The organism is Mariniflexile soesokkakense (genome assembly GCF_039650365.1).
Classification (GTDB): domain Bacteria; phylum Bacteroidota; class Bacteroidia; order Flavobacteriales; family Flavobacteriaceae; genus Mariniflexile; species Mariniflexile soesokkakense.
In genome coordinates, this window is record NZ_JAZHYP010000007.1 from 1 (window position 1) to 57671 (window position 57671).

52 protein-coding genes and 2 riboswitches (1 of these 54 running past the window's edge) are annotated in these 57671 nt (G+C 34.2%); of the genes, 13 read left to right on the plus strand and 39 right to left on the minus strand.

Translation table 11 applies throughout. The features are described from left to right. Positions 1–109: 109 nt before the first annotated feature. The 3 genes from VP395_RS12875 to VP395_RS12885 all read right to left on the minus strand — a co-directional run bounded on the left by VP395_RS12875 (position 110) and on the right by VP395_RS12885 (position 2582). Positions 110–1189, minus strand: coding sequence for a hypothetical protein (locus tag VP395_RS12875; protein WP_346242427.1), 1080 nt, complete (start codon positions 1187–1189; stop codon positions 110–112). Between the two features lie 105 nt (positions 1190–1294). After that, the gene (locus VP395_RS12880) at positions 1295–2017 is read right to left on the minus strand and encodes a hypothetical protein (protein ID WP_346242428.1); all 723 of its coding nucleotides are present in this window, start codon (positions 2015–2017) and stop codon (positions 1295–1297) included. Next, positions 2004–2582, minus strand: a complete 579-nt coding sequence (locus VP395_RS12885; protein ID WP_346242429.1) for an RNA polymerase sigma factor — start codon at positions 2580–2582, stop codon at positions 2004–2006. The genes VP395_RS12880 and VP395_RS12885 overlap by 14 nt, the downstream gene beginning before the upstream one ends. A 298-nt stretch (positions 2583–2880) precedes the next feature. On the opposite strand from VP395_RS12885, the gene VP395_RS12890 reads away from it, so the two are divergent. The 7 genes from VP395_RS12890 to VP395_RS12920 all read left to right on the plus strand — a co-directional run bounded on the left by VP395_RS12890 (position 2881) and on the right by VP395_RS12920 (position 8598). Further along, complete coding sequence (locus VP395_RS12890; protein WP_346242430.1) at positions 2881–4323, plus strand: circularly permuted type 2 ATP-grasp protein; 1443 nt, start codon at positions 2881–2883, stop codon at positions 4321–4323. An 18-nt stretch (positions 4324–4341) separates the two neighbouring features. Then, positions 4342–5268: an alpha-E domain-containing protein gene (locus tag VP395_RS12895; RefSeq protein WP_346242431.1), complete on the plus strand. Its 927-nt coding sequence runs from the start codon at positions 4342–4344 to the stop codon at positions 5266–5268. 15 nt (positions 5269–5283) lie between these two features. After that, positions 5284–6243: a transglutaminase family protein gene (locus tag VP395_RS12900; protein ID WP_346242432.1), complete on the plus strand. Its 960-nt coding sequence runs from the start codon at positions 5284–5286 to the stop codon at positions 6241–6243. Between the two features lie 82 nt (positions 6244–6325). Beyond that, a complete protein-coding gene (locus VP395_RS12905) occupies positions 6326–6655 on the plus strand; it encodes an ArsR/SmtB family transcription factor (RefSeq protein ID WP_346242433.1) in 330 nt (109 codons plus the stop codon). A 42-nt stretch (positions 6656–6697) separates the two neighbouring features. Next, positions 6698–7165, plus strand: coding sequence for a DUF6428 family protein (locus tag VP395_RS12910; RefSeq protein WP_346242434.1), 468 nt, complete (start codon positions 6698–6700; stop codon positions 7163–7165). 22 nt (positions 7166–7187) lie between these two features. Continuing rightward, complete coding sequence (locus tag VP395_RS12915; RefSeq protein ID WP_346242435.1) at positions 7188–7826, plus strand: arsenate-mycothiol transferase ArsC; 639 nt, start codon at positions 7188–7190, stop codon at positions 7824–7826. After that, complete coding sequence (locus VP395_RS12920) at positions 7819–8598, plus strand: MIP/aquaporin family protein (RefSeq protein WP_346242436.1); 780 nt, start codon at positions 7819–7821, stop codon at positions 8596–8598. The genes VP395_RS12915 and VP395_RS12920 overlap by 8 nt, the downstream gene beginning before the upstream one ends. Before the next feature lie 7 nt (positions 8599–8605). On the opposite strand, the gene VP395_RS12925 is transcribed toward VP395_RS12920, so the two are convergent. Next, positions 8606–9583: a polyprenyl synthetase family protein gene (locus VP395_RS12925; RefSeq protein ID WP_346242437.1), complete on the minus strand. Its 978-nt coding sequence runs from the start codon at positions 9581–9583 to the stop codon at positions 8606–8608. 155 nt (positions 9584–9738) lie between these two features. Between VP395_RS12925 and VP395_RS12930 the strand changes: the two genes are divergently transcribed. Next, a complete protein-coding gene (locus VP395_RS12930; RefSeq protein WP_346242438.1) occupies positions 9739–10566 on the plus strand; it encodes a T9SS type A sorting domain-containing protein in 828 nt (275 codons plus the stop codon). Positions 10567–10607: 41 nt separating this feature from the next. Here the strand turns inward: VP395_RS12930 and rlmN are convergent, their stop codons facing one another. From rlmN to rsgA, 9 genes are all read right to left on the minus strand, one after another. After that, on the minus strand, positions 10608–11648 hold the full coding sequence (rlmN, locus tag VP395_RS12935; RefSeq protein ID WP_346242439.1) for a dual-specificity RNA methyltransferase RlmN: 1041 nt from the start codon (positions 11646–11648) through the stop codon (positions 10608–10610). A gap of 341 nt (positions 11649–11989) precedes the next feature. Further along, a complete protein-coding gene (gene queA / locus VP395_RS12940) occupies positions 11990–13039 on the minus strand; it encodes a tRNA preQ1(34) S-adenosylmethionine ribosyltransferase-isomerase QueA (protein WP_346242440.1) in 1050 nt (349 codons plus the stop codon). Between the two features lie 115 nt (positions 13040–13154). Continuing rightward, complete coding sequence (locus VP395_RS12945; protein ID WP_346242441.1) at positions 13155–14387, minus strand: 3-phosphoshikimate 1-carboxyvinyltransferase; 1233 nt, start codon at positions 14385–14387, stop codon at positions 13155–13157. A 118-nt stretch (positions 14388–14505) separates the two neighbouring features. Then, on the minus strand, positions 14506–14832 hold the full coding sequence (locus tag VP395_RS12950) for a nucleotide pyrophosphohydrolase (RefSeq protein WP_346242442.1): 327 nt from the start codon (positions 14830–14832) through the stop codon (positions 14506–14508). After that, positions 14832–16829, minus strand: coding sequence for a DUF3857 domain-containing protein (locus VP395_RS12955; RefSeq protein WP_346242443.1), 1998 nt, complete (start codon positions 16827–16829; stop codon positions 14832–14834). The genes VP395_RS12950 and VP395_RS12955 overlap by 1 nt, the downstream gene beginning before the upstream one ends. After that, positions 16830–18743 (minus strand): DUF3857 domain-containing protein, encoded by a 1914-nt coding sequence (locus VP395_RS12960; protein WP_346242444.1) that lies wholly within the window; start codon positions 18741–18743, stop codon positions 16830–16832. 186 nt (positions 18744–18929) lie between these two features. Continuing rightward, the gene (locus VP395_RS12965) at positions 18930–19271 is read right to left on the minus strand and encodes a metal-dependent hydrolase (RefSeq protein ID WP_346242445.1); all 342 of its coding nucleotides are present in this window, start codon (positions 19269–19271) and stop codon (positions 18930–18932) included. A 70-nt stretch (positions 19272–19341) separates the two neighbouring features. Next, the gene (dtd, locus tag VP395_RS12970; RefSeq protein ID WP_346242446.1) at positions 19342–19794 is read right to left on the minus strand and encodes a D-aminoacyl-tRNA deacylase; all 453 of its coding nucleotides are present in this window, start codon (positions 19792–19794) and stop codon (positions 19342–19344) included. Continuing rightward, positions 19791–20741, minus strand: a complete 951-nt coding sequence (gene rsgA / locus VP395_RS12975; protein ID WP_346242447.1) for a ribosome small subunit-dependent GTPase A — start codon at positions 20739–20741, stop codon at positions 19791–19793. The genes dtd and rsgA overlap by 4 nt, the downstream gene beginning before the upstream one ends. A gap of 93 nt (positions 20742–20834) precedes the next feature. On the opposite strand from rsgA, the gene VP395_RS12980 reads away from it, so the two are divergent. Further along, the gene (locus tag VP395_RS12980; RefSeq protein WP_346242448.1) at positions 20835–21497 is read left to right on the plus strand and encodes a hypothetical protein; all 663 of its coding nucleotides are present in this window, start codon (positions 20835–20837) and stop codon (positions 21495–21497) included. Between the two features lie 61 nt (positions 21498–21558). On the opposite strand, the gene VP395_RS12985 is transcribed toward VP395_RS12980, so the two are convergent. The 4 genes from VP395_RS12985 to VP395_RS13000 all read right to left on the minus strand — a co-directional run bounded on the left by VP395_RS12985 (position 21559) and on the right by VP395_RS13000 (position 25781). Then, positions 21559–22641: a chorismate mutase gene (locus VP395_RS12985; RefSeq protein ID WP_346242449.1), complete on the minus strand. Its 1083-nt coding sequence runs from the start codon at positions 22639–22641 to the stop codon at positions 21559–21561. Between the two features lie 212 nt (positions 22642–22853). Then, positions 22854–23705, minus strand: coding sequence for a prephenate dehydrogenase (locus tag VP395_RS12990; protein ID WP_346242565.1), 852 nt, complete (start codon positions 23703–23705; stop codon positions 22854–22856). Between the two features lie 106 nt (positions 23706–23811). Further along, entirely contained in the window at positions 23812–24957 is a 1146-nt protein-coding gene (locus VP395_RS12995) for a pyridoxal phosphate-dependent aminotransferase (protein ID WP_346242450.1), read from the minus strand. Continuing rightward, positions 24954–25781: a prephenate dehydratase gene (locus VP395_RS13000; protein ID WP_346242451.1), complete on the minus strand. Its 828-nt coding sequence runs from the start codon at positions 25779–25781 to the stop codon at positions 24954–24956. The genes VP395_RS12995 and VP395_RS13000 overlap by 4 nt, the downstream gene beginning before the upstream one ends. 284 nt (positions 25782–26065) lie before the next feature. On the opposite strand from VP395_RS13000, the gene gldA reads away from it, so the two are divergent. The 4 genes from gldA to VP395_RS13020 all read left to right on the plus strand — a co-directional run bounded on the left by gldA (position 26066) and on the right by VP395_RS13020 (position 31561). Beyond that, positions 26066–26962, plus strand: a complete 897-nt coding sequence (gldA, locus tag VP395_RS13005; protein ID WP_346242452.1) for a gliding motility-associated ABC transporter ATP-binding subunit GldA — start codon at positions 26066–26068, stop codon at positions 26960–26962. Between the two features lie 42 nt (positions 26963–27004). Then, positions 27005–27946: a hypothetical protein gene (locus VP395_RS13010; protein ID WP_346242453.1), complete on the plus strand. Its 942-nt coding sequence runs from the start codon at positions 27005–27007 to the stop codon at positions 27944–27946. A 335-nt stretch (positions 27947–28281) separates the two neighbouring features. Further along, positions 28282–30369, plus strand: coding sequence for a phosphate acetyltransferase (gene pta, locus VP395_RS13015; protein WP_346242454.1), 2088 nt, complete (start codon positions 28282–28284; stop codon positions 30367–30369). Between the two features lie 4 nt (positions 30370–30373). Further along, positions 30374–31561: an acetate/propionate family kinase gene (locus VP395_RS13020; RefSeq protein WP_346242455.1), complete on the plus strand. Its 1188-nt coding sequence runs from the start codon at positions 30374–30376 to the stop codon at positions 31559–31561. Here the strand turns inward: VP395_RS13020 and VP395_RS13025 are convergent. The 22 genes from VP395_RS13025 to VP395_RS13130 all read right to left on the minus strand — a co-directional run. Then, on the minus strand, positions 31547–32290 hold the full coding sequence (locus tag VP395_RS13025; protein WP_346242456.1) for a head GIN domain-containing protein: 744 nt from the start codon (positions 32288–32290) through the stop codon (positions 31547–31549). The genes VP395_RS13020 and VP395_RS13025 overlap by 15 nt on opposite strands. Position 32291: 1 nt before the next feature. Beyond that, the gene (locus tag VP395_RS13030) at positions 32292–33392 is read right to left on the minus strand and encodes an acyloxyacyl hydrolase (protein WP_346242457.1); all 1101 of its coding nucleotides are present in this window, start codon (positions 33390–33392) and stop codon (positions 32292–32294) included. A gap of 36 nt (positions 33393–33428) precedes the next feature. After that, positions 33429–34385, minus strand: a complete 957-nt coding sequence (gene metF, locus VP395_RS13035) for a methylenetetrahydrofolate reductase [NAD(P)H] (RefSeq protein WP_346242458.1) — start codon at positions 34383–34385, stop codon at positions 33429–33431. A 185-nt stretch (positions 34386–34570) separates the two neighbouring features. Further along, positions 34571–34810, minus strand: a complete 240-nt coding sequence (locus VP395_RS13040; protein WP_346242459.1) for a hypothetical protein — start codon at positions 34808–34810, stop codon at positions 34571–34573. 115 nt (positions 34811–34925) lie between these two features. Beyond that, entirely contained in the window at positions 34926–37604 is a 2679-nt protein-coding gene (metH, locus tag VP395_RS13045) for a methionine synthase (RefSeq protein ID WP_346242460.1), read from the minus strand. Positions 37605–37613: 9 nt separating this feature from the next. Then, positions 37614–38636 (minus strand): homocysteine S-methyltransferase family protein, encoded by a 1023-nt coding sequence (locus VP395_RS13050; RefSeq protein ID WP_346242461.1) that lies wholly within the window; start codon positions 38634–38636, stop codon positions 37614–37616. A 52-nt stretch (positions 38637–38688) separates the two neighbouring features. After that, a riboswitch (SAM riboswitch) is annotated at positions 38689–38799 on the minus strand. A gap of 82 nt (positions 38800–38881) precedes the next feature. Continuing rightward, positions 38882–39772 (minus strand): cysteine synthase CysM, encoded by an 891-nt coding sequence (cysM, locus tag VP395_RS13055; RefSeq protein ID WP_346242462.1) that lies wholly within the window; start codon positions 39770–39772, stop codon positions 38882–38884. Further along, a complete protein-coding gene (gene epsC, locus VP395_RS13060; protein ID WP_346242463.1) occupies positions 39759–40529 on the minus strand; it encodes a serine O-acetyltransferase EpsC in 771 nt (256 codons plus the stop codon). The genes cysM and epsC overlap by 14 nt, the downstream gene beginning before the upstream one ends. Positions 40530–40613: 84 nt before the next feature. Then, a complete protein-coding gene (locus VP395_RS13065) occupies positions 40614–41666 on the minus strand; it encodes an NAD(P)/FAD-dependent oxidoreductase (protein ID WP_346242464.1) in 1053 nt (350 codons plus the stop codon). A gap of 50 nt (positions 41667–41716) precedes the next feature. Next, positions 41717–42295 carry a precorrin-2 dehydrogenase/sirohydrochlorin ferrochelatase family protein gene (locus VP395_RS13070; protein ID WP_346242465.1) on the minus strand — a complete coding sequence of 193 codons (579 nt, stop codon included), beginning with the start codon at positions 42293–42295 and terminating at the stop codon, positions 41717–41719. Between the two features lie 14 nt (positions 42296–42309). Further along, a complete protein-coding gene (cobA, locus tag VP395_RS13075) occupies positions 42310–43071 on the minus strand; it encodes a uroporphyrinogen-III C-methyltransferase (RefSeq protein ID WP_346242466.1) in 762 nt (253 codons plus the stop codon). Positions 43072–43080: 9 nt separating this feature from the next. After that, positions 43081–45183: a HEPN domain-containing protein gene (locus VP395_RS13080; RefSeq protein WP_346242467.1), complete on the minus strand. Its 2103-nt coding sequence runs from the start codon at positions 45181–45183 to the stop codon at positions 43081–43083. A gap of 94 nt (positions 45184–45277) precedes the next feature. After that, on the minus strand, positions 45278–46525 hold the full coding sequence (locus VP395_RS13085; RefSeq protein ID WP_346242468.1) for a sulfate adenylyltransferase subunit 1: 1248 nt from the start codon (positions 46523–46525) through the stop codon (positions 45278–45280). A gap of 96 nt (positions 46526–46621) precedes the next feature. Then, positions 46622–47548 (minus strand): sulfate adenylyltransferase subunit CysD, encoded by a 927-nt coding sequence (cysD, locus tag VP395_RS13090; RefSeq protein WP_379884167.1) that lies wholly within the window; start codon positions 47546–47548, stop codon positions 46622–46624. Positions 47549–47604: 56 nt separating this feature from the next. After that, the gene (locus tag VP395_RS13095) at positions 47605–48225 is read right to left on the minus strand and encodes a phosphoadenosine phosphosulfate reductase domain-containing protein (protein ID WP_346242469.1); all 621 of its coding nucleotides are present in this window, start codon (positions 48223–48225) and stop codon (positions 47605–47607) included. 14 nt (positions 48226–48239) lie between these two features. After that, positions 48240–48503, minus strand: coding sequence for a DUF2061 domain-containing protein (locus VP395_RS13100; RefSeq protein ID WP_346242470.1), 264 nt, complete (start codon positions 48501–48503; stop codon positions 48240–48242). A 182-nt stretch (positions 48504–48685) separates the two neighbouring features. After that, entirely contained in the window at positions 48686–49099 is a 414-nt protein-coding gene (locus VP395_RS13105) for an RrF2 family transcriptional regulator (protein ID WP_346242471.1), read from the minus strand. Between the two features lie 41 nt (positions 49100–49140). After that, positions 49141–49950 carry a tetratricopeptide repeat protein gene (locus tag VP395_RS13110; RefSeq protein ID WP_346242472.1) on the minus strand — a complete coding sequence of 270 codons (810 nt, stop codon included), beginning with the start codon at positions 49948–49950 and terminating at the stop codon, positions 49141–49143. Positions 49951–49965: 15 nt separating this feature from the next. Further along, complete coding sequence (locus tag VP395_RS13115) at positions 49966–51132, minus strand: trans-sulfuration enzyme family protein (protein WP_346242473.1); 1167 nt, start codon at positions 51130–51132, stop codon at positions 49966–49968. Between the two features lie 128 nt (positions 51133–51260). Continuing rightward, complete coding sequence (thrA, locus tag VP395_RS13120) at positions 51261–54662, minus strand: bifunctional aspartate kinase/homoserine dehydrogenase I (RefSeq protein WP_346242474.1); 3402 nt, start codon at positions 54660–54662, stop codon at positions 51261–51263. Positions 54663–54724: 62 nt separating this feature from the next. Continuing rightward, positions 54725–55999 (minus strand): O-acetylhomoserine aminocarboxypropyltransferase/cysteine synthase family protein, encoded by a 1275-nt coding sequence (locus VP395_RS13125; protein WP_346242475.1) that lies wholly within the window; start codon positions 55997–55999, stop codon positions 54725–54727. 118 nt (positions 56000–56117) lie between these two features. Beyond that, positions 56118–56242: riboswitch (SAM riboswitch) on the minus strand. A gap of 115 nt (positions 56243–56357) precedes the next feature. After that, on the minus strand, positions 56358–57671 hold the 3' portion of the coding sequence (locus VP395_RS13130) for a hypothetical protein (protein WP_346242476.1). The gene runs 237 nt beyond the window's last position; only the last 1314 of its 1551 coding nucleotides appear in the window; the start codon falls outside the window, past its right edge; its stop codon occupies positions 56358–56360.

Genomic DNA, 57671 nt, shown 5'->3' on the forward strand with positions numbered 1-57671 from the left:
TCCTTCGGAAAATCCTCGCACACAAACACGCAACTTTCCATATACATAAACGTTAAACGAAAATAAAAAAGCTTGATACGAAGCCTTTTATTATTCAATAATTTTCAACTCAATCCATATCAAAACGTAACCCAAGAGATATATTATTTTGTTTAATGGCTTGGTCTTTAAAAATGGGCGATAAATCGTATTTAACATACAGTGCGACCTCATCAAACGCCATGTAACCGCTTAAACCGTACACCAAATTACTGGTGTTAAAGCTTTGTTTTTCTTTATCTTTTTTTCGGTCGCCATCTAGCTCGTATTTTAATTTTTGACGTGTTCCAATGTTAAATCCGCCATAACCACCAATTCCTATTTTAAATTGATTGTCGGTTGAATATCTAAAATAGGTGTCTTTTTCTGTTTTTTTAGAGGGGCCAAATTCAAAATGTACCGGAAACACTAAATTAGACACGGATAGTTTTGCCTTTTTTAAATCTACAGGAAATCCCTCTAACGATGTTTGGCTTCCATCTTGAACAAAATATTGGTTATCGTTTGGTTTCAATCCATTAATTTGAAAGGAATATCCATATTTTAAACGCATAAAGTTCGATTCTTTAAAAACACGTGTTTTCCACGCCCACCCTATTTCAAAAAAACGGGAACCTCCAAATTTATAGGGTGAATCGTCTAGTTTTTCGCCTTCAATAATGGCATTATTCAAGCCGAATGCCAAAACAAAATCGCTGGTAGTACGCAAGTCGTATTTTTTAGGCTTGTTCTCTTTTTTAATTCTAAAACCTGCAAATCTACCCTGGTCTCCACCTATGCTAACACCAATTTCAGATGATTTTTCATCGTTATTTGTTTGGTAACCATCGGCATTACGTTCTAAAAGTGCTATTTTGTTATCAATAATAGCTATTCGGTTTTCAATGTTTAAGGTGCGTTTTTTTGCTGCTTCTTTTTTTAATGTTTCGGCTTCTTCGCTCGTAATTTGTCCGTTTTCCAACCGTTTATTAATGGCTTCCACTTCTACTTTTAAAAACTCGCGTTCTTCATTTTTAATTTGCTCTTTTACTTCTAACAAGGTTTCTATTTTATTCTTGTTATTGGGCTTTTGAATACTGTCTTGTGCATTGATGAATTGCACACTTAAAGATAGCACCGCCAGCGTTAAGTACTTAGTAATTGTTTGCATAACTGTTCGTTTTTTTGACCCAAAATGGGCATTTATAATTGATTTTGATTGATGATGTTTTATTCTTCTATTTATTGATGAGATTCCTGCTTTTGCAGGAATTTATTAATTATTACGTTGTGCCACTGCCGTTTTTACCGAATTGTAACTTGCTTTTATAGCGTCGAACACTTTGCTTCTAAACGATTGGTCTAAATCGGTTTCAACCTCCTGAAGCAGCATGTTGGCATCAACAATGCTGGTACTACTATTATATGGTTTTTTAAACCTGATTTCCTTTTGGGCTTCTAGCAACAAGGCATCAATAACGGCATCTGTAACTTCTTTATTTTGGTCTTTCAACTCGTGCACTTTGGCAACAACGTCCTGAATTTTTTGTTCTTCAAAAGTTAATTTTTCTTGCATTACAGTAGTTGGTTTTACTGTTTTACTGGTTTCTTTTGGAATAACTTTTCCTTTATCCACAGCAACAGCATTATCTTTTATTGCTTGTTTTTCTATTGGTTTTATTGATGTTTCTTCTTTTAAAACTTCATTTGGCTTTTCAACTCCTTCAACTGCAACTTCAGTATTTTCTTTTTGCTGAATAATCGTAGGCGCATCTACAATTATAGGTTTTACTTCTTGAGAATTAAAAAACTGAAATGCGACAAACAACACACCTACCACACTTGCAGCCATACCCAACCACCAATACGCTTTATTGCTTTGCTTTTCCTCTTTCTGTTCTAAGCGTTCTGAAAGTTTAGCCCACGCATCGTTTGATGGTTGCAACCTTCTTATTTCAAACTTTTCCTTTATGTTATTTTCAAATCTATTTGGTTCCATAACTTGTTATTTTATTTAATTCTCTCCATTGTTCTTGAAGCATTTTTCGCGCTTTAAATAATTGCGATTTTGAAGTCCCTTCAGTAATATGCAACATATCTGCAATTTCATGATGCTTGTAACCTTCAATGGCATACATAACAAAAACCACTTTATAGCCTTCAGGTAGTGCATCAATCAATTCTTGTATTTGAGCAACTTCAATATCTGTTTTTATATTGTTTGTATAATCGTTTTTAAAATCTATGTCTTCAACAGGAAATTCAATAGTTTTCTTTTGCCGTAAAAATGAAATGGATTCCCGCACCATAATGCGCCGTACCCAAGCTTCAAAACTACCTTCACTCCTATAACTGCTTAAATGGGAAAACACTTTAAAAAATCCGTTAAGCATGGCTTCTTCTGCTTGTTGAAAATCTTTAATATAAAACCTACAAACACTTAGCATTTTGGGCGCATACAACTCATACAGCACTTGTTGTGATTCACGATCGTTTTTTATGGCACTTTTTATGAGTGCCGATTCGTTTTTATGTAATTGTATGACTTTCAAAGATGAGTTCATTTAGCCTTCTACTTTTAAAGACGCAAATTTTATGCTAATGGTTGCCTGTTGTAAAAATATTTTATTAAATATAATTTTAAGTTGTGCTATTAGTAAATATAATTTAGTAATTTAAACACATGCTTTCATACAAAAATTATTTAAAACATAATTAAAGCCACAAAAAAAAGATTACTCATCAAAATATCGAATTATTTTTAACGAATTGGAATAAATACTGAATTTTATTCATACAAATAGTTAAATCTTTAAATACTTTTTAGCAATTTATTATATTTGATTCTATAGCTTATAATATATGAATAACAATCATCTTTTCTCCTCTTACGACAAACTACCAAGCACTTGGGATGAAATGTACTGTGAAAATAGTAAATTCAGAGCTCAATATGAAGGCTTTGTGGAATACCTTAAAAAAACTTCACCCGAAAAACTCACTAAGAAAGAAGACCTTTCCAAACAGTTATTTATGAGCCAAGGGGTTACCTTTACGGTTTATAATGATAATGAAGGTATCGAAAAAATATTTCCTTTTGATATTGTACCCAGAATTATAACTGCCCAAGAATGGGATAAAATTGAAAAAGGTATTAAGCAGCGTCTTAAAGCATTAAACCTATTTATAAAGGATATTTACAACGAGCAATTCATAATTAAGGACGGTATTATTCCTGCTGATTTAATTTACTCTTGCCCAAATTTTCTTCGTGAAATGAAAGGCGTAAAAGTACCTTATGACGTATATGTACATATTTCTGGTGTAGATTTAATAAGAAATAACGATGGTGAGTTTTATGTACTTGAAGACAATTTAAGAACGCCATCCGGGGTTAGCTATATGCTGGAAAACAGAGAAATTTCTAAACGATTATTTCCGGGTATTTTACCAAAAAGCCAAGTGAGGTCAGTTTCAAACTACCCTAACATGCTTTATAAAAAGCTAAAGGAACTTTCTGACAAGGCAAATCCTAATATCGTTCTATTAACTCCAGGCATTTATAACTCAGCTTACTATGAACATACAACCCTTGCCAGATTAATGGGAATTGAACTGGTAGAAGGAAGCGATTTGGTTGTAAAAAATCATTTTGTTTACATGAAAACCACCAACGGTTTAAAACAAGTAGATATTATTTACAGACGTGTTGATGACGACTTTTTAGACCCACTTGAGTTTAACGCTACTAGCGTATTGGGCGTTGCCGGTATTATGGCTGCTTACAGAAAAGGAAATGTAAATATTGTAAACGCCCCTGGAACGGGTATTGCAGACGATAAGGCTATTTACATTTACGTTCCAGATATGGTTAAATATTATTTAACTGAAGAACCTATTTTAAAAAATATTGAAACCTATCAATTGGGGCGACCAGATGAATTGGAGTACGTTACCAAAAACATTAGAGATATGGTTATAAAAAAAACCGATGGTAGTGGTGGTTACGGTATGCTAATGGGACATGAAGCAACAGATGCAGAAATAATAGATTATTTGGACAACGTTAAGAAAAAACCCGAAAATTTCATTGCACAACCCATATTACGCCTATCAACAGCACCTTGCTATATCAATGGGCAATTATCACCCCGCTGTATCGATTTACGCCCCTTTGCCCTAGCTGGTAAAGACGGCATCGATATTTGCCCGGGAGGACTAACAAGAGTAGCTCTTAAAAAAGGTTCGTTGGTGGTTAATAGTTCGCAAGGTGGTGGCAGTAAAGACACATGGGTATTACAATAATTCAGAAAAATATTATATATGTTAAGTAGAGTAGCAAATAACCTTATTTGGTTAGACCGATATATGGAGCGTGGAAACGGTATTTTAAGTTTACTAAAAGTGAACTTTTATGCAAATCAAGACTCTCCTGAATTATTTTCTTGGACACCAATTATAAATAATTTTACCACTTCAGAAAATGAGTTTTATACTGAAGACGCCATTGAATGTATTGATTTTATGGTACTCAATATTGGCAATTCCAATTCCATTTTAAATATTGTTACAAAGGCACGAGAGAATGCCCGTAGTGTGCAAGAACATATTTCTAGAGAATTATGGCTATGCATTAACAACTACTACCTGTATCTTACCGATAAAGATTTATCCAGAAGACTTCGGGAAGAAGACCCCGTACAGTTTTTAGAAGACCTTAGAAAGTTTCATCTAATCTATTATGGAACCTCAGACATTACTCAAGAACGAGGCGCCGCTTACAACTTTATGAACGTAGGTAAATACCTAGAACGTGTAATACAAATTTCAGATTTCACAGCACTTAAACTAATTGAAATAGGTAAAACCTCTGATAGTTTAGAAAAAAGCTTCTACTGGAAAAATTTATTACTATCGGTTGGTGGCTATCAATTATATTTAAAAACCCATAAGTCTACTTTTAATGAAGATCACATTATAAGCATGGTTTTTCAAGATAAATTATTCCCGAGATCGGTATATTACTGTGTAAACAAACTTAGCAGACATATTAATCAGCTTATTGAAAGCAACGAGCTTGAAAAAAATAATTTAGAATTTTTGCTGGGAAAACTAGAAAGTTCCATAAAATACACTACCATTGAAAGTATTAATGCTCAAGGGTTACATAATTATATAGAAGGAATTAAAGATGATATAAGAAATATTTCTGCAAATATTAATTCGGTTTACTTTTCTAATACAAATTGATTTTTTAAAATTATTATGCCAACATACTATATAAAACATATTACAAAATACAGTTATAGCAATCCTGTAATTGATGGCGCTAATTTAATTAGGCTGCACCCTATTGATGATACTTATCAAAAAGTAGCATCTCATTTTTTGTCGGTTACAAACAATCCGTTTATTGAAACATATACCGATTTTTACAACAACAGGGTAGGCACATTTTTGATTTCAGAACCACATGATGAATTATCTATTATATCTGAAATTGAAATAATAACTCATAATAGAATATTTCCAGACGACACCAACGATATTAAAACGCAATGGGATGAAATAAAATCGAAAAAATATGATACTGATATTTTTGATTTTTTAAAATATGTATCTTTTAGTGGGTCTGACGGTGTTTTTAATTTAATTAAAGAAAAAAATCTTACTGAAAAAACACCTTTTAAAGCTGCTTTAGAGCTTTGTGAATACGTTTACACCAACTTTAAATACATAAAAGGAATTACTAATGTAAACTCTACTCTAGACGATGTTTGGAAATTAAAAGCAGGTGTTTGTCAAGATTTTACCAATATTTTGATGCAAATGATTAGAATGTGTGGCATACCTGCACGTTACGTTAGCGGCTATATTTGTCCCACTGATGATATATCGAGAGGTGAAGGTGCCACCCATGCGTGGGTAGAAGCTTATATTCCGTTTTACGGATGGCTAGGTTTAGACCCAACAAATAATGCCATAGCAAATGAAAACCATGTACGTCTAGCAGTTGGCAGAAATTATGACGATTGTTCTCCTGTAAAAGGCGTTTTTAAAAGAAAAGTAGAATCCGATTTGTTTGTTAAAGTAGAGGTTAGTACTTCAAAAAGTAAAGAAACAGCTGCAATCCCTCCAAACACTTTTACAGGTTCCAGCACAAACAACAGCTACCAACGTAATTTAGAGCGTATCCAGCAGCAGCAGCAGCAACAACAGCAATAATATATTCCGAAATAATTTTATAGAAATTGTTTTGGAACTACATATATTAATCGTAATATTGCAATGTATAAATATAAAAAATATGGGGTTAGCCAAAACAGAAATATTTACCAACCTGCAAAATGAAATTGCGTTGTTCGCAAAGGTATTTGGCCATCCTGCAAGAGTGGCCATTTTACAACATTTGTTTAAAATCAACACTTGCATTTGCGGAGATTTGGTAAATGAAATTGGGCTTGCTCAACCTACAATTTCGCAACATCTAAAAGAACTAAAAACCTTAGGCCTTATTAAAGGAAATGTGGAAGGCACCAGTGTTTGCTATTGTATAAACACTGAAAATTGGACTAAAATGAAAGAAGTTATGCTTCAGTTTTTAGACCAAGACCTTCCAAAAACAGATTGCTGCTAAAAATCCCCTCAATTAATTGTATAATCGCATAAATAAATACATATGAAACTTTCAGAAGTAAAAATAGTATTAAGCCAATTAGATAAAATTGCATTTCAATTACCTAATGGTGATTTAGTACCTAAACATTTTCATGTTACAGAAGTTGGCAAAATAACAAAAAACTTTATAGACTGTGGAGGGACCGTGCGTAAAGAGGAAGTTGCTAATTTTCAACTTTGGAATGCTAACGACTACGACCATAGATTGCACCCAGAAAAATTATTGAATATTATCAACCTTTCAGAAAAAGTCTTGAACATGGAGGATTTAGAAATTGAAGTTGAGTATCAAGCTGACACGATTGGAAAATTTGGCTTAGACTTTAATGGCTCCAACTTTTTACTAACTTCAAAACAAACAGATTGTTTGGCTCAAGACAAATGTGGTGTTCCAAAAGAAAAACAAAAAGTACAACTATCCGATTTTAATAATGAACCCTGTTGTTCTCCAGACGGAAACTGTTGCTAAAAAATAATGTAATCTAAAAAAAATGACAACAACAAAACCAACCCTATTTTTAGAAATAGAAAAAATAATAACAACTTTAAATCCAGAAACAATTACAGATGAGCGTAAATTAATTTTACAGCCATTAATTGATTTCATTCAGCATAAAGCTTCTAATAATCTGGAAATTAGAATTAATTTCATTTGCACACACAATTCACGACGAAGTCATTTGTCACAAATTTGGGCCCAAACTATAGCAGCACATTTTGATATTAAAAATGTATTTTGTTATTCTGGCGGAACCGAAGCAACTGCTTTATTCCCTATAGCTGCAGAAACTTTAAAAAATTCCGGATTTCAAATCAATACCATTTCCAAAGGAGACAACCCTGTTTACAGCATAAAATATAGCGCAAATGAGCATCCTATTATTGGGTTTTCAAAAAAACTTGATGATAGTTTCAACCCTAAATCTGAATTCGCAGCGGTAATGACCTGCTCACAAGCTGATGGTGGCTGCCCTTTTATTGTAGGTGCTGAAAAACGAATTCCTATAACATTTGAAGACCCAAAAGCTTTTGATAACACCCCACAACAGGCTGAAAAATATAACGAGAGAAGCATTCAAATAGCTACTGAACTTTTTTATGTATTTGCTTCAATAAAAAATAATGGCTAACCTAAAAGAGTATCTAGGAGAATTCATTGGAACTTTTATTCTGGTTTTATTTGGATGCAGTTCTGTGGCTGCTGCTGTACTTTTAGGCGCTTTTAGCAGTCTTTTAGAAGTTGCCATTATTTGGGGCATTGGAGTTGCCATTGCTATTTTTTTAGTTAGAAACCTGTGTCCTGCACATCTAAACCCAGCTGTGAGTTTAGCCATGTGTGTATCTAAAAAATTAACTCTTAAAAAATTACCATTTTATATTTTAAGTCAAACTTTAGGCGCCTTTTTTGCGGCTATTTTACTGTACTTAATGTTTAAAGAAAGTATTGAGATATACGAGGCAATCCATACCATTGTGCGTGGTAATGCCGACTCTTATCGCTCTGCAATGATGTTTGGTGAATATTTTCCAAATCCGAGTTTTGAACATTTATTAAAAATAACTCCTTTAAAAGCTGGATTTTTGGAAGGGTTAGGTACTTTTATTTTGGTTTTTACTATTTTTAGATTAACAGAAAAAAAAGACCAAATTGATAATTTAACCCCTATACTAATTGGTCTTACTATTACTTTATTAATTTGCTTAATTGCTCCTTTTACACAAGGAGGCTTTAACCCTGCTAGAGATTTTGCTCCAAGAATGGTTGCCTTTTTTGCTGGCTGGAAAGCCACCGCTTTTCCAAGCTACCCTTTTAGCTTTCTCACAGTTTATATACTTGCCCCTTTTATTGGTGGTGCACTAGCAGCCTATACAAATAAGTTGCTTAATAAAAATAACGACTAAAAAACTATTATTTTTTTCTATCAATCACGTAATTAACCATCAATTCTAGTGAATTTCTATAATCTGAATTGGGATAGGTTTTAAGAATTTGAAGTGCTTCTTCTTGAAACGTTTTCATTTTGGAAATGGCATAATCTAAACCACCATTATTTTTAACAAATGCTATGACTTCTTTAACGCGTTTCGTGTCCTTATTATGGTTTTTAATGGAATTAATTAACCACTTTTTATCATTGTTATTGGCTTGATTAAGCACATAAATTAATGGCAAAGTCATTTTTTGTTCTTTAATATCAATACCTGTGGGTTTCCCTATTTGGTCTTCACTATAATCAAATAAATCATCTTTTATTTGAAATGCCATACCAATAAGCTCTCCAAATTTACGCATAGCTTCTACATGAACCGACTCTGGCTTAACGGAAGCAGCTCCCAAACTACAACAAGCAGCAATTAAAGTTGCTGTTTTTTGGCGTATAATTTCATAATAAACAGTTTCTGTAATATCAAGTTTACGAGCTTTTTCTATTTGGAGTAATTCGCCTTCACTCATTTCCCGTACCGCAATAGATATTATTTTAAGTAAATCAAAATCGTTGTTATCAATACTCAAAAGCAAGCCTTTTGATAACAGATAATCACCTATTAAAACGGCTATTTTATTCTTCCAAAGGGCATTAACTGAAAAAAATCCGCGACGACGATTGCTATCATCAACCACATCATCATGTACTAATGTAGCAGTGTGTATAAGCTCAATAACAGAAGCACCTCTGTACGTTCGTTCGCTTACTTCTCCATTAGACACCATTTTTGCAACCAAAAAAACAAACATGGGGCGCATTTGCTTGCCTTTTCTGTTAACTATGTAAGTTGTAATTCTGTTAAGCAAAGCCACTTTACTAGACATTGATAAGAGGAACTTTTGTTCGAAAAGATCCATTTCAAAGCCTATAGGTTGTTTTATTTGCTCTACTATTTTCAAATTAAAATAATTATGTTAAGACAACAAACGTACTAAAAAATTACATTACCCACATAAATAATTACAATCTGCTTACAATTACCTTTTTAATTTTGAATACTTACCCAATATTTTATATCTTGTTATTAATTAATTCTATTAAACCCTCAAGGCGTATGAAAAATTTTACTTTATTATTTATATTTATATTAACAATTCATTCCTTCAACGCACAAACCATTGCCTGGTCATCTGATTCAGAAGATCTTACTGGATGGGGAAGTTTAGATAATGATGGAGACACTTTTGATTGGGGTGTATATGGAAGCGGTGCCGAAAGCTTTGGTTTTAATACAGGCGCATTGTTTTTTTCTGAATCTTGGAGTTCAGACCCAGCACCTAATGGAACTCCATTAAGCCCAGACAATTATCTTTTTACACCCACTTTTATTATGCCTGCAACCGCTACTTCAATTACATACAAAATGAAAGTTGCAGCGCTCGATGCTGGATTTTTTGCCGAAAAATTTGCAGTTTATGTTTATGATGATAACGATCTTACAACCCCAGAAACATTAATACATGAAGAAACATTAACCGCAGGTGGTGCTGGTAGTGCAAAAGACATTACAGCTACCATACCAGTCTCTTTTGCTGATAAAACACTTGGAATTATCATAAGACATTTTGATTGTACGGATCAAAATCAATTACTGATTGACGATTTTGAAGTTTCATATTCTACATCGCTTTCAACTGAAGATAATGAACTAAAAATTGCCAGTGTTTCCCCAAACCCTTTTAAAGATATTGTTACAATTGAAACCAATACAAGCATTGATGGTATTTCAGTTATCAATCAACTTGGACAACAAGTTTTAAAACTTAATAAATCAAATATTTTCAATAATAAGGTAGACTTAAGTTCGCTAACTAAAGGATTTTATTTTATGAATGTTAAAGCTGAAAACAAAACACAGTCTATAAAAATAATTAAAGAGTAACTTATTAAATATGTCAGCTAAAATAATGGAGCTCCATTATTTTAGCTTTTATTTGCTAATTGTCCGCAAGCGGCATCTATGTCTTTTCCTCGACTACGGCGTACATTTACTACAATTCTATTTTTTTCTAAATTGCTTATATAATTTTCTAAAGCTTCGTTGGATGCTTGCTGAAACTCGCCATCATCAATAGGATTGTATTCGATAATATTAACTTTACAAGGCACATATTTACAAAACTTAACAAAAGCGTCAATATCTTTTTGGGTATCGTTTATGCCTTTCCAAACCACATATTCGTAACTGATTCTACGTTTGGTTTTAGCATACCAATACTCTAAAGATTCACGTAAATCTTCCAAAGGAAAATTTTCATTGAATGGCATAATGGTAGTTCGAACTTCATCAATAGCGGAATGCAAAGAAACTGCCAAATTAAATTTCACCTCATCATCTGCCATTTTCTTAATCATTTTTGGCACGCCCGATGTTGATACTGTGATACGTTTTGGCGACATACCCAAACCTTCGGGAGAGGTGATTTTATCGATGGCCTTGATAACGTTATTATAGTTCATGAGTGGTTCTCCCATGCCCATAAATACAATATTGCTAAGTGGGCGGTTAAAATACAATTTACTTTCATTATCGATGGCAACTACTTGATCGTAAATCTCGTCGGGGTTTAAATTACGCATGCGTTTTAAGCGAGCTGTTGCACAAAACCTGCAATCTAAACTACAACCTACCTGACTGGACACACATGCGGTGGTTCTAGTGGCGGTTGGAATTAAAACCGACTCCACAATCAATCCATCGTGTAAACGTACCGCATTTTTAACCGTACCGTCGTTACTGCGTTGCATGGTATCGACTTTTATATGGTTGATAACAAAATTATCTTCCAGCATTTGACGGGTTTCTTTTGAAACATTGGTCATATCCTCAAACGAATGCGCTCCTTTTTGCCACAACCATTCGTAAACTTGGTTGCCACGAAAGGCTTTATCACCTTGTTTTTCGAAGAAATCACGAAGTTGTTCTTTGGTTAATGCGCGAATGTCTTTTTTTGTTGCTGCCATATGTGATGCAAAAATAGGGAAAGGATTTACTAATTACGATTTTTGAATTACGAATTATGAATTTGAGTTGCGAATTGCATTAGCGGTTGCAGCGGCATCCTTTTTAAAACTTGATAAAAACAAACTTGTTTTTAAGAATGAAGTTAAAAAAAATGCTTCACAGTTTACTCCTTGCAATGAGGTTTTAAAAAGATATAGCAGAAAACGCGACCCTTGTGGTAATGCCCAAATAAAAACAGATTCCTGCTTTACTCGTCAATTCATATTATAAATTAAAGAATTCGTGATTCTTTGATTTCGCAGGAATAAAAAAAAGCCTTGAATGAACAAGGCTTTGAAATTTATATGATTAACATGGCATCACCATAACTGTAGAATTTGTATTTTTCTTTTACAGCTTCTTCGTATGCTTTTTTAATGAAATCGTGACCTGCGAACGCCGAAACCATCATTAACAATGTTGATTTTGGTGTGTGGAAATTGGTAATCATGCAGTTTGCGATACTAAAATCGTATGGAGGGAAAATAAATTTATTTGTCCACCCATCTACTTCGTTTAACTCGCCGTTTGAAGACACCGAACTTTCAATAGCTCGCATTGCTGTAGTACCTACCGCACATACGCGTTTTTTGTTTTTAATGCCTTTGTTTACTATTTCTACCGCTTGACCTTCTATTTTAAGCTCTTCACTATCCATTTTGTGCTTAGAAAGATCTTCAACCTCAACAGGATTGAAAGTTCCTAGACCAACGTGCAAGGTTACTTCAGCAAATTTAACACCCTTAATTTCTAAACGTTTTAATAAGTGTTTTGAAAAATGAAGTCCGGCTGTTGGAGCTGCCACAGCACCTTCGTTTTTAGCATAAATGGTTTGGTAACGCTCTTCATCTTCCGGTTGCACTTCTCTTTTGATATATTTAGGAAGTGGTGTTTCACCTAATTCGTTTAATTTTCTACGGAATTCTTTATAGGATCCATCATACAAAAAACGTAAGGTACGACCACGAGATGTTGTATTATCGATAACTTCTGCTACCAACGTATCGTCGTCTCCAAAATATAATTTATTACCAATTCTTATTTTACGTGCTGGGTCTACCAATACATCCCAAAGGCGTTGTTCTTCGTTTAATTCGCGCAATAAAAACACTTCAATTCTTGCTCCTGTTTTTTCTTTATTACCATATAAACGAGCAGGAAATACTTTAGTGTTATTAAGAATTAAAACATCGTCTTCATTAAAATAGTCAATAATATCCTTAAACATTTTATGTTCGATGGTTTGTTTTTTTCTGTCTAAAACCATTAAACGAGACTCATCTCTATTTTCTGCTGGATATTCGGCTAGTAATTCTTCTGGTAAATTAAAACCAAAGTGTGATAACTTCATGTAAAAAAGAGTTTATGTGTTTATTTGTTTAACCGCTTATAAATGAATACTCAAATTACAAACGGCTGCAAATATACGATTGTGGAATAGGCGTTGTCAAGTAAATAAGTGATTATTATTTAGTTATTTTAAAACCGATGGATTCTAGATCGTCCCAAAAGGTTGGATATGATTTTGAAACCACTTCAGCATTTTCTATAACTATTGGCTTTTTAAGTGCTAAGGGAGCAAATGCCATAGCCATTCTATGATCGTTATACGTGGCAATAGGCACATATTCTTTTATAACATGAGATGCTGAAAGGTGTAATGATCTATCTGTTATAGCAACGTTTCCTCCTAATTTATCTATTTCAGTTTTTAAGGCTACTAACCTATCGGTTTCTTTAATTTTTAGGGTGTGAAGCCCTGTCAAATCGCAAGGTAATCCTAACGCAAAACAAGTTACCGCAATGGTTTGGGCAATGTCTGGAGCGTTTGCCAAATCGAATTCGATTAACGATCGACTATTAACAATTGAAGATTTTTTTAGAGTTACTGAATTATTTCCGAATATTGTTTCAACCCCAAAAGCCTTATAGATTTCCACCAACACAGAATCCCCTTGCAACGAGTTTTCTTTGTAAGATGAAAGCGTAATTTCTGTTCCAACTTCGCAAAGTGCTGCAATACTAAAATAGTAGGATGCTGAAGACCAATCGGACTCCACGGTTAAGGTTTTGGGTGTTGGGTGTTGGGTGTTGGGTTTTACGGTGATGGTATTCCCTACAAATGATGATTCTACACCTATTTCATCCAGCAAACTCAACGTCATTTTTATATAAGGCACCGAGGTAATGTCGCCTTCTAAAGTCAATTCTATACCGTTTTCGAGTTTGGAAGCGATTAAAAGTAATGCTGAAATGTATTGGCTACTTACATTCGCTTGTAACGATACCTTGTTTTTAGTTAGCTTTTTTCCTGTGATTTTTATGGGTGGATAACCTTCATTTTCAACATAACTAATCTCCGCACCAAGTTCTTTTAAAGCTTCCACTAAAATTTGAATGGGGCGCTCCTTCATGCGCTTAGAACCGGTAAGTGTTACTTCGCGCCCTTCTTGAATGGAGAAATAGGCTGTTAGAAATCGCATAGCGGTTCCTGCATGATGAATATCGACTACATTGGACGTTGATTTTAAAGCATCGGTCATTAAACAACTATCATCTGAATTTGAAACATTTTCCAGATTTATGGTTGGGTATAAAGCTTGTAAAAGCAACAACCTGTTCGATTCGCTTTTTGAACCTGTAATAGTGATTTCAGAATGACGATTTACGATTTTAGATTTTTGAAGTGTGATATTCATTTTATAAATTAAAAACTAACAAATAGTTCTCGACTTTAGTTTATCTTGAGCGATGACGAAAGACTCGAACTGACATAAAAAACGCTTCTTAAAAGAAGCGTTCAAATATACTTATAATTTATTTTAATTTTTCGTTATTATGATGTCTATCGTGGTCTCGATTGGTTTTTAAATCCAACTTTTTATCAAAAGATGCCTGCAGGTCAATACCCGTTTGGTTTGCTAAACATAACACTACAAAAACCACATCGGCTAATTCCTCGCCAAGATCTTTGTTTTTATCGCTTTCTTTTTCACTTTGTTCTCCGTACCTACGTGCAATAATACGAGCTACCTCACCTACTTCTTCAGTAAGTTGTGCCATATTGGTAAGTTCGTTAAAATAGCGAACCCCATGGTCTTTTATCCATTTATCTACTTCTTGCTGTGCGTTTTTAATGTTCATTATACTTTAGTTAAAACTATTTGTCCTCCTTCCAACTCAATTATTTTGCTAAAATAAGCTTTTAATGCATCATAATATAAAGATGAAATTACTGGTTGATTAATTTCTGCTTCAACAATTAATTGAATGGTACTACCTCTTTCTATTATATTATATTTGTAGCTACCTAAATTATCTGGAAGCCCTAAAGCAAAAGGCTCGGGAATACTTTCAACTTTATAGCCTTCAGGCAAATTTACAGTTACCATGTACCGGTTATTTAAAGGATATCCAAAATCTACTGGAAATTCCCTTTTTTCTAATTTAAATGGGCTTTCTTTTGTTTTTAAAAAGAAAAGTGGAGAAAAATACATTTTATCTCCTATAATATCTGCTTGACTTTCTAAAGTGAACTTAAATGATTCCATAACTGGTTTAGATACATCGGTGTCATTTTTCACTTCAAAGTCTGAAATTTCCATACCACTATATCTGTTTTCAAGCTTTTCTAAAAAATTATCTTTATCTGTGCCTATATAGTCTTCTCTATACTTCATAGCTTGGTATGAGGTTTTTATTGTCCGCACATTCCCATCTAAATTACCAGAGCCACTCAAGTTAACCAACATTGTTGATGAATTCTTGGATATATCTTTTGGATATAAGTTTATAGTTGAAGAACTTTTGTCTTTCCTAATAATTCTACCTTCCCAATTTAAAGTTCTAAGAGGTAAAATATTTGGCTCACCATAGTTACTGGTTGCATCTAAAAGCATGGTGCCCTCTGGTAGTTCTATAGCCGAAATCACATAATTATATCCATCAATTGTTGGGAACAACGGAATCCCATTTTGCCTTGTGCTAACCAAAACAGGATTTGCACTTAACCCTGCATATCGCAACATAGAAGTTAGCATTAAATTTATTTCGGCTACATTACCTTCGTTAATCAAATATGCCCTTTTTACACCTTCATCTGTAAATTTTCCATAATAACCGTTCCACTTTATTTTTGATTTAACATGATTATATATTAATGCCACTTTTTTAATAGGCTCACTTACAGTTGCAATTAAAGCATCTATATCGTCATTATAATATCTGTCTGCATCTAATTCTTTTCCAAAATTAGAACTATCGTAAATTGTTTTAACCACATCCTCCCAAGTAGTTGAAAAATATTTAAGTGGCGAATCGGGAAAATTAGTATATGACAATTCATATTTTATTGCTGAACGGTAATTCTCTATATTATTTACATAAGGCTCATCTTTTAAAGCTGGGATATTAGAAAGCATGAACTTTGTTGTGTTATTTGTATATATTAACTCTGAAGAATAGAATTCGGTTTGAGACATTTGCCCCCTTTCTTTACCTGTAAACCTTATTACGCCTCGTTTTGCTTCATGAATTGGATTCATTGGTATAAAACCTTTAGAAACGGGTTTAAAATTAAAATACTCTGGTACCTCAAACAGTGCTTCTACATTTTTAACAGGAATATCGTGTTGAAACTCAAAATCGTCAACATTCCAATAAAAAGGGGAAACAATTTTATATTTATATTCAATAACCGACCCTTCTTTTATGTTTGGCATCGTGAACTTTGTCTCATTAATGTATTTAGATTTTTCAGTATTAAAAATCCCTTCTTTCTCAAGTTTAGTTTCTTCTTCCTTTCCATTAACCAAGTTGTAGGTGTACCCTTTTAAACTATTTACTTCTTCCTCATCATTATTCTGCTTATGAAGACTTATTTCTTTAGTTGCATAATCAAATCCTTCTTGGCTGTATATCTTAATTCGTTCTTGAATTTCAGTAACCAACGAAAAGCCTTCTTCTTGTCTATATTCCATATAAGTTCTTCTATATTTATATAGATAAGTGGCATTTGCCGAAGAATCTAACGGATTAAATTTTTCTTCTAGTTCTTCTTTTGACACTTTACCAAAACTAAAATTTTGGGCAAACATGCTTGTACAAAAGCATATACTTAATAAAAAGGCTGTAATTTTCATTTATTGTTGGTTTTTAATTAATGCTATTTTTGAATTGTCATATTTATTTACTTCCTTATAAAACTCTCTATAAGTTTCGTAATCTTCTTTTGGATATTCACCATCGTTAATTACCAATTCGCGTTTATAAAATATTGTAGAATCATTTTTAACTATAATTTCAGCCTTATAGCTTCCAAATTTATTTTCTATAACTACATTATCAGGGGACGATTCTATAGCAAAACCTGTTGGTAATTTAATTTCAACTTCATCTACATCTTTAAAACCTCTTTTAATTTTTAGCGGTAATTTTCTATCTCTGTATCGGTCTGGTATATCGGTATTTCTGTTTAAGGCATTTACCGGAAGCAACATTCTATCTCCTACAATTTTAGAGTAGTTGGGTGCAACGAAACTAATGTTTTCAATAAATTCTATAGCTGATTTATCATTATTGAGTTGCATTTTACTAATATTAATTCCATTAATGTATTTCCATCGCTTTTTGTAATAGACATCTAAATCTCTTTCCGTTTCACTTTCATACAAATATTTATCATCATATTGAATCCCTTTGGAGTTTACAGTTGCTTTTACATCAATATCTCCATTATCAGACACACTATAGCTTCCTTTTATTATTTGTAAATTTTCCTCTGTTGTATATTTTTTCGTATGTTGGATACTACCTCCTTCTGGCGTTACAACTAGTACGTCTCTATCATCGGTAAAATCGCCGATAAAACCAAAAGGTGCTTTTTGACTTGTACATTCCAACCAAATAGTTTGACCTTTATTTGGAATGGAAAGAATAGCATGGTTAGCCCGCATAGAAGCAAAATTTTCATCCATACTCCGTTGCGAATTCCCTGCAAAAAGCAAGGTGAAATTAGATTCAATTCCTACAGCTTTTAAAAGAGACATAGTATAATTAGTCAAGGCTTTACAATCACCATAACTGAGTTTATCAACCTCTGAAGCTTTAAAAGGCTTCCACCCACCAATACCTACCTGTACACTTATGTAACGTGTTTTATCTTGAACATATTGATATACTTTTTTTGCTTTTTCTATTTCATTCTCTTCATCTTTTACAAGGTTTTGAATCATATTAATAGTGCTTTCTGGCAAATCACTTGTATCATTCAATAAATCTTGATAAACCCATTTTCCAAAACTCATCCAATTATCTGCAGTCGCCGATACTCCTTCATACACAAATCGATTAGAGGCAAATACCACTGTTGGAAGTATATCAATTAAAGCAGGACTATATTGTTCTGGTTTAATAGCTTCTACATTTTTTACTCTGTAACTTATTTTATTTTGAAGAGACTCCTTGGATAAGTCAAGCCCTTCTAAATTTTTCTCCTTCGTTCTAATAGTGACATCATTTGGGAAACTTATTGTATAAGAGCTATTTTCAACACTTACAAAATAATCATTAACGGGTGTAAACGACTCTATAAATGCTGTATTTTTAGTATTGATTTCACATACAAACTCTATGGTATAGGGATATGAAATAGGTGTATATTCTAAATATTTAACTCTAGAGTCTGAATATAACGTACCCCCATCTACAGCGCTTACATCTTTAAAATCGTTCTTCTTTACTTTTTTAATAACAGCCCCAAATTGGTTAAATACCAAAACTTCTAATGTTTTTATTTTTACGTTGTTATCATAATGCACAAAGGCATCTATGTTACTATTCCCTTCTTTGTTTAATACGGTTATAATTCGTTTTTCGTAAACCGTCATATCATCAACAGCATTAATAGTGATATCTAATTGATTTGAACGAATAATGGCATTGGCATTTTCCTTTAAATTGGCGGGAATTGAAAAACTGACATATAAGTTTTCTTGGGAAGAAACTTGTAATACTGTGAATAAAACAAAATACAAAATAACATGCTTTACCTTCATAAATTGTGTTTAAGTTTGGTTGAATTCTTAAATATAAAATATTAAAAGAATAAATTACATAAGAAAAATCATATTTCGCTGTAATGCCTGTCTTTTAGTTTAAAAACTAAAAATCTCACACACAATATAATAAAACAAGGTAGAACTACATACTTTACTTCACTAAAAATCACTTTAACACCCCATTCAGACAAAAAACTTATCAATGCCTATAGGTGAAACTTTAATATCTCTAAAAGAAAAGAAAAAACGATTGTTATCAAATGGAATAAAAAAACCAACACCTCTACCCCCTGAAGTCATCGCATCTAAAATACCATGCGATAGTGTTGACAAAAGAATGACCAAAAACCAAATAACTTTACACTGTTTCCCTAAAGTGAACATTAAAACAAGCGCCCATAAAAAAGAAAACAGTATAGAATGTGTAAACCCACGATGTCCTAAAGGGTGCAAATACGGAATGCCCAAACGGAAACTTACAACATCAAAATCGGGTAAAATAGATGAAAATACGGCAGCAAGCATTTTATATTGTTCGCACCCATAGCTTTAGTTAAAGTATACCCCACAACACTATGCCCAAAAATGGACGCCATTATTCTTTGTTTTTTGAATCGATTATAATGGTTACAGGGCCATCATTAAGTAGTTCTACTTTCATGTTGGCACCAAATTCTCCGGTTTGTATAGGCTTTCCTAAATCGGTTTCCACTTGTTTTACAAATGCTTCGTAAAGCGGAATGGCAACATTTGGTTTTGCTGCTTTGATGTAACTGGGCCGATTGCCCCTTTTACTTGCAGCGTGTAAAGTGAATTGACTTACGGCAATGACATCGCCATTAATATCTAATAATGATTTATTCATAACACCTTCATTATCTCCAAAAATACGAAGGTTTACTATTTTGTTTGATAACCACTTAATATCTTCTTGGGCATCATCATCAACAATACCTAAAAGTACGAGGAGTCCGTTTGAAATTTCAGCAACTTTCGAATTTTCAATAGTAACACTTGCTTTTAAAACCCGTTGAATTACTACTTTCATTCCTTTTCCCAGTTATCGGTCCGGTAATGCTCATCTTCACCTTCAACAATTTGCAAATAACTACGATAACGTGAAAATGCAATCTCATCCTTATCTAAAGCTTGTTTTACAGCACAATTCGGTTCTTTTATGTGCAAACAGTTATTAAATTTACAGTCTTGCTTTAGTTCGAATATTTCAGGAAAATAATCGCCCACTTCTTCTTTATCCATATCTACCACACCAAAACCTTTAATTCCTGGTGTATCGATAATTTTTCCTCCAAAACCAAGATCAAACATTTCCGCAAAAGTGGTGGTATGTTGTCCTTGCATGTGCAGGGTTGAAATCTCCTTGGTTTTAATATTCAAATCTGGTTCAATCATATTAACAAGTGTTGATTTACCTACACCAGAATGCCCCGAAAACATACTTACTTTATTATGCATTATGGCCTTTACCTTATCAACATTCTTACCTGTTACAGATGAAATACCAATACATTCATACCCTATTTTTCTATACACATGTGCTAAATACCGAACTTCATCTAAAGCCTCTTCGTCATAAGTATCTACCTTATTAAACAGCAATATGGTTTTAATTGAATACGCATTAGCTGTCACTAAAAATCTATCGATAAAACTGGTCAATGTTGGCGGATTATTAATAGTAATCATTAAAAAAACCTGATCGATATTAGAGGCAATAATATGAGTTTGCTTGGATAGATTTACAGATTTCCGAACAATATAATTAGTTCTATCGTGTATATTATGAATAACTCCCACTACCGGAGTGTCATCTGTTTCTAATTCAAAATCCACAAAATCGCCCACCGCAATGGGGTTTGTACTTTTAATGCCTTGCATTCGGAATTTACCTTTTATACGGCATTCGTAAGTATCGCCCAATTCGGTTTTAACGGTGTACCAACTTCCTGTAGATTTATAAACGAGTCCTATCATAATAATTGTTTTCAAAAGTAAAATAAAAAAACAAACTTATATGTGAGAATATATTTATATTTATCATTTTTAAAACCTTAACAAATCAACAACATGAAAAAAATTTTATTATCGTTTTTCCTTTTAACATTTTTTCAAAATGTGGTAGCACAAACCAATTTGTATGAAAACCCAAACTTTGATGAACTAGCCAAAACACACAAAATCATTGCCATTGTACCTTTTAAAACGCAAGTACAGTTACGCCCCAAACAAATGAAAGACATGAGTGCAGAGCAACTTAACCGCGTAGAAAAATCGGAAGGAGAAAGTATTCAAACCGCTATGTATTCTTGGTTTTTAAAGCGAAAAAAGCGTGGAGACTTACAAAATTTAGAAATTCAAGACCCCAGAACAACTACAGCAATGCTAAAAAAACAGACTATTGATTATAACAATATTATGGATTTCACCCCACAAGAATTAGCCAAAATACTTGAAGTTGATGCCGTAATTTCTGGAGAATTCGAAACCAACAAACCCATGTCTGAAGGCGCTTCTGTTGCATTAGGCGTTTTGTTCGGATTTTTTGGGAGCACTAATAGCGCAACAATAAACATGAGTGTTCACAATGCTACTGATGGTATTCTACTTTGGAATTACAACAAAAAAGTAAGTGGCAGTATAGGTAGTAATACTGAAGATTTAATTAATGTTTTAATGAGAAAATCTTCTAGAAGATTGGCTTACACCAAAAACAGTAAAGACAAAGATTAGTCTTTACTAAAGAAATACAAACAAAAACGCCTCACAATTGTGAGGCGTTTTTCAATTTATATTATCCGTTAATTACCTTCTCTTGGTGATTAATCGATTCTTGGTGAATTGCTTTAAACATTTTCAAAATGAACTCTTCACTTAATCCTTGGCTTTCTCCTTCAATAACCATTTTACCTAAAATTTCGTTCCAACGTTTGCTTTGTAAAACAGCAACATTTTTCTGTTTTTTAAGCGCTCCAATACTATCGGCAGCTTTCATACGTTTTCCTAATAATTCGATAATTTGGTTATCAACCACATCAATTTGTGCTCTTAAATTATCTAACTGCTTATTGTAATCTGCCTCCGAATCGCTTTCTTTTCTTATTTTCAAATCTTTCATAATTTGAACTAAGGTTTTTGGAGTTACTTGTTGAGACGCATCACTCCAAGCGTTATCTGGATCGTAATGAGTTTCTATCATTAAACCATCAAAATTCAAATCTAAAGCCGTTTGAGATACATCAAAAATCATATCCCGTTTTCCTGTAATATGCGATGGGTCGTTAATTAAAGGAATATCTGGATATTTATTTTGAAACTCAATAGCCAATTGCCATTCTGGGTTGTTTCTGTACTTCGTTTTTTCATACGTTGAAAACCCTCTATGTATCGCACCAATGTTTTTAACACCTGCTTTGTAAATACGCTCAATACCACCTAACCACAACGCTAAATCTGGATTTACTGGGTTTTTAATAAGTACTGGCTTATCAGTTCCTTCTAAAGCATCTGCAATTTCTTGCATAATGAATGGGCTTACTGTAGAACGTGCACCAATCCATAATAAATCGACATCATGCTCTAAGGCTAACTTTACATGTGCAGCGTTTGCAACTTCGGTACAAATTTTCATACCCGTTTCTGCTTTTACTTTTTGTAACCATTTTAAACCTAAAGCTCCAACACCTTCAAACATTCCTGGACGTGTTCTTGGTTTCCAAATACCTGCTCTAAAATAACTTACATCCGTATTTTTTAGCTCGTGCGCTATTCTTAATACTTGCTCTTCTGTTTCAGCACTACAAGGTCCTGCAATTACCAGTGGATGGCTTAAATTTAAGTCATCTAACCACGTTCTCATTTCTTTTTTGTTTTCCATTTTATTTGATTTACTTTAAATCTACTTGATGTGAAACCCACATGTTTCGAAATAATCTTTTATAATTAATATTTACTCTTTTTACAATTCTTTTGGGCGTTACCCTAAAGGGTCGGGCTTTTCGCTACAAGTCCTCGCTCGTACCTCGCTGTGGGCTTTCCGCTGCAATCCCTAACGCGGAAAAACAGCACGCTTTCAGCTTTATATTCACTTTAAATAATACCGTTTAAAATATCTTTTATATGGTTCGTTTCTTTCATTTCATTAAAAATAGCATCAAAATCATCCCCTTTCATAAGTTCTTTAAAATGAGTTAGGTTTGTGATGTATTCCTCTAAAGTTTCAATAACATTTTGCTTATTCTGTTTAAAAATAGGTGTCCACATCTCCGGTGAACTTTTTGCCAAACGCACAGTTGATGCAAATCCACTACCCGCCATATCAAAAATATCACGTTCATTTTTCTCTTTCTCCATCACCGTTTTCCCCAACATAAACGAACTAATGTGCGATAAATGTGATACGTAGGCAATGTGTTTGTCATGCGCCTCCGGATTCATATAACGAATACGCATGCCAATAGATTTAAACAAATCCAATGCCTTTTCTTGAAGCTTGAAGGTTGTTTTTTCAACTTCACATACAATATTTGTTTTCCCTACAAACAAATCTGGAATAGCTGCACTAGGTCCAGAATGTTCCGTTCCCGCAATGGGATGCATTGCTAAAAAGTTTCTACGTTTTGGGTGATTTTCAACTACCTTGCAAATATCAGCTTTTGTTGAACCTGCATCAACCACTAAACCTGTATCTGAAATTCTATCTAAAATAGAAGGCAGTAATTTTACCGTAGCATCAACAGGAATGGAAATAATTACTAAATCGGCATTTACAATATCATCTAAAGTTGCCTTTTTATCAATTAAATTAAGAGCCAAAGCTTCATTAAGTGTCGTTTCTTTTCTGCTGATACCGTGAATAACCACTTCCGGATATTTCTTTTTAATATCAATAGCAAGACTTCCGCCTATTAAACCAACTCCTATGATGTATATATTTTTCATTTCCTTATCAACCTTCTCCAAACGAGAAAGGTTTTTTATTTTGTCACGAATACACGAATGTATTACTGTTTTGTAATTACTTTTTTTCTGCGACTGCGACTGAAAACTATTTCACTCTTGCAATTGCTTCTTCTAAAACTTCGGTTGAGGCACATAACGAAAAGCGTATGTAGCCTTCACCTTTACTACCAAAAATGGTTCCTGGTGTAATGAATATGTGATTGTTTTTTAATATCAAATCAATATATTCTTCCGATTTTACAAACGCTGGTAACTTGGCCCAAACAAATAAACCGGTTGCATTTTTATCATACGTGCAATTCAGCGCATCTGCCAATTGCCATACTAAATCCCTACGTTGTTTGTACACGCTATTTAGTGCGCTAAACCACATATTGGAACATTTTAATGCTTCCACTGCTCCTTTTTGAATGCCGTAAAACATCCCTGAATCCATATTGCTTTTTACCTTTAGCACATTGTTTATGTGTTTGCTATCGCCAACCACCATACCTACACGCCAACCTGCCATGTTAAAGGTTTTACTTAAAGAATTCAATTCCAAACAAACCTCTTTAGCACCTTCTACCTCCAAAATACTTCTCGGGTTATCGTTTAAAACAAAACTATATGGGTTGTCATTAACAATTAAAATGCTATGCTTTTTTCCAAAAGCCACCAATTCTTCAAATAGAAATTTGCTTGGTTGTGCGCCTGTTGGCATGTGCGGGTAATTCACCCACATCAACTTTACTTTACTTAAATCTAATTTCTCTAAAGCCTTAAAATCGGGCAACCAATTATTGGATTCATCTAATTCATAAAAAACAGATTCCGCACCAACTAATCTCGTAACCGAAGCGTATGTAGGATATCCAGGATTTGGGATTAATACGCCATCACCATCATTCAAATATGCCATAGAAATATGCATAATGCCTTCCTTACTTCCCATTAATGGCAATATCTCTGTTCCTGGACTCAAATGTACTTTAAATTGTTCTTTATAAAATCCAGCTATAGCTTCTCTTAATTCAGGTAAGCCTTGGTAACTTTGGTATTTATGAGCACTTGGATTTGAAAAACCTTCATTTAAAGCATCGACTACTTTTTGTGGCGGTTGCATGTCTGGACTACCAATACCTAAATTTATAATAGGCTTACCACTTGCTATAAGCAAATTCACTTCTCTTAATTTTTTTGAGAAGTAGTATTCTTCAACGGTATTTAATCTGTTTGCTGCCTCAATCATAACTTGGCATTTTTATATTCACCTAAAACTTTAAATCCTTGCGCCATAATCTCTATAATAGATTTTGCCTTTTTAAATTCTGCATAAGTTTCAAAAGTAACATCAACAAAAAACGCATATTTCCAAGGCGTTTCTACAATTGGCAAGGATTGTATTTTGGTTAAATTCAGTTTACAATCGCTCATTACATTTAAAATAGCTGCTAAACTACCTCGCTTATGGTCTGCTTCAAACCTAACCGACGCTTTATTTATTTGATTTTCTGGTATTTCAGAATTCAAACGTTTTACAATAACAAAACGCGTTTCGTTATGTTTTATGGTCTGAATACTATGTGCTAAAATATCCAATTCAAAAATTTCGGCTGCTTTAACACTTGCAATCGCGCCAACACCTTTAAGTTGGTTTTCTTGTATACGTTGGGCAACCTCGGCAGTATCTTTATCTTCAACCAATTTAATGTGTGGATGCAATTTAAAAAACTCCATACACTGCAATAACGCCATAGGGTGCGAATACACCTCTTTTATTTCCTTAATATTTTGATTGGGCAATGCCATTAAATTGTGCTGAATATCTAAATAATGTTCACCAACAATGTGCAATCCAAATTTGTTTATTAAAGCATAATTAGGAATGATAGACCCTGCTATAGAGTTTTCTAAGGCCATAATAGCCGCATCACATTCTTTAGTAATTAAAGAGTCGACTACTTGGTCGAATGTTAAACATTCTATAGCATCAACAGGCTTATCAAAATATTGCTGCGACACAATATGATGAAAAGATCCTTTTACGCCCTGTATGGCCACTGTTTTTATCATATACAAAAAAAAGTCCCGATTTTCATCGAGACTTAGTATTAAAATTTATGTTTATAAATTACACATACAACGTCTCGTTTTTTCTGCTAAAGAAAAAATAAAAACCGCTAAAATATGTATAACCTACTGTTGTCTTCATAATTATGCGGCTAAAGTAGTTAATATTTCAAGAAATAAAAACAGGTTAAAACCTTTTTTTCATATTTATTAAAAGTTTTAAATATTTTACAGCAAAACATACATTACATTAGATAATCATTATTTTTGAATAAATAATTTTAAATATGTCCATACAGGTAGAAGGTGTTTCGAAACTTTACGGAAACCAAAAAGCGTTAAACAACATCTCTTTTAAAGTTGAAAAGCCTGAAATTGTTGGTTTTTTAGGACCGAATGGTGCTGGAAAATCTACAATGATGAAAATTTTAACCACTTACCTAGGTTCTAGTGAAGGTATCGCTACCGTAAACGGGTTTAATGTAAATACAGATAAGCAACAAGTACAACAAAGTGTTGGCTATTTACCCGAGCACAACCCTCTTTATTTAGACATGTATATTAAGGAGTATTTGTCTTTTAATGCTAGCGTTTATAAAATCAGCAAAGAACGTATTGAAGAAGTTATAGAACTTACTGGGTTAACGCCCGAAGCCCATAAAAAAATTGGGCAACTATCAAAAGGATACCGCCAACGTGTTGGACTTGCTAATGCACTTTTGCACAACCCCGATGTTTTAATTTTAGATGAACCTACTACTGGTTTGGATCCAAACCAGTTGATTGAAATTAGAAACTTAATTAAATCTATTGGAAAAACTAAAACAGTGTTTCTTTCTACACATATTATGCAAGAGGTTGAAGCGATGTGCGACCGTGTTATCATCATCAATAAAGGTGAAATTGTAGCCGATAAAAAACTTAAAGACTTACACGAAAACAAAGATCAAGTTGTTATTGTTGAGTTTGATTATCGTGTTGAAGATGCTTTTTTATTAAAGTTACCAAAAGTTAAAACGGTAGTTAATACGCACGATTTTGTTTATGAAATCACTTTTTCAACTTCTGAAGATATGCGTTCGCATGTATTTGACTTTGCACATGACAATAAATTAAAGATTTTGCAACTCAATCAAAAAAATGCGAGTTTAGAATCGCTTTTTAGGGAGTTGACTTCGAAGTAGTGCTAATTTTAGTTATATCGCTGATAATGCCAAACATTTGAAATGAGATACAAGCTACTTATATTATTCAGTATATATCTTCTTAACGCCTGCAAAAATCAAGATAAAGAAAAAACTTTTCGCGAAGTTCAGGTTACTTCTGAAAATCCAAATGCAGAGAAAAAACCAGAACAACTAATGCCTGACTGCGAAAAATATTGGAAGAATAGATTTAAAAATGACAGCCTAAAAACTACGTATATTGATGAAGTAATATCTAAAAACAAACTAACCATCAATAACTTGATTTTTTTGAATGCATTAAAATCTGAAAAACAAAATGATTTTGCGTTCAAACAAGTTCTTTCTCCAATCTTTAGGCTTTCAAATACCGAGATTGGGATATTGACTTTTCCCAAGTACAAGCATATTGACAACAAGCTTATTCCTATCTCAAAGGAAATGGACTTAATCAAAAAGTTTGATACAATAACGGAAAATACAATGGAACATTTTGGTGAAATTAAGTTTTACCCTATGCTTCTAAATTCTATACTTAATACAAGAGCGAAACCTGTAACATACTACTATACAACAAACAAAGTTGGCTCAACCAAAATAATGGAACTAGGTGCTTATATTGACGAATGTTTAGAATATTTTGAATACTCAATTGACACAACAACTATTTCTAAAAACGATAAATTACTATTTAGCAGCCCGTTTTTTATTGATTTAGTTTTTGAAAATAACCCCAAAGTAGATTTACTTTTACAGAATGACTATAAAGAAGAATGTTTTGATTGCCTAACCAGTTTAAATCTACAAAAATCATTTGCTAAAATTAAAGGAATTGACAACTTATATTTTGTTTATGCAGATTCCTTTCCTATTAACAATGAATTAGACACACCATCTAGAGCATTGATCTTAATTAATGAAAACAATGAACCTATATATCTATGGTATGATGAAATTGATTTATTTGGTTGCAGTTGCATGTAAATAATAAGATTTACAAAATTACAGTGAGCAATTACTTATGCTACCCTAATTATTAAATTATAGCTGATAGTACGAGTTAGGGATTACTTATTTATTTTGATAAATTTGAAATCGCGAATGTTTCACATTTGCATTGGAAAGCCCGTAGCTGCCCTGACGCTTCGGGAAACAGTGCCAAAATTAATTGATTTATACTAGAAGTATGACTAATATCATCTTTACAAAAAGATGTAGGTATTAATTTTGTAGCATCATTATTTTTAATAATAAAAAAAGCATAGTTATTTTGCTTAAAACGTGCAATCAATTATCTTTATAAAACTACAAAACACCTCATGAGTAAAGGAATTTATGTAGCAACCATTGAACCAAACAGCGGAAAATCTGTTGTTGTTTTGGGTTTAATGCGTATGCTTTTAGGAAAAACAGCTAAAGTTGGATATTTTAGGCCTATTATTGAAGATCTAGATACTGGCGAAATGGACAACCATATTAGTACGGTTTTATCACATTTTGAGATTGACATCAATTACAAAAAAACCTTTGCCTTTACCAGAAACGAAGTTCTTGACTTGTACAACCAAGGAAAATCGGGAGAAGTAATTGATGAAATTATTAAAAAATATAAACACCTTGAACAACATTTCGATTTTGTTTTGGTTGAAGGCACCGATTTTTCGCATGAAAACTCCAGCATTGAACTGGATTTGAATATTTTAATCTCAAAAAATCTGAGTCTTCCTGTTATTATCGTGATTCAGGGCGATAAAAAAGAAAACAAGGAAATTGTTGATAGCGTTCAATTAGCCTACGACACTTTTAGAAATTCGGTTGATGTCCTTTCTATAATGACTAACAAGGCAAATTCCAATGAAGTTTCAACCTTAAAAACCTTATTGCAAAAGCGTATAAATAATACTGACATTACGGTTATTCCAAAAATTCACAGTTTATCGAGCCCTACGGTAAAAGAGGTTATAAAATCACTTGATGGTAAAGTTCTTTTTGGTAAAGACATGTTAAACAATCTTATAGACAGTTTTAGCGTAGGTGCTATGCAATTGCGCAACTACCTTACCCATTTAAAAGAGAATGCTTTAGTGATTACACCTGGCGATAGAGCCGATATCATTTTAGGCGCCTTGCAAGCCAACATATCTAAAAATTACCCTAAAATTTCTGGGATCATTTTAACAGGCGGCCTGATTCCTGAAGAACCTATTTTAAAACTTATTGAAGGTCTTTCTAGTGTGGTACCCATTATTAGTGTAAAAGACGGCACCTATTTAGTAACTAACGAAATAGGAAATATTAAATCTAAAATATATGCCGAAAACACCGAAAAAATAACCACCTCTATCTCAACTTTTGAAAAACATGTGGACACAGACAAGCTTGCTGAAAAATTAATAACCTTTGAATCGGGAATATTTACCCCAAGAATGTTTCAATATAATTTACTGCAACGTGCTTTAAAAAACAAAAAACACATTGTACTGCCAGAAGGTACAGACGAACGTGTTTTAGAGGCTGCTGCCCGATTGATAAATGCACAAGTAGTAGAATTAACGCTTATTGGTGATGAAGAATTAATTAAAGAGCGTATTGAAAAACTCGATATCTCTTTAGATTTGAATGCCATAAACATTGTATCTCCAACAAAATCACCCTATTTTGAAGATTACGTAAACACTTTTTATGAATTAAGAAAGCATAAAAATGTAAACTTAGAAATGGCAAGAGACGCTATGGCAGATGTATCGTATTTTGGAACCATGATGATTTATAAAGGACATGCAGACGGGATGGTTTCTGGAGCTGTACATACCACACAACACACGTTACGACCTGCTTTGCAGTTTATTAAAACAAAACCGGGCGTAAATATTGTGTCGTCTATTTTCTTTATGTGTTTAGAAGATCGAATTTCTGTTTTTGGTGATTGTGCCATTAACCCAAACCCAAATGCAAAAGAATTGGCAGAAATTGCCATTCAATCTTCACAAACCGCTAAAGAGTTTGGTATTGAACCTAAAGTCGCGATGCTTTCTTATTCATCTGGTGCATCAGGAAAAGGTGCTGACGTTGAAAAAGTAAGAGAAGCTACCGACATAGTTAAATTGGAAGTACCAACTTTAAAAATAGAAGGCCCTATTCAATATGACGCTGCGGTTGATATGCGTATTGGAAAAAGCAAATTACCAGATTCTGAAGTTGCAGGAAGTGCTAGTGTACTTGTTTTTCCAGATTTAAACACCGGGAACAATACTTATAAAGCTGTACAGCGCGAAACAGGCGCACTGGCCATTGGCCCTGTTTTACAAGGCTTAAACAAGCCCGTTAACGACCTAAGCAGAGGTTGCACCGTAGATGATATTTACAGCACCGTTATAATAACAGCCATACAAGCTCAAGAAAGTTAAAAATATGCAAGTACTCATTTTAAACTCAGGGAGTTCTTCCTTAAAATTTCAATTATTTTCAATGCCCGAAGAAACTATTTTATGTTCCGGAATGGTAGAACGCATTGGTTTTAACGATGCTGTTTTCAAATTTAAAACCGATAAAGACTCCATAGAGTTGGAATCAAAAATATTAAACCATAAAGCAGGGTTAAAATTGGTGGCTCAACATCTTTTAGATAAAAAGGTAGGAGTTTTAAAATCACCGGAAGATATCGCTATTGTTGGACACAGGGTGGTGCATGGCGGTATTCATTTTAGCAATACTACTGAAATTACAGAAGCTGTTAAAAAGAAAATAAAAACATTATCATCTTTAGCCCCATTACATAACCCTGCCAATTTAGAAGGCATTGTTGTAGCCGAAGACATCTTTCCAAAAGCAAAACAAGTAGCAGTTTTTGACACAGCATTTCTTCAATCCATTCCAGAAGTAGCCTATAAATACGCGATTCCTAACGAGTTTTTAACGGAAAATCATATCCGCTTATATGGTTTTCACGGAACAAGCCATAAATATGTTTCTGAAAAATCAACTGAATTTTTAGGCAAAAAAGAATCTAAAATCATCACCATTCATTTAGGAAATGGCTGTAGTATAACAGCTGTTAAAAACGGAAAAAGCATAGATCATTCTATGGGCTTTTCTCCTTTGGGAGGCTTGATAATGGGAACACGATCGGGCGACATAGACCCTTCTATCATTTTTCATTTAAAAGACAAGTTAGGCTACAGTTTAAAAGAAATAAACACGCTGTTAAATAAAAAAAGTGGGATGTTAGGACTAACAGGCTATAGTGATTTAAGAGATATTCAAACAATGGCTGAAAAAGGCAATAAGGATTGTGTTTTGGCTTTGCAAATGAACGCTTACCGTATTAAAAAATATATTGGTAGTTACGCCGCCATTTTAAACGGGCTGGATGCCATAGTGTTTACTGCAGGTATTGGCGAAAATTCAAAATATATGCGCCAACTAATTTGCAAGGACTTAGATTTTTTAGGTATTCATTTAGATACTGAAAAAAATGATTCTGATTTAAGAACCATTCGAGCCATAAATAAAGAAGATTCAAAAGCGAAAATTCTGGTAGTTCCTACGAATGAAGAATTAGAAATTGCGAAGCAGTCGGTAGGTTTAATTAAAAATTAAGCGTCCTTTATATAATTCTTGAACATCTACATGGGGCGGATGTGTAACCGAAATAACGTTACCTGTACCAGAAATTCTCCCAGTTAGGGATTGTTGTGGGTTTACAATCATATCGTTAGAACTTCGGTTCCATAGCGCTATATTTTGGGCAATTAAATTAGAACCTTCAAAACGCGAAGTGCCCGCTGCAAACGCAATATCAAGATAATTGGTTCTTCCAGAGATATAAGCATTGGATAAATTGTTGAACACTAAATAAAACGCATAATTATCAATTTGCAATCTAAAATTCCCACTAGTAAACGAATTAGGTTTACTGTAATCTTCTGCCAAAACAGTTAAAGTTGGGTAGGTTAAAACCCCATCAGAACGCACTTCATATTGCGTAGAACTTCTTATTTCAGTAATATTCGGTGAGGTAATATATACTTTTGTAACACCATAATCTCGAACGTAATTACAAGAATTATTATCTGTAAGAATCAGTTTTCCTTCTACAACAACTGCCTCAATATCATTCAATAAATTTTCACCTGTTTCAATAAGAACCTTTTGCTCAATACCTTCTTTAACAATTAACTCGATGTCTCTATTTACTAATATTTTATCAAAGGTAGAAACATTCATTTCTTGTTGCACAATAGCTCCAGTAGTTTGGAAACAATCGCTCGCAGTTTCACTATTACAGGAAATCAATAAAATAGATACTATGTATATTAGTTTTTTCATTTTACAATCGAACGCCTATTCCTAATTCAACAGCTTCTGCTTTAGCCCCATGTGTTTTTAAAGTTAAAGCACCAAACCATTTGTCATTAACATAACGCTTCAAACCAATTCTTGAATATACTCTACCTTCAAAATCAAATGGGTAATACACGTAATACCCTAGCTGGGTTTCTAAAGAGGTTCTATTAATAAATAACTCATGCCCAACAAAAACACCTACACGTTTAAAGTCTTCATCTCCAGAAACATTTTCTTCCGGAAATGAGACACTTTTATAATAAATATATTCCTTTAAAAAGTTTGAAAAGAATACATCGGTTCCCAACTGTAAGGCACTTTTAACATTTATACGTTTATCGGCATAGGCCGAAAAAATATAAAATGGAAACTGCCCGCTGCCAACCACATCACTTTCGTTTACGCCGCCTCTAAAAGCAACATTATATTTTATGGGTTGTGTGAATTTTTCCTTTTCACCATCGGCTATAGTTGTAATATAGTCCGGCTCATTTTCATCCAAATTATAGGTCACACCCAAATTAAAAGCTATGGTGTTAACACTCGCATTTGGCGCTTTAATGTTGGCGTTGGAATAATGAATGAACGAAAATCCTGCTTGCACCCCAAACCTATCTATAATGCGCTCCTTTTTATAATTAAGCATCATCATAGTACTACTTAATAAATGAGAACCAAATGCAATGTTTCTGTAATTTTCTTCTTTATCGTATGGATTTGGAGCGTACCCGATGCCTTGCCCAATTCTAAACATGACATTCCTATTAAAAAAATAGAAATTATAATGCGCGTATAGGGATGCATTGCCCCCTAATACTTCATTTTCAAGGTTTTGATAAACAAAAGTAAAACCATAATCGGGGTAGTTATAACGTTGTTCCCAATCGTTAAATCCATAAGTCTTCTTATTCCAACTTAAAACAACACCTGCAGGATGCCCATTAATTAAATGCAGAATATCGTTGTTGTGCAGTGCGATGTTCCCTTTAAAATTGTTCATATCTATATAAGAAGTATACTCCTTATCTTGTGAAAAAACAAAAAAAGTAAGAATTAGAAAAGTGCAGGTTAAAAATGGTTTCATTAACAAATTTGCTGTAACGCAAAAACAACGTATTGATTAAAACAACTCCGATGCAATGGCTTTTATATTATCGCTTTTACCCATCGAATAATAATGTAAAAACGGCACACCTGCTGCTTTTAATTCTTTAGATTGTTGAATAGCAAACTCAATGCCAACTTGCCTTACAGCAACGTTATCTTTACAGGCCTCTACCGCTTCAATAAGTTCTTCTGGCAAATCTATTTTAAAAACCTGTGGTAATATATGCAAATGGCGCTTTACAGCAATCGGCTTAATACCTGGAATAATAGGCACAGTAATTCCAATTTTCCTAGCTTCATCAACAAAGTCAAAATACTTTTTATTGTCAAAAAACATTTGCGTTACTACATAATCGGCACCAGCATCCACCTTTGCTTTTAGGCGTTTTAAATCTGTTTGAAACGAAGGCGCTTCCATGTGTTTTTCCGGGTAACCGGCAACACCTACACAAAAATCGTAATTGTGTTCCACCTCAATTTCATCGTGCAAATATTTACCGTTATTTAAGTCAGCAATTTGCTGCACCAATTCGCTGGCATAACAGTTCCCTCCTTCAGTTGGAATAAAGTACGGCTCATCCTTTCTAGAATCTCCACGCAATGCCACCACATTATCAATACCTAAATAATGGCAATCTACCAAAACATACTCGGTTTCTTCCTTAGTAAAGCCACCACACAACAAATGCGGAATCGCATCAATATTATACTTATGCATAATAGATGCACATATTCCAACCGTACCGGGGCGCAAACGGGTAATACGTTTATCAAAAAGTCCGTTACCTTTATCAACATAAATAAACTCTTCTCTAGACGTAGTTACATCAATAAACGGCGGTTTAAACTCCATTAACGGATCGATATTATTATACAAATCCTGAATATTTTTCCCTTTTTGAGGCGGTACTACTTCAAACGAAAACAATGTTTTTCCGTTGGCTTTTTTTATGTGATCTGTTACTTTCATTATTCTATTTTATCATTCCAACTTATCGCGGAATCCTCTTCAATATTAATACTTTTTTGGCGTTACCACAAGGGTCGCGCTTTTCGCTATATCTTTTTTAAAGTTGCGCTTCGATATCTTCTACCAAAATATATTTTGGTCTCGATAGTCTCAAAAAAGGATGCCGCTGCAATCGCTAACGCAGACTAAACCAACAGTTTTTTCAACGCTTCATAATCTTCTTTATACTCCCAATAAATCCATCGTCCATTCACATAATCGGTTAAAATATATTTCTCGCTAATCGATTTAATTCTTGAAATAGGCAGTAATTTCTTCGAAAAAGTATCCGAAGGAATATGTTCCATCATTTCTTTATTCTTGGTATTATAACCATGAGAAATAATGTAACTACCTAATGTTAGTTCTATAAATTTATCTTTCATATCATTTTTTTACCAGACCTCACAGGTTTTAAAAACCTGTGAGGTATAAACCGCAACAGTTCCTTCCCAAGCCTGCATTGGGCGCAGTCCAAATGGAGAGGCTAAGTGGAGCTTCTTACTCATCTGCAATAGTTGGGTGCAACCATTTTCTAGCTTTTTCTTTGGTGATGCCTTTACGCACTGAATAATCAGTTACTTGGTCATCTGTAATTTTTCCTAAACCAAAATACTTCGCTTCTGGGTTTCCAAAATAATACCCCGAAACCGCTGCTGCTGGCCACATGGCTAAACTTTCGGTTAAGGTGACTCCTATTATTTTTTCAACCTCCAACAACTCCCAAATGGTTTCCTTTTCTAAATGATCTGGACATGCTGGATAACCTGGTGCCGGACGAATACCTTTATAACTTTCTTTAATTAAATCATCGTTGGTTAAATCTTCATCTGCAGCATACCCCCAGTGCTTAGTTCGTACTTGCTTATGTAAATACTCCGCTAAAGCTTCAGCAAACCTATCGGCAATGGCTTGAGCCATAATGCCATTATAATCATCTTCTTTGGCTCTATAACTATCTGCAAGTTCTTGTGCGCCAAAAATAGCAACACAAAAAGCCCCCATATAATCGGTTTTCCCTGTTTCTTTTGGTGCAATAAAATCTGCTAAAGCAATATTTGGAATACCTTCACGCTTGCTTAATTGTTGGCGCAAAGTTCTAAAAATAGCTATTTCATTTCCTTTTTTCTGAACCGAAATATCATCATGATTGATGCTGTTAGCTTCAAACAATCCGAAAACCGCTCTTGGTTTCAACAATTGCTTCGCGATGATTTCTTTAATCATAGCTTGCGCTTCATGATACATAATGGTAGCCTGTTCACCAACAACATCATCGCTTAAAATATCCGGGAATTTCCCATGCAAGTCCCAACTTCTAAAAAACGGACTCCAATCTATAAAAGGTTCCAATTCTTTTAAACTTAATTGTTTTAAAACTTGAACACCTATTTCGTTAGGTTTTACAATTTCAGAAGTTTCCCAATCTATTTTATATTTTCTTTTACGCGCTTCATTAATTGAAATATATGATTTCTCTTTACCGCGTTTTAAAAACTTGGTTCGGAATTCATCGTAATCTTTCTTTAAATTGGCAACATATTCGTTGGATGTTTTCTTGTTCAATAAATCACCCACAACCGTTACCGCTCTGGAAGCATCATTTACATGCACCACCGCATTTTTGTACTGTGGATCAATCTTAACAGCTGTGTGTGCTTTGGAGGTTGTAGCTCCTCCAATAAGCAATGGCAACGTGAAATTTTGACGCTCCATTTCTTTTGCCAAATACACCATTTCATCTAGTGATGGTGTGATTAATCCTGATAACCCAATAGCATCTACATTATGTGCTTTGGCTTCTGCTATGATTTTTTCTGGTGGTACCATAACCCCTAAATCAACTATAGCGTAATTATTACAGGCTAATACAACGCTTACAATATTTTTTCCAATATCGTGCACATCACCTTTTACAGTTGCCATTAGCACTTTACCAACGGGTTCCTGTAAATCACCTTTTTCGGCTTCAATAAACGGATTTAGATAACCAACAGCTTTTTTCATTACACGCGCCGATTTCACAACTTGTGGCAAGAACATTTTTCCCGCTCCAAACAAATCGCCTACAACGTTCATTCCAATCATTAAATGCCCTTCAATAACATCAATGGGTTTTTCGGCTTGTAATCTCGCCTCTTCTACATCTTCTATAATAAACGCATCAATACCTTTTACCAATGCGTGTGTAATTCTATCTTGAACTGGGTTTTCTCGCCAGGATAAATCGACCCCTTTTTCAACTTTAGAACCTTTTACCGTTTCAGCAAAGTCTAATAAACGCTCTGTAGCATCGTCGCGTCTGTCTAATATGACATCTTCTACATGCTCTAATAAATCTTTTGGAATATCATCATAAATCTCTAAAAGTGCAGGATTAACAATACCCATATTCATACCCGCTTGAATGGCATAGTATAAAAACACCGAGTGCATCGCTTCGCGAACACCATCGTTTCCTCTAAACGAAAACGATACGTTACTTACACCACCACTCACACTAACGTTTGGTAAATTCTCGCGTACCCAACGTGTGGCTTCAATAAAATCGATGGCATTTCTGCGGTGTTCGTCCATTCCTGTTGCTACAGGAAATATGTTTAAATCGAAAATAATATCTTCGGAAGGAAAGCCTACTTTATTAACTAGAATATCGTACGAGCGTTTACAAATTTCGATGCGTCTTTCATAGTTATCCGCTTGCCCAACTTCATCAAAAGCCATAATAACAACTGCGGCACCATACCTTTTTATCTGTTTTGCTTCCCAAATAAATTTGTCTTCGCCTTCCTTTAAGGAAATGGAATTCACCACACATTTACCTTGCACGACTTGAAGACCTGCTTCAATAATCTCCCATTTAGAACTATCAATCATTATAGGTACACGAGAAATATCGGGCTCAGCAGCAATTAAATTTAAAAAACGCACCATAGATTCTTTGCCATCTATAAGTCCGTCGTCCATATTGATGTCGATAATTTGGGCACCGCCATCTACTTGATGACGCGCTACTTGCAACGCTTCGTCGAATTTTTCTTCTTTAATCAATCGTAAAAACATACGAGATCCAGCTACGTTTGTACGTTCTCCAACGTTAATAAAATTGCTGTTTTCGTTTAGGATTAGTGGTTCTAATCCTGAAAGTCTCATGTATTTTCTTTCAATCTTCTCTTTCATATCACTTTTTTAATGTGACCCTTCGACTGCGCTCAGGGTGACAGCATGCTGACGAGGTTTATATTTTGCAGCAATATCTGCAATTACTTTAATATGCTCTGGTGTTGTACCACAGCAACCACCAATAATATTGATTAAATTTTTCTTTAAATATTCTTCAATTTGCTCACCCATTTCTTCAGCAGTTTCGTCATATTCTCCAAACGCGTTTGGCAAGCCTGCATTCGGGTGTGCAGAAATAGCAAAATCAGTTTTATTGGCAATAGCTTCTAAATGGGGTTGCAATAAATTAGCTCCCAAAGCACAGTTAAATCCAATGGATAATAACGGGATGTGTGATACCGAAATTAAAAAAGCTTCGGCGGTTTGCCCTGATAAGGTTCTACCGGAAGCATCGGTAATGGTTCCGCTTAACATAATTGGAATATCTATGTTTCTTTCTTCTTTTACTTCTTCAATGGCAAATAATGCTGCTTTGGCATTCAATGTATCAAAAACAGTTTCCACCAACAATAAATCGGCACCTCCATCAATCAACGCTTCAACTTGTTGTTTGTACGCAATACGCAATTCATCAAAAGTTACTGCTCTATATCCAGGATCGTTAACATCGGGCGACATACTTGCCGTACGGTTTGTTGGTCCAATAGATCCTGCTACGAAACGTGGCTTGTTCGGTTCGCGCTTTGTAAATTCATCAGCAACCTCTTTGGCTATTTTAGCCGATTGAAAGTTTAGTTCATACACCAAATCTTCCATTTGGTAATCTGCCATAGCAATGGTTGTACCCGAAAATGTATTGGTTTCAACAATATCTGCTCCAGCTTCAAAATATTTTGCGTGAATGGTTTTAATAGCTTCAGGTTGGGTAATAGAAAGCAAATCGTTATTCCCCTGTAATGGTGTTGGGTAATCTTTAAAACGCTCGCCTCTAAAATCTTCTTCAGTAAATTTATACTGCTGAAGCATGGTTCCCATAGCACCATCTAGTACTAAAATACGGTCTTGTAAAGCTTTATGTATGTTTGACATTTTGATATTTTTTATATCTGTATGTCATCAAGAAAAGTAAAAGATACACTTTTCGTTATCTTTCTAGTATTAAAAACACTAGTAGAACGTAGCACCTTTCCCAAAATTTGGGAGGTTGCCAAGGCTTCAACGGGTCTATTCCCTCTACCTTTCTTGATAACATATTTAATACGTTTATGAACTCGTGGGCAAAAATACCTCACATTTTTTTAAATTCACAGTAAATTGATGAAAATCGGCTGATTTTATTCAAATAATGTTGAAGACAAATAGCGATCGCCTCTATCACAAATAATGGCTACAATAACACCTTCATCAATAGATTCAGCTATTTTTAAAGCACAATATACAGCACCTCCGCTACTCATTCCTGCAAATACACCTTCTTCTTTTGCCAATCGCTGGGTTGTGGTTTTGGCATCTTCTTCGCTAACATCCACAACAACATCTACTCTAGAGCGGTCGAAAAACTTAGGCACATAATCGGGTGACCATTTTCTAATACCTGGAATTTTAGCACCATCTTCAGGTTGTGCCCCAACGATGGTGATGTTTTTATTTTTTTCTTTCAGAAACCTTGATGTTCCCATAATAGTACCTGTAGTTCCCATTGCCGACACGAAATGTGTAATTTCGCCATCGGTGTCTCTCCAAATTTCAGGACCTGTGGTTTTGTAATGTGCTTTCCAGTTATCGTCGTTCTCAAATTGATTCAACAAGGTATACCCTTTTTCGTCTCTTAATTGAAACGCCAAATCTCTGGAACCTTCTATGCCACCATCTGCTGATGTTAAAATTACCTCAGCCCCATACGCTCGCATGGTTTTAACGCGTTCTTCGGTAGAATTCTCAGGCATGATTAATACCATATGTACTCCCAATAAATTGGCTATAAATGCCAAAGCAATTCCTGTATTACCACTTGTTGCTTCTACCAAATAGTCTCCTTTTTTAATATCGCCTCGTTTTAAGGCCTCATTAATCATATTAAAAGCAGCACGATCTTTAACGCTTCCGCCAGGGTTATCGCCTTCAAGCTTCAGATACAGCTTCACGCCTTTTTTTTTAATAAGATGACTTGCCTCTACAAGTGGTGTGTTGCCTATTTGATCTAAAATACCTTTAACGGATGCCATTCTTTTTGGGTCTGATTTTTATTTCGGTTTGGTAAGTAACTAATGAATTTTCTGGAACCGATTCGGTAATCCAAACATTGGCACCAATGGTGCTATTTGCACCAATAGAAATATCGCCCCCAAGGATGGTAGCATTGGCGTAAATAGTTACGTTATCTTCAATAGTTGGGTGGCGTTTGGTAGATTCCAAGCTCTTCTTCACTTGAATACCACCAAGAGTAACTCCTTGAAAAATCTTTACATTATTTTTTATGATGGAAGTCTCGCCAATAACAATTCCCGTTCCGTGATCCACAAAAAACGAATCGCCAATAGTAGCTCCGGGATGGATATCGATACCTGTAATACCATGTACATACTCACTCATCATCCTAGGAATGATAGGCACATTTTGCACATACAATTCATGACTTAAACGGTAAATTGAAATGGCATAAAACCCTGGGCATGCTAAATAAACTTCTTCTAAACTTTTAGTTGCTGGGTCGAAATTCACCACCGCAATAGCATCTAAATCTAATTTTGTTCTGATGGCTTGAAACTTACCTTGAAACGCATTCCAAATAGCTTCGCCATCATTAATATCTAGATTATTTGCAATGTCTAAAAACGTCTTTTTTAATGATTGAAGTTCATTTTCATGTTCGTCAAAAACATAATAAAATAAACGCTTTGTAAATGTTTTTACAACATCTTTTAAACGCACATTATATTTTTTTTGAATCAATTTATCGTTTAACTCTTGGCATGGATCCATATCAACTACTTTTTAATTATCTATTGGTTGTCGTTATTCAATGTTGAAATTTACAACAATAAAAGACTTCTAAAAAAAACTTTTTTATTGAATGGACTGTACCACAGCTTTAGGCGCTTCTTTTCTAGAGCCATCAAAACCATCAATACCACTAACGGTTGTATATTTTAATACATACTTTTTTCCTGGATTGATGATTCTGTAAGCTGCCTGACACATTAAAGTAGCTTCGTGGAAACCACAAAGAATTAACTTTAATTTTTCAGGATAAGTATTCACATCACCAATTGCAAATATACCTGGAATATTTGTTTGATAATTTAATGAATTATCAACTTTTATGGCATTCTTCTCTATTTCTAACCCCCAGTCACCAATAGGCCCTAATTTTGGAGACAAACCGAATAATGGAATAAAGTGATCTGTTTCTAAACGAAACTCCTCACCTTCTTTACTAACTGTAAGAGCTTCAATTTTACCATCACCATGTAGTTCTGTAACTTCGGCTGGTGTTATTAAATTGATTTTACCTAAGTTTTTCAACTCACTTACTTTTTCAACAGAATCTAAAGCACCTCTAAATTCGTTTCTCCTGTGAATTAAAGTTACTTCAGAAGCAACATCGGCTAAAAAAATACTCCAATCTAAAGCAGAATCTCCTCCACCAGAAATCACGACGCGTTTATTTCTGTATACTTCTGGATCTTTAATGAAATATTCTAACCCATTATCTTCATAAATATCTAGGTTATCCAATCCTGGTTTTCTAGGTTCAAATGAACCTAAACCTCCAGCAATAGCTACTACCGGCGCATGGTGTTTTGTTCCTTTATTGGTAGTAACAATAAAAGTTCCGTCTTCTAATTTATCAATGGTTTCGGCTCGCTCACCTAAGGTAAACCCAGGTTCAAATTGTTTTCCTTGCTCTACCAAATTTTTTGTTAAATCACCAGCTAATACTTCTGGAAATCCTGGAATATCGTATATAGGTTTTTTTGGATAAATTTCTGAACATTGTCCACCTGGTTGTGGTAATGCATCAATTAAATGGCATTTAAGTTTTAACAATCCTGCTTCAAAAACTGTGAATAATCCCGTTGGTCCAGCACCTATTATAAGTATATCTGTTTTAATCATTTTGTTTGTAATTTAGACCTACAAGGTTTTAAAAACCTTGTAGGTCTTCTTTATTTTTTCTCAATTAATCCTTTGGTAAATTCGTTAAGTGTTTCCACTTTTTGTTCAAAATCACCTTTTATTGTTTTTCTGTATTCGTTTAAATTTTTAACCAAATCGTCTACATTTTCTGGAATCACATCCTCAAAAAACTGACGCAAACGTTTGGCAGTTGTTGGCGACTTTCCATTGGTCGAAATAGCCACTTTAACATTGCCTTTTGTTACAATACCACCCATATAAAAATCGCAATACGGTGGGTTATCGGCAACATTCACTAAAATACTGCGCTTTCGGCAGTGTTTATGCACTTTTACATTTACACTAGGCACATCGGTAGTTGCTATAACCATGTGCTTTCCTTTTAAATAACGCTTACTGTAGCGTCTTTTTAACAACTTAACGTCACCTTTTTTTGCAAGTTCAATAGTCCCTTCCCTGAACATAGGCGACACCATAGTTACTTTAGCATCTGGACTTGATTTTAACAGGAACGTTAATTTTTCTTCGGCTACATTCCCTCCGCCCACAATAAGCACGTTAAGACTATTTAACTTTAAAAAAATAGGATATAAATTATTCCTTTCCATAATGAAGCCTAGGGTTATGCTTTATTTAATTCTTTATAAATAGTTGTTAATTGAACACGCTCTTTCACCACATCGCCAATAACAATAATTGCTGGATTTGCCAACTGTTTTTCTTCCACAACTTTGCTAATCGTGCTGATAGTTCCAAAACCAAATTTTTCGTTTTCGGTAGTACCTTCTTGAATGATGGCTACAGGTGTATCCTGCTTATTTTCTTCTGAAAAAATTTGAACAATTTCATCTAACTTGCCCATCCCCATTAAAATAACAACCGTTGCTGTTGATTTTGCCGCAATAGCAACATCATCAGACAACTGGTGTGCTTTGGTAGTTCCTGTTATTACCCAAAAACTTTCGGAAGCACCACGTTTTGTTAACGGAATACCTTGATATGCAGGTACTGCAATAGATGATGATATACCTGGCACTACATAGGTTTCTAAACCAAAAGTTCTCACATAATCAATTTCTTCTGCACCTCTTCCAAAAATAAAGGGATCGCCACCTTTTAAGCGTACTACATGTCCTTTTTCCTTAGCCTTGTTTACAATGAGTTCGTTAATTTGTTCTTGCTGAAAAGCATAACACCCTTTGCGCTTCCCCACAAAAATAAGTTCCGTTTTTGCCGAAGCATATTTAAGAAGTTCTTCGTTTATAAGCGCATCGTACAAGATCACATCGGCAGACTCAATCGCTTTAATTGCTTTAAGCGTAATTAAATCTGGATCGCCTGGACCTGCACCTACAACCGTTAATTTTGGGGTTATCAAACTCATAATCTGTATTTAAACCGTTTTGTTTTCAAGCTTTGTATCTGCATCTCTAAAAGCTCTTACTTTTTCTAAAAACTGGTTTGCACTTTTTATATAATTAGATGCGAATGCCTCAGTAGGTGCATTTTTGTTTATTTGATAAATCAATTCTGAAAAAGAAGTACCTAAATTAAGTTTACCACTTTCTACAAACAATTCATCAAACTGACTTACAATACCTGCATGTGTATTGGTGCTTTTGTTTTCTGCCAACAACATGGCCTTTGCAGAATTCACCATGGACGTATACGCATGATAAATAGCACTTGAATACACTTTGTTGTTGAATGATTTTTGTGCGTTTCCAATTTTTTCTTCACTCTCAAAAAACAAAGTCGCGATTAAATCGATAACGACACCAGCACATTCGCCAATACCAATTTCTTTCTCGTATTTTTCTTCAGTTCCCCAATCGATAAAATCTTCTTGGGTTAAATTTGAAACATCTTGAAGATCGTTTAACAAATCGTAAAAATATCTGTCGCCAGTTACTTTATAGTAATCTACAAACGATTTATCTTCTGCATTTGCTTCATAATCGTTTAAAATTCTGCGTAACGCTTCTGGTCCTCTTCTACTTGGTACTTTTACTACTTTATCAGCAAACAATCCGTTACCATCTCCTAAATTTCCGCCACCTAATAACACTTGTAAAGCTGGTGCTACCAATTTATCTGGAGTACGCACAGACATCCCTTGGAAACCAATATTTGCCATATTGTGTTGCCCACAAGCATTCATACAGCCACTAATTTTAATAACCACATCGTCGTTTTTTAAATACTGTGGGTATTCAGCTTTTATAACACGCTCCAACTCATCTGCAATACCTGTACTACTTGCAATACCTAAATTACACGTATCGGTCCCAGGGCATGCTGTAATATCAACCGCTTTATTATAACCTGCTTCAACGAAGCCTAATTTTTCTAATTCGGTATAGAAAAAAGGCACTAAATTTTCCTTAACAAAAGGAATAACTATATTTTGACGCAACGACAAACGAATTTCGCCCGCTGCATATTTTTCTACTAAATTGGCCAATAAACGTGCTTTATCTGTATAAAAATCTCCTAAAAGCACTTTAATACCGATAGCTACAAAACCTTCCTGTTTTTGAGGAATTAAGTTAGTTGCTTTCCAAAGTTCAAAAGCTTCTTGATCTTTAATTTCTACTTGAGGTGCTTCAACCGAAACTGGTTTTGAGGCTACATATGCATCTGCATCAATAGCAACCGTTTTAAATTCGATTGCATTTTGTTCATCTTCAACCAATTCTTTAAAAGCATCTAAACCGATATCTTTTATTAAGAATTTCATTCTCGCTTTCGCACGACTTTTACGTTCGCCATAACGATCGAAAACACGTAACACACCTTCCATTAAAGGAATAATTTTATCTGAAGGCAAGAAACTATATAACTCGTCGGCATGACGTGGTTGCGAGCCTAAGCCACCACCAATCATCACTTTAAACCCACGAACACCGTTTTCAATTTTAGCGATGAAACCTAAATCGTGCATGTACGAAAGTCCGGTATCCTCATCAGAAGATGAAAAAGACACCTTGAACTTACGTCCCATTTCTTGACAGATAGGATTTCTTAAGAAAAAACGAAATAAGGCATCGGCATAGGGCGACACATCAAACGGTTCGTTTGGATCAATGCCTGCCAATTCTGAAGCGGTTACGTTACGCACCGTGTTACCACACGCTTCTCTTAAGGTAATATCGTCTTTATCCAATTCAGACCACAATTCTGGGGTTCTGTTTAAATCCACATAATGAATTTGGATATCTTGACGCGTTGTAATGTGCAAGCGACCACGAGAATACTCATCAGACACATCAGAAATTCTGCGTAATTGGTTGCTTTTTACTTTTCCGTAAGGTAATTTGATACGAATCATTTGAACGCCTTCTTGACGCTGACCGTAAATACCACGAGCTAAACGAAGACTTCTAAATTTTTCTTCATCAATTTTTCCTGTATTGAATAATTCGATTTTTTTAGCTAATTCTAAAATTTCGTTTTCAACAACTGGATTTTCTATTTCTGTTCTAAAAGTTTGCATTTTCTTTTAAGTTTTAATGTTGAAAGTTTTTAAAGTTGAAAAGTAAATAGCTCTTTAACTTTTCGCTTTCAAGCTTTTTAACTTCTGTTTTTTTTTATTGAATGAAGCCTGCTCCTACCGTATGATTGTTTTGGGTATCGATTAAAATAAACGATCCGTTTGTTCTGTGATTTTTAAATTGATCGAAGAACAATGGTTTGTTGAATTTGAATGTTACCGAAGCAATATCATTGACACCCAAACCTTGAACGTTTTTTTCAATACCTGAATAATCAGGGTTTATTTTATGATTGATTTTTTCTACTCTAGCCAATACTTTGTTCACACCATGTTGTAACACATATTTTGAACCCGCTTCCAATGGCGTTGAATCCATCCAACAAATATTTGCTGTAAATTGTTTATCGATGGTAGGTAAATCACCTTCCTTAACAATCATATCACCTCTACTTACATTAATATCATTTTCTAAAGTGATAGTAACCGACGAACGTCTTGAAGCTGTTTGATATTTTTCGTCATAGAAATAAATATCCTTGATTTTTGATCTTGTTTTTGATGGTAATACTAAAATATTATCACCAACACTTAATTCCCCGCCATACACTTTACCTGCATACCCTCTAAAATCGTGGAAATCTTCCGTTTTTGGACGGATAACATACTGTACTGGAAAACGTGGCGTCCCTACATTGTAAATATCTTTTTTATCTAAACCTTCTAAATGCTCTAATAAAGATTCACCTGTGTACCAAGGCATATTTTCAGAACGGTTTACAACATTATCACCTTTTAAAGCACTTACCGGAATGAACGTGATTTTTTGATCTTGGTAATCTCTTTTGCTCATTAACTCAGAAAAATCTGCTTTGATTTTATTGTAAACCTCTTCAGAATAATCTACCAAGTCCATTTTGTTAATGGTAACAACAACATCTTTAATTCTCAATAAATTATTGATGAAGAAGTGACGATTGGTTTGCTCGATAACCCCTTTTCTTGCATCAATTAAAATGATAGACGCTTGAGATGTTGAAGCGCCTGTAACCATGTTTCTCGTGTATTCAACATGGCCAGGGGTATCGGCTATAATGTAACTTTTCTTTCTTGTTGAAAAATAGATGTGTGCCACGTCAATGGTGATACCTTGTTCTCTTTCTGCTACCAATCCATCGGTTGCCAACGAAAAATCCAAGTAATCATAACCTTTTTGTTTACTTGTTTTTTCAATAGCTGCTAACTTATCGGTAGTTAATGATTTTGTATCGTAAAGTATGCGCCCTATTAAGGTACTTTTTCCATCATCTACACTTCCTGCTGTTGCAATTTTTAATACTTCCATTTTATTTTTTGCTTTATGCTTTATGCTTAACGCTTTAAGCAATCTGACTTTATCTTAATTTTTATTTGCTTATGGCTTATTGCCTATAGCATACGGCTAAAAGTACCCTTGTTGTTTACGTTTTTCCATGGCTGCTTCAGAACGTTTATCGTCTATGCGCGCACCACGTTCTGAAATTGTACTATCTCTAATTTCTTCAACTACTTTAGAAATTGTTGATGCTTCCGATAAGACAGCCGCTGTACAACTCATATCGCCTACGGTTCTAAAACGCACCATTTCTTCAATCACTTCTTCACTATCATCTCTATAAACCACTTCATCCTCAGCAGACCAAATCATACCATCTCTTAAGAATACTTTACGTTTGTGCGCAAAATAAATAGAAGGGATTTCGATATTTTCTTGTTCTATATAAGACCAAACATCTAATTCTGTCCAGTTTGAAATTGGGAACACTCGTACGTTTTGTCCTAAATTAATTTGACCATTCAACATATCGAAAAGCTCTGGACGTTGGTTTTTTTCATCCCATTGGCCAAAATCATCACGTACCGAAAAAATACGCTCTTTTGCTCTTGCTTTTTCTTCATCACGACGCGCACCACCAATACAAGCATCAAACTTAAATTCTTCAATAGCATCTAAAAGCGTCGTAGTCTGCAATTGGTTTCTACTGGCATATCTACCAGATTCTTCCTTTACTTTTCCTTGATCGATAGAATCTTGAACGTTTCTAACAATTAATTCCAAACCTAGTTCTTTAACCAAACGATCTCTAAACTCAATAGTTTCAGGAAAATTATGCCCCGTATCAATATGCATTAAAGGAAATGGAACTTTCGCAGGATAAAATGCTTTTACAGCTAACCGTACCAAGGTGATAGAATCTTTTCCTCCAGAAAATAACAATACAGGTTTTTCAAACTGCGCCGCTACCTCTCTAATGATATAGATAGCTTCGTTTTCTAATGAATTTATGTTTGATGTGTCTTTCTTCATAATCTTATTTTTGTTAGCCACTACTGTTTTCTGATTTGTGACTTTTTACTTTTTTACTTTTTTACTTTCAAACTTAATTAAGCATGTAACCCACACTCTCTATTTTCCAAAGCTTTTGTTGGATCGAAATATTTGAATTCGTTTGGCAAGTTGTTTTCTTCAAGGTATTTATCTAAATCTGCATCAGACCAATAGTAAAACGGACTTACTTTTAATACACCATCTTTACTCACGCTGAAAATACCAATGCTATCTCTAAAGGCTGTTTGTCCTTGGCGCAGGTTGGTAAACCAAACTCTTGGTTTATGTTCTTCCATGGCACGCCTGAAAGGCTCCAACTTAACTTGCTCTGTAAACAGAGCATGTTCAGGAGCATCTACACTCGGAATTCCCAAAACCACATCTCTGTGCGCCGTGGTTTGTTTAGGCACATATAAAAAAATGTTTAAGTTTAAATCTTTTATTACTTTTTCAGCATGTTTGTATGTTTGCGGCGTATTATAACCTGTATCGCACCAAACCACTGGTATATTAGCCTCAACCGAATTTACAGCATGTAAAATAGCCGCTTCGTAAGGTCTGAAATTTGTTGTAACAACTGCTTCTTTATTAAGCTCAAAAGCCTTCTGGATAATCTCAGATGGCTTAGCATTTTTTAAAAGCGTATTTAATTCGTTTATGTTCTCTTGCGTTATCATCTCTCTCTATTAACTTATTTTCCCCACTTAATATTATTCCAAATTCGCTCATGAAAGAAGTACAATACCATTTTGGTAACTAACTCTACCGAACCTATAGAAAACGCCAGGGCCAACTCTCCTGTTATTACCCAAGAAATCAAAATAGTATCTAAAGTACCTATAATTCTCCAGCTAATAGACTTCACAATACTTCTAAGCGGCTTCTCTTTAGCGCTGTCTGTTTTATAACTCGTTTTCTCGTTTTGATTTGAATTTGTTAACACGTGCCCAATCATTTTACTTAGTATTACATTAATCCTATCGATTTAATAGGAAATGCAAATTTAATACTTTTTATTAATTCTCAAACAATAATTTTATTTTTTTTATGAGTTATATTCATTTCATATTAAAGATACATGCTGTTAGCTATAAAACATCTGCTAAATTACAAAAATACTGCATTAGCTCGGTTCATTTACCTAAGCGACAGATCTTTAAGTGTTGTGTTTTTAAAGACTTCAAGTGTGCTATCTCGTACTTGAATCATGAGTTTATTAACGCTGCAAAGCAGCTCGTCTGGACAATCATCACACTTTTCATAAAAGTTTAAACTCACACACGGCACCATAGCTATGGGCCCTTCTAGAACACGCATCACCTCGGTCATTAATATTTCCGAAGGGTCTTTTCTTAAATAATAGCCGCCATGTTTTCCTTTTTTAGAACCTAAAATGCCCGATTTTCTTAAGGTGAGTAAAATGCTTTCTAAAAATTTTTGAGGTATTTGTTCTCCTCTTGCAATTTCTCCAACCTGTACTGGCATATCACTTCCACTTCTAGCAATGAAAGTGAGTGCTTTTAATCCGTATTTTGTTTTTTTAGATAGCATAGCGCGAAGATACTTAATTTAAGAATTTTGAAATAATAATTTTACCATCTTACTTGATAAGGATATGTTTCGTATATGCTATTATCTTCGTTGATTGAATGCCCATTAATACCATCTTCTTTAGATTGTTGATACAGAATTTTAGAGTTTTCCAAATCATTTAATTTCAATAAACAAATAGATTTATAATATTTTACTTCTGAAAAATTTGGATATTGCTTTAATGATTTATCAAATTCAACAATAGCTTCCTTCCATTTTTCTTGTTCATATTTACTTATTCCATAGTAGAAAAGGTCTAGATAATGAGCTTCTCCCCATTCTTTTTCTTGTTCTTCTATATCTTTTGAAAAAATAGTTTCAGCTTTCTTAAATTGATTAAGTTGCAAATTACAAAGCGCTATATGAAATTGATAAGTATGATCCATAACATATGAATTACCTTCTGTATCGATGCATTTTTCAAAATCAATGATGGCATCTTGGTAGGTTTTAGCAAAAATACATTTAATAAATGCTCTATAACTTAACCATCTTCTCGAATCATAAAAAACAGCTTTATCTAAATAGATCATGCCAACCTCATACTTGCGAGCTTTAAAATATGGCATGGCTTTTTGTTGCCACAAATATGCAATAGTGCTATCCACTTTTAAGCCTTCATCTAAACAATTTTGCCATTCAATCATTTGATACTTGTAATTAAACTTTTCTGCACAATTAGTAACATACTTTTTAATTATCGAGTCTTGCTTTATTCTTTTGTTTTCAGAAGGCACTGTATTCATATCCACTTGACTTTTACACTGCATAAAAGATATAGACAATATAAAAATCAAAAATTTAGTCATTTACCGATTTGGTTTTTAATTTAAGGCTTGTTTCAAGTCTTCAATAATATCATCTATATGCTCTAACCCAACTGAAACCCGCACCATACCATCTGTAATTCCTGCTGCCGCTTTTACTTCTGCTTCCACCTTAGCGTGGGTGGTGCTTGCTGGATGCGTTACTATGGTTCTGGTATCCCCTAAATTGGCAGATAGCGAACACATTTTAATGGCATCGAAAAAAGACCTCCCACCTTCTAAACCACCTTTTACCTCAAAAGCTATGATATTGCCCCCCAATAACATCTGCTTTTTAGCAATGTCGTACTTAGGATGCGACTTTAAAAATGGATATTTCACCCATGATACTTTAGGGTGTGCTTCTAAAAATGTAGCCAATTTCAGGGCGTTCTCACAATGTTTTTCGGTTCTAACCGCTAATGTTTCCAGTGATTTTGAAAGTACCCATGCATTAAAAGGACTCATTGAAGGCCCTGTAAGTCTTGAAAATAGATAGATTTCTCTAATTAGCTCCTTTTTACCAACGGTAACACCTCCGAGTACACGCCCTTGTCCGTCCATTAGTTTGGTGGCAGAATGGATTACCAAATCGGCACCATACTTTATAGGTTGTTGCAAATATGGTGTTGCAAAACAATTATCGACCACTAACAAAATTTTATGCTTTTTACAAATCGCACTTAGGTATTCTAAATCCAACACATCAACACCTGGGTTGGTTGGCGTTTCTGCATATAAAAACTTGGTATTCGGTTTAATTAAACTTTCTATAGTTTCAACTTCATTTACGTTAAAATAAGAACACTCAATATTCCATTTAGGGAAGTATTTTGTAAACAAACCATGTGTAGCGCCAAATACTGAACTGCAGGATACCACATGATCACCCGCATCCAGTAATGTTGCAAACGTTGAAAAAACAGCAGCCATACCACTCGCAAAAGCAAAACCAGCCTCTGCACCTTCCATTAGGCATACTTTATCTACAAATTCGTTAACGTTTGGGTTGCTATAACGGCTGTACAAATCGCGTTGCTTTTCTTCTGCGAAAGACGCTCTCATTTCTTCGGCATCGTCAAAAACGAATCCTGATGTTAAATATAAAGGTACCGAATGCTCAGAAAACTGAGTGGTTTCAGATTGCGTTCTTACTGCTAAAGTTTCAAATTTTTTGTTACTCATATTTTTATATTTTACCTCCAGTAAATAAAGGTATTTTTATCAATCTATTTTAAAGCTTCTAAGTCACAAAGTTTCTAAGTTTCTAAGCCTTATCTCTTTGCTACTTTGAAACTTTGTGACTTTGTAGCCTAATTTATATGTTTAGACAATCTTAAAATATCTCCAAAAACGCCTCTTGCTGTTACTTCCGAACCTGCTCCTGCACCTTGAATGACGATGGGTTGTTCACCATAACTTTCTGTAAATATTTCGAAAATTGCATCACTGCCTTTAATTTGTCCTAATGTGCTATCTCCTGGAATGGACACTAATTTCACTTCTAAATTGCCTTTATCTTGAGATAAATCGCCCGACAAATCACCAATATATCTCAACACATATCCTGGTTTTTGTGCTTCTTTTATCTTTTGAAATTCAGCATCTAATACGTTCAACTGACTTAAAAATTCAGCAACTGAAATATCTCTGTAAGCTTCTGGTATTAAATTTTGAACCGATACGTCTTCAAATTCATTTTGTAAATCCAGTTCTCTTGCCAAAATTAATAATTTTCTAGCCACATCGTTTCCAGAGAAATCTTCTCTTGGGTCGGGTTCTGTAAAACCTTTATCAATCGTTTCTTGAACAACAACACTAAATGGTTTGTCTTGAACTGAAAAATTATTGAACAAATAACTCAACGTTCCTGAGAAAACACCTCGAATTCTGGTAATGTTTTCACCCGATTCGTGCAGCAATTTAATAGTATCTATCAGCGGTAAACCGGCACCAACCGTAGTTTCATATAAATATTGCTTGTTGTGTTCGTTCAATTGCGCTCTCAAATCGGTATAAAACTGATGTGAAATGGTATTGGCTATTTTGTTAGAAGACACCAAATCGAAACCAGCTTCAACTAAAGGTATATAATTGTCATGAAATTTAGGACTCGCCGTATTATCAACTGCAATTAAATTTTCCAAATGATGTGTTTTTGCAAAAGCAATCACATCTTCAATAGAACTTTCTAACTTAGATGTTTTTATAGCTTCCTTCCAGTTTTTATCAGCTCCTTTTTTATTTAGAAGTTGTTTTTTAGAATTAGCTATGGCAAACACATTTAGGTTGATGCCTTTTCGTTTTTCAATATCGTCTCTCGATTTTAAAATCTGATTAATCAAAGCACTACCAACGCCTCCATGACCAAAAATAGCAATGTTTATTTTCTTTGAAATTCCGAAAATCTCACCATGAATTACATTCATAGCTTTATGAAGTTGGTCTTTTCTAACCACCAAACTCACGTTTTTACCAGTAACCGTATTATTAAACAATAACGGCGTAATTTGGTTTTTTATAAGCGCATTAAATGGTTTATGGAACGAACTTAACTCGATACCAATAATAGAAATAACCGAAACATCATCAACCACTGCAATTTTATTAACGTCTTGTGAATAGAAATCCTTTTCAAATTCACGTTCCAAAGCAATTACAGCTTGGGTTGCTTGGTCGGCATTAATAATTAAACCAATACCACGTTCCGAAGAACCTTGTGAAATAATGCTTACGCTAATATTTTGAGTTGCTAATGCACCAAAAATACGTGCATCTACGCCACTTTTTCCTAATAAACCACGACCTTCTAAATTCAAAAGTGCTACGTTATCTAAAACCGATAACGAGGTTACTTCTTTAGAGTTTGGTTTCGCCGTGATTAACGTGCCTTCATCTTCCGGATTGAAGGTATTTAAAATACGAAGGTTGATGTTTTTTTCAACTAATGGAATGATGGTTTTGGCATGCAACACTTCCGTTCCAAAATTGGCAAGTTCATTGGCTTCACTAAACGATAATTCACGTATTTTTTTTGCATCTTCCACCAAATCGGGGTTTGCTGTATAAATACCGTTTACATGGGTGTAATTTTGCAACTCTTCGGCATCTAAATAGTTTGCCAAAAGTGCTGCCGTGTAATTACTGCCGTTTCTTCCTAAAGTAGTGGTTTCATTTTTAGAATTCGAAGCAATAAAACCTGTCACCACATTTACAACATCGTTACCTACCTCTTTATAATATTTTTTAACGTTATCTTTTGAAAGTTGCGAAATAGGTTGTGCATTTCCAAAGGTATCGTTGGTTTTTATTAGGGTTCTAGCATCGACTGAAGCTGCTTTTATGTTTTTCTTATTTAATAAACTCGCAATCAATTTTACTGAAAGTAATTCGCCTTGGGCTAAAATTTCATCCTTTGTTTTTTTGCTGTAATCACCTAATAAACTAACACCTTCAAACAGTTTATCTAAAACTGAAAATTCTGCTGAAAAATCAACATCTTTTAAAGGTTCTGTTTGGTAGTTTTTAAATACTTGTAATATTTCTTTATAGGGATGTCCTTTGGCTGCTTTGTTTAGAATATCTTCCAAATCATCGGTAGCCGAACTTCTTGCCGATACTACCACTGTGATTTTTTCACCTTCCTTCACCTTATTTTCAATAATGGAAATAACGGTGTTCAACCCATCGCCATTTGCTAACGACTTTCCTCCAAACTTTAATACTTTCATTCTTCTTTTTTTAGAACTTGGCACAAAAATGCCTTCTACTATTTTCTCTAATTGCTCGTATTCCATTAAAAACGCATCGTGCCCATGTACCGAATGTATCTCATTATAAGTAACATTTGGGTTGGAAACTGCCAATTGTTTGTGGGTTTGCCTGTTTTCTTCCGCAGTAAAAAACAAATCGGAATCGACCCCTACAATATGAATGTTACCATGAATATTTTCCAACACATTAAAATCGGTTGGCCTGTTTTTGGTAACATCAATGGTTTTCAACAACTGATTCATTAATTTGTATGCAGACAGTTGAAAACGCTCTTGCAATTTATTCCCGTGATGCAACAACCAACTCTCCACATTAAAAATCTCCAATTCTTCGTTTTTTGATCGTTGAAAACGTTCGTTAAAAGATTCTGGAGTACGGTAACATAACATGGCATGCATTCTGGCATCGTGTACCGGATTTCTTGAATTCAATAAGAATTGCTCTTGAATTTGGCAATTGGCTATTAACCAATCGGTCGATTTCCAATCGGTTGCCACAGGTATTAAATTATCGGTAATATCAGGGTTTAACACCGCCATTTCCCAAGCGATACCGCCACCTAACGATCCACCAATAAGCGCAAACAGTTTTTCAATTTTAAGTTCTTTCAAACCTATTAAAAAAATAGTTGCAATATCGCGTGCTACAAAATCTTTATAGTTTTCTATTACAAAACCATCAAAACCATTTCCTGGAATATTGAAAGATAAAATGGTGTAAAGCTTCGTGTCGATTACCTTATCATCTCCCACCAAGTCGCTCCACCAACCATCTTTACCTGCCACATTACTATTTCCTGTTAAGGCATGATTTACCAATACCACAGGTGCAGTACCTAAAGGCTTACCGAATACTTGGTAACTTAACTTTATTTCGGGGTTAAGCACTTTACTTTCGGTGATAAAGTTTTTAATAATGATATGTTGTAAATTTACTTTCAACGATTTCTTTTATTTTTTTAGACCTGCAAGGTTTTAAAACCTTGCAGGTCGATATTTATTTATTAAATTTTTGAAAAAGCTTCTTTTAAATCGGCTTTTAAATCTTCAATATCTTCCAATCCAACTGACAAACGGATTAAATCTTTTGGTGCTCCTGCCGCATCTTGTTCTGCGTCTGTTAATTGCTGATGCGTGGTGCTTGCTGGATGAATGATAAGCGATTTGGTATCTCCAATATTTGCTAATAATGAAAATAATTTAGAATTATCTGCTATCGTTTTAGCTGCGTCAAACCCGCCTTTTGCTCCAAAGGTAATGATACCACTTTGTCCTTTTGGTAAATATCTATCGGCTAAATCTTTATATTTACTAGATGCCAACCCTGGATAGTTTACCCAAGCTACTTCGGGTTGTTGCTCTAACCATTTTGCAAGTTCTAAAGCATTTGCACTGTGTTGTTTTATTCGTACTGGTAACGTTTCTAAACCTTGAATGATTTGGAATGCGTTAAACGGACTTAAAGCTCCTCCAAAATCTCTTAATCCTTCAAGAATTAATTTGAAAGTATATGCTGCAGCCCCTAAAGCTTCATGATAAACCAAACCATGGTACCCTGCTGAAGGTTCCGTAAATTCTGGAAATTTTCCGTTAGACCAATCAAAAGTTCCTGCATCGATGATGGCTCCTCCTAATGATGTTCCTTGTCCGCCAATATATTTAGTTAATGAATGAATAACTATGTTTGCTCCATGCTCAATCGGGTTCAACAAAGCGGGGGTTGCCACGGTATTATCTACAATAAATGGCACACCTGCCACTTTAGCATGTACAGAAATAGATTTTAAATCTAACACATCTAATTTTGGATTCCCTAAGGATTCCACAAAGAAAGCACGTGTATTTTCTTGTACAGCCGAAGCGAAATTATCTGGATTATCGGCATCTACAAATGTGGTTGTGATACCCAAACGAGGCAAAGTTACCTTCAACAAATTATAGGTACCGCCATATAAACTGGCTGATGCTACGATATGATCGCCCGCTTTTAATAAAGTTAGTAAACCTGTTGAAATTGCCGATGTTCCCGAAGCAAAAACTACTGCGCCAATACCACCTTCCACAGCCGCTAAACGCTCTTGTAAAATTTGGTTGGTAGGATTGTTAAGTCTGGTGTAAATAAAACCCAGTTCTTTTAATGAAAATAGGTTGGCAGCATGGTCTGAATTATTAAAAACATACGATGATGTTTGATAAATTGGAACTGCTCGTGTTCCTCCAGTTGCAGTGGTGTCATGTCCTGCGTGTAATGCGTTGGTTGCTAATTTTAATGTGCTCATTTTTCTAATTTTTTTGAGTTAATAATGATTAAAACAAAAGCCAAATGCATCAAAATTGATGTACTTAATAGAAAAATGTTAAAAAGAATAATTGAAATTAGTATGAGTAATTTCGTTTTAGTTATCTATCCAATTTTCAATAAATGAATTGAAAACTAAGTAGAATTTAGCACCTTCCCCGATAAGTTCGGGAGGTTGCTAAGGCTTCAAAGGGTCTAATCCCTCCACCTTTCTTGATAACATTTCAGTAAGTGTTTGAACTTTGTGAATGCAAATATTCAGTTAGAAAAAGTTAATATCCAAATTTTTCAATGGAAAATTTAAAAATCATTTCAAAAACAATGATTCAAATAAGCTTTTATTTATTAAAACGCATCTCATAAAACTTATTTTGAATGACCAACCCAATGGGTCTATTTTGAATTTTAGATTCTAACCAAGAAATAATATCTAAATACAAAAATGCGCGACTTTGGTATGGGTCGTGTTCAAACTCCTTTAGTTTTTCATGAAGTTTGATGAATTCGTTTCTAACTTCATTGGGGTAAATATCGCCCAAACCTCTTAAAAATTTAATAAACTCCTTTTGCACGTCGTACAAATCCTCCATTTTAATTAAAAACTTATAGGTGCTGCGAATTAGCACATCCAAATTATAGTCCATGCCTGCTTCATAATGCGCTACCAAATTCAGGATTCTGGCAAAACACAACAAATCTTCACGCATTTGTAACGATTTGTTATTTATAATTTTCTCTAAATACTGAATGCACTTTTTGTTTTCACCTGCACCAAAATACATACTGGCAATTTTATAGTAAAACACCATAATATGGTGCTCGTCAATTCGGTCATTATAATCTTTTAAACGTTCTAAAACCTCTTCAACTAAAGGCAAACCTTCTTTAAAGCTACCTTCAATAAAATGTAAATTGAATCTATTATTGTAGATATATAAAAATGTTAGTCCATCAATATTATCATCTATTGGAAACCATTTTTCTTTAGTTATAGTTTCTAATCTTACTAATGATTCTTTAAACTTTTCATAGTGTCTTAGATAAAAAAGTGCTTCTAACAAATAATGATTCCCTCTTAAAAAGAAAACAGGATTTAAAATAATTTGGTCCTTATTTTCATAAAATAAATCAACCCACTTTCTGGCATATTTATAACACGATAAAAAATCTACAGTTAAAAAACTGTACCATAAATACGCTTTGTAAAGCCATAATTTTTCTCGAAACCCTAACTTATTAATATCATATTTTGGAAGTCGGGCATTGAAATATTTTATGACACGAATACTTTCTTTATTGTTTTTAACATAACCCGTTTTTAAAAACAAACCGTACAATTGAAGTGACAAATTAGACAGCTTACTCGCTAATACATTTTGCTGACTTAGTTCTTTTGCTTGAATTGAAAGTTCATCGGCTCTATCACCTAAACTTCGAGTTATATATTGTGATTCAATTATCTTTTCGAGTTCAACAATCTCATAAGCCACATTTTTTTCTTCGTTGGTAATGGCTAAGTTTTTTGCTTTGTCTAAAATTTTCAAACTTTGTTTATATAACCCTTTGTGATATAAAATGGTAGCAAAATCTAACTGTTCGCGAATTTGAATTCTAATATTTTGGTGCGAGGGGTTTAACCGTAAACTAATTAA

Bases quoted from the DNA above. Each gene is read 5' to 3' on its own strand.
- VP395_RS12875 (WP_346242427.1), bottom strand. From the start codon at position 1,189: ATGCAAACAATTACTAAGTACTTAACGCTGGCGGTGCTATCTTTAAGT.
- VP395_RS12880 (WP_346242428.1), bottom strand. From the start codon at position 2,017: ATGGAACCAAATAGATTTGAAAATAACATAAAGGAAAAGTTTGAAATA.
- VP395_RS12885 (WP_346242429.1), bottom strand. From the start codon at position 2,582: ATGAACTCATCTTTGAAAGTCATACAATTACATAAAAACGAATCGGCA.
- VP395_RS12890 (WP_346242430.1), top strand. From the start codon at position 2,881: ATGAATAACAATCATCTTTTCTCCTCTTACGACAAACTACCAAGCACT.
- VP395_RS12895 (WP_346242431.1), top strand. From the start codon at position 4,342: ATGTTAAGTAGAGTAGCAAATAACCTTATTTGGTTAGACCGATATATG.
- VP395_RS12900 (WP_346242432.1), top strand. From the start codon at position 5,284: ATGCCAACATACTATATAAAACATATTACAAAATACAGTTATAGCAAT.
- VP395_RS12905 (WP_346242433.1), top strand. From the start codon at position 6,326: ATGGGGTTAGCCAAAACAGAAATATTTACCAACCTGCAAAATGAAATT.
- VP395_RS12910 (WP_346242434.1), top strand. From the start codon at position 6,698: ATGAAACTTTCAGAAGTAAAAATAGTATTAAGCCAATTAGATAAAATT.
- VP395_RS12915 (WP_346242435.1), top strand. From the start codon at position 7,188: ATGACAACAACAAAACCAACCCTATTTTTAGAAATAGAAAAAATAATA.
- VP395_RS12920 (WP_346242436.1), top strand. From the start codon at position 7,819: ATGGCTAACCTAAAAGAGTATCTAGGAGAATTCATTGGAACTTTTATT.
- VP395_RS12930 (WP_346242438.1), top strand. From the start codon at position 9,739: ATGAAAAATTTTACTTTATTATTTATATTTATATTAACAATTCATTCC.
- rlmN (WP_346242439.1), bottom strand. From the start codon at position 11,648: ATGGCAGCAACAAAAAAAGACATTCGCGCATTAACCAAAGAACAACTT.
- queA (WP_346242440.1), bottom strand. From the start codon at position 13,039: ATGAAGTTATCACACTTTGGTTTTAATTTACCAGAAGAATTACTAGCC.
- VP395_RS12945 (WP_346242441.1), bottom strand. From the start codon at position 14,387: ATGAATATCACACTTCAAAAATCTAAAATCGTAAATCGTCATTCTGAA.
- VP395_RS12950 (WP_346242442.1), bottom strand. From the start codon at position 14,832: ATGAACATTAAAAACGCACAGCAAGAAGTAGATAAATGGATAAAAGAC.
- VP395_RS12955 (WP_346242443.1), bottom strand. From the start codon at position 16,829: ATGAAAATTACAGCCTTTTTATTAAGTATATGCTTTTGTACAAGCATG.
- VP395_RS12960 (WP_346242444.1), bottom strand. From the start codon at position 18,743: ATGAAGGTAAAGCATGTTATTTTGTATTTTGTTTTATTCACAGTATTA.
- VP395_RS12965 (WP_346242445.1), bottom strand. From the start codon at position 19,271: ATGCTTGCTGCCGTATTTTCATCTATTTTACCCGATTTTGATGTTGTA.
- dtd (WP_346242446.1), bottom strand. From the start codon at position 19,794: ATGAAAGTAGTAATTCAACGGGTTTTAAAAGCAAGTGTTACTATTGAA.
- rsgA (WP_346242447.1), bottom strand. From the start codon at position 20,741: ATGATAGGACTCGTTTATAAATCTACAGGAAGTTGGTACACCGTTAAA.
- VP395_RS12980 (WP_346242448.1), top strand. From the start codon at position 20,835: ATGAAAAAAATTTTATTATCGTTTTTCCTTTTAACATTTTTTCAAAAT.
- VP395_RS12985 (WP_346242449.1), bottom strand. From the start codon at position 22,641: ATGGAAAACAAAAAAGAAATGAGAACGTGGTTAGATGACTTAAATTTA.
- VP395_RS12990 (WP_346242565.1), bottom strand. From the start codon at position 23,705: ATGAAAAATATATACATCATAGGAGTTGGTTTAATAGGCGGAAGTCTT.
- VP395_RS12995 (WP_346242450.1), bottom strand. From the start codon at position 24,957: ATGATTGAGGCAGCAAACAGATTAAATACCGTTGAAGAATACTACTTC.
- VP395_RS13000 (WP_346242451.1), bottom strand. From the start codon at position 25,781: ATGATAAAAACAGTGGCCATACAGGGCGTAAAAGGATCTTTTCATCAT.
- gldA (WP_346242452.1), top strand. From the start codon at position 26,066: ATGTCCATACAGGTAGAAGGTGTTTCGAAACTTTACGGAAACCAAAAA.
- VP395_RS13010 (WP_346242453.1), top strand. From the start codon at position 27,005: ATGAGATACAAGCTACTTATATTATTCAGTATATATCTTCTTAACGCC.
- pta (WP_346242454.1), top strand. From the start codon at position 28,282: ATGAGTAAAGGAATTTATGTAGCAACCATTGAACCAAACAGCGGAAAA.
- VP395_RS13020 (WP_346242455.1), top strand. From the start codon at position 30,374: ATGCAAGTACTCATTTTAAACTCAGGGAGTTCTTCCTTAAAATTTCAA.
- VP395_RS13025 (WP_346242456.1), bottom strand. From the start codon at position 32,290: ATGAAAAAACTAATATACATAGTATCTATTTTATTGATTTCCTGTAAT.
- VP395_RS13030 (WP_346242457.1), bottom strand. From the start codon at position 33,392: ATGAAACCATTTTTAACCTGCACTTTTCTAATTCTTACTTTTTTTGTT.
- metF (WP_346242458.1), bottom strand. From the start codon at position 34,385: ATGAAAGTAACAGATCACATAAAAAAAGCCAACGGAAAAACATTGTTT.
- VP395_RS13040 (WP_346242459.1), bottom strand. From the start codon at position 34,810: ATGAAAGATAAATTTATAGAACTAACATTAGGTAGTTACATTATTTCT.
- metH (WP_346242460.1), bottom strand. From the start codon at position 37,604: ATGAAAGAGAAGATTGAAAGAAAATACATGAGACTTTCAGGATTAGAA.
- VP395_RS13050 (WP_346242461.1), bottom strand. From the start codon at position 38,636: ATGTCAAACATACATAAAGCTTTACAAGACCGTATTTTAGTACTAGAT.
- cysM (WP_346242462.1), bottom strand. From the start codon at position 39,772: ATGGCATCCGTTAAAGGTATTTTAGATCAAATAGGCAACACACCACTT.
- epsC (WP_346242463.1), bottom strand. From the start codon at position 40,529: ATGGATCCATGCCAAGAGTTAAACGATAAATTGATTCAAAAAAAATAT.
- VP395_RS13065 (WP_346242464.1), bottom strand. From the start codon at position 41,666: ATGATTAAAACAGATATACTTATAATAGGTGCTGGACCAACGGGATTA.
- VP395_RS13070 (WP_346242465.1), bottom strand. From the start codon at position 42,295: ATGGAAAGGAATAATTTATATCCTATTTTTTTAAAGTTAAATAGTCTT.
- cobA (WP_346242466.1), bottom strand. From the start codon at position 43,071: ATGAGTTTGATAACCCCAAAATTAACGGTTGTAGGTGCAGGTCCAGGC.
- VP395_RS13080 (WP_346242467.1), bottom strand. From the start codon at position 45,183: ATGCAAACTTTTAGAACAGAAATAGAAAATCCAGTTGTTGAAAACGAA.
- VP395_RS13085 (WP_346242468.1), bottom strand. From the start codon at position 46,525: ATGGAAGTATTAAAAATTGCAACAGCAGGAAGTGTAGATGATGGAAAA.
- VP395_RS13095 (WP_346242469.1), bottom strand. From the start codon at position 48,225: ATGATAACGCAAGAGAACATAAACGAATTAAATACGCTTTTAAAAAAT.
- VP395_RS13100 (WP_346242470.1), bottom strand. From the start codon at position 48,503: ATGATTGGGCACGTGTTAACAAATTCAAATCAAAACGAGAAAACGAGT.
- VP395_RS13105 (WP_346242471.1), bottom strand. From the start codon at position 49,099: ATGCTATCTAAAAAAACAAAATACGGATTAAAAGCACTCACTTTCATT.
- VP395_RS13110 (WP_346242472.1), bottom strand. From the start codon at position 49,950: ATGACTAAATTTTTGATTTTTATATTGTCTATATCTTTTATGCAGTGT.
- VP395_RS13115 (WP_346242473.1), bottom strand. From the start codon at position 51,132: ATGAGTAACAAAAAATTTGAAACTTTAGCAGTAAGAACGCAATCTGAA.
- VP395_RS13125 (WP_346242475.1), bottom strand. From the start codon at position 55,999: ATGAGCACATTAAAATTAGCAACCAACGCATTACACGCAGGACATGAC.